Genomic DNA, 57,515 nt, shown 5'->3' with positions numbered 1-57,515 from the left:
GGCCGAAGCCGGAATAACGCCGCCATCGCTTTGGATGCGATGTCGACATGATTCCATGCTTGCCCTGCCCTCGAGACCCCCAAACATGCTCTTTGCCAGCCAGCACTGTTAAGGAGACCCAAAAGTTCCGTCGCACGGCGTCTTTTATCAAACGGCTATCGTTCGCTATCTTACAGTAATGCGATAGTGAGCTTATCGCTGACTATCGCTTCTGCCCATCATTAACAGGGATGTCGCATCATTTTTGTTGCGTCTGTAGAGACTGGCCTATGCACTGCCCCACAAGGATGCAACAAAAATCAGCGACGAGGTTTTGGTTACTTTTGCCTTTCAAAAGTAACGCCCCGTCCCGGGCTTAGGGACAAACTCGTCCCGGGCTTAGGGACGCCCTATCCCGGCGAGGGACAAAAAGCTATTGCGTATTGCGATCAATAAACGCGCTAAAGAAACTTAGGCGTGCAGGGGCTCCATTCTGATATAAAAATCTGTGAAGCCTGTGGATATGGGTCTTGGCCCGGGTAGTAATGCAAGGCTAATCTGCTGTACACGAGCGTACCGCGTCTGCTATCGCTTTCTCCAGACTGCTTGTTTTCGATTTCCAAGCCAAAGTCTACCTTATAATTGATACGCCAATATGCACCGGTGATATCATACCGCAGACAGGGTGTAATAGCCAATTGTTGGGATAGTTTTATTTCATTCAATGGTGCAACAGCGACTCGACTATCCATTCCTGTGAAATAGACCGGATCTTTTAAGGCCAGTAAAAATCGATCGGTATGCATCGAGTCATGACGCAACAATAATTGACTGACCAGCAGCGAATCTTCATATTTCCTGTTGTCTGTCGTCCCATCATCAAAGTTGATGAAGACACTATCCTGGAAGTCTGCGTATAGTACAATCGTGGTGTCTATCGTTCGCACGCTATCAAAATTGGTATAGGAGATGGTGTCCAATCGGTGTATAACCGAATCTATGGTACTGCCTTTTTCGAAAAAGACGACGTTTTTGATCTGGTATACATCATTCTCCAGTGTATCTAGATCCTCATGAACAATGCCCTTGCAAGAAATACCCAACAAGGCGACCGATGATAGCATAAACAATAGATTTTTCATCATATATTTATTTTAGAACCCTTAATATAGTCCTAAAATATTGACTATCAAAATATTTTAGGGCGATTACTGCTATTATATTTTACTTATCCATAGCATTACCAAACTTGCAGGCAGGCCATTGGACGGCGGATTACCGAAAAAGCCTGACCTACAGGGCATGGTATACCTCTTCAAAAGGAATACGAAAGCGCTCTCCCCAGATGCCTTCGTTCCCCTTGCGCACGCCACAGGACACCACCATATTGACCTCTGCGCCATAAGGCAACTGAAGCAGCTTCTTGACACGTTTACTGTCGAACCCTTCCAGCGGACAGGTGTCATACCGTTCATTCGCCATAGCCACCATAAATGTTTGCGCGGCAAGCGCACAGCTCTTGTGCACCACAACGCGCATATCATTTTCCGACACCTGGTAGACAATCGGGCGGAAGAGTCCGACAGCATGCACACCTATTTTTCGGATCCATCCAATCACGCCGAAAAACCGCGCATAGAGAAAAGGCATGAGCTTGCCATAGTACAGCAAGCGATCGTTGATCCGTTTCTCTTGCCGATCTTCCGGGCTGTTGCGCCGGATATTCCCCTTCTCAAAAGCGATATTCGCCTTGGCGCGACGCCGGTGCAGATCTTGCCGCGTAACGAACACCACAAGCTGCGAAGCCGTGGAAACACTGCTCTGCCCCAGACAGGCCACGGCCATCTGCCGTATGAGATCGGGACTGCTGATATGATACGCTTCCCATAGCTGCATATTTGAACTATTGGGGGCAAGGGTAGCCAATTCAATGCAATGCTTGACGATAGCGGGGTCGACAGGTGATGCGGGATCATAAACCCGCACCGAGCGCCGAAAGCTTAAAATTTCCTTTAAATCCATGCTGTGCCGTATAGGTATCTATAGCTGTACCTTCGTGCAAAACCCAGGCCAAACGAAATGCCTTACCTCCGCATGACATGCTAGTAGGATGGCGTTGTACGGGAAAACCCAGACGCCTCCATACCGATGCAGCGCACTATTCAACCGCTGAAAAGTAGGCATTGGGTATCAGTCTGTATGATATCTCGTCGCCGCTTGTGTTTGCATCCGACCCGTACTTTACGAAATAACTCAGCAATACGTTGCCATAGAAAAAGCTTGCTCCCGTATTATTGGGAAAGAACTCGGCTACTTCTACGGAATTGTTTACCGTGGGAACGTAATTGGCGTAGGAAGTTGACTTTTTGGCCTTTTCAACAACAAATGGCACAAAATCGGGAACGTTCGGGTATGGCGCGAGACCCAACCTATCCTTATAAAACTTTACATGGAGGTCTGCATATTTGTACCGTGGATTTTCTCCCGTTTGCGTATGATTTGTTAATTCCAACTTCGCGAAGGGCCAATCGAACGGTCCATAATTTATCTGGAAAGGAGCCTCTTTGATACTGTGGTCGTCCAACAAGGCCAGCTGAAAGGCAATAGGCACCCCTGGACTAGCCTTACTATACGTGCTGTTTGCCGTCATAACCTCGATGAAGCCCGCAAGACCATTTACCGGGATTGTTTCGTCGGAGTCAACACCAATACCTGTATATTTCACCCGGATATCTGCGTTGTTGATAATCCCTTTCTCTTCTTCGGTCATATTCCGATCGATCCCAATGAGATTACGCAAGATACCCACCTGTTTGTAGATGGCATTGTAGAGCTTTTCTGAACTGGCGCTCGACTCGATGACCATGATACCCATACGTCCGTAGGTGACACTTTTGACGTAAACAGGTGTCGTATTGCCCGTAACGGCGCCCATATCCAAGCCAGTGGGATCAAAAAGCTGCGAATTATCATATGGTGTATTGAGATCTACGGTAAAGTTTTCCTGAAAAAACTTCAGCTTCAGCGCCGAATTCGCATTGACAAGATGGTTTTCCCCCTGCTGTGTACTATTGGAATTGAAGAGGAACACATCGATTCCTTTATTGTAGCCATACAGTGTTTTTAGTTCCTGATAGACCTGAAAGGAGTCAATTTCTACCTGAAGCGAAGCCGCTCCAATGCCTCCGGGATTTAGATTCTCCAGATCGGTAAGCGCGGTATTGAGAAACGATATGGACGCTGTGGGCCGCGGCAGCGAAGTTGTAGCCACGACGGACCCGGACACGGGCATGGATGTCGAAATGGTGATGGGCCGGATGTTGTTGGAAATACCCAACAACATTTTCGGATCGAACACGCCTTCAATACTGCGTCCGTCCAAGATTGCCCCGGGGTATATATTGAGGCCCATAGCCACATCGGCCACGGTAAACATGTTGGATTTGTATTTTTGGTTAAAGTACAGAAAATCGCTTTGCGTGCCGCCACCCAGTACTGGAATAAGTTCGCCTGGACCATCCCTATATGTCCCCGCCACTGGATCTCCCACGGAACTGCTCGTTGCATTGCTGCTCGACCGGAAATGCTTCGCTTCGGCTTCTTCATTTCCATGGTATGACATGGAGTTTACCACAAATGGTGTTATTGCGGGTTCGCGTAGTCCTTCGAAGCTTGCTTTTTTCGCGTCTGGACTAATCTGCAGATCGCGCTGACAATTAGCGAACAACAGGCACATGGCCGATAGACATAGGGCGGAAATCAAACTCCGCTTGCTCCTTTTTACAGTTAATTTCATACTCAAGATTATAGTTTACGTTTATATTGTCAAGACGAGATTCGGGTTAGGGAAAATCGATTTGAAAGGTTGTTTTAAAAAGACTGTTATCAGCAAGATACTTTGCGGTAAAAGAAATGGGAACTCCAGGATCTGCAGCGGTGAACGTACCGACATTTTCGCTCATAAAACTGCTCATGGACTCAGGATCAGGGTTAAGGAGCAACTGTATTGTCGATTCGCCCAATGTACTTCCCAACAAATGTACAGTGACCCTGCAGGAATTGAACAGATTTTTCTCCTCCTGGGTAAATGTCTCGCTAGACTGTTTGAATATTTTTTTTACGACCTTATCGAATACATTTTCCATGCTACTTGCATTCTGCTGCGTTTCCACGACGAGGATACCATAACGGCCGTATGTGACCGAATTGATAAACACGGGCGAAAAACCATTGAAGGTTTCCGCTGTAATGGTACTGATGTCTATCAGCTCGTTAGCAAGCGGATCCGGCATGCTGTAGGTAAAGTTCTTAACGGTATAGCTCACGATAAGCTTGGTGGCGTAATTCGTGCTGGAAGAATTATGGTCGAAGGAAGAATTGACCGAGGAAAAAAGTCGCCGCTCATTGACATTGTATCCATACGAGAGTTTAACCTCCTCATAGCGGCTAAAGTAGGCGATAGTGCGCTGAAAATCATCGACGTAATACCCTGAAAAATCTGGAGCCATGATGGCATTACGAAGAAATATGCGGCTTTCAGAAAGTGTGGGATCGTTTATCGTGCCGACCGCCAAACTGGACGGGAACGACAAGTTCGCCCGGATGGGCAACCTGCCGTAACCGAATAAGGGTTGGAATTCATCGGATGCGATCGATGAAGCACGCAAGATCGATCCCGGAAAGATATAGGAGCGGTTGGAAGGCGTAACTACCATTTCGCTTGATTCATAGAATGAGGTGCGACCGATCATACCGGCCCAGGCGCTATCCCGAATATGTGTCAACTGCAGTTTCTTCCGATCAGCAATGGATAAACCGGACAGCGCATCACCCTTTGAGATGACAACCTTTGGTATATGTTCCATCGCTAGATGGCTAAAATGATCGGCCAATAATGGCTTCTCGTTCGCTTCGCTTGATAAAGGGAGATCTTGCGCATCCTCCTTGGCACACCCGTGAAACAAAAGTGCTGCTGTACTTAGCAATACAATTAAAAATGAATTTTTCATACTATACGTGGCATAGGTTAGCTATTTATTATTTATGTTAAACGTGGTTGCATGGCGTATCAATTCGCCTACCCCCAAGTGCTATCGATGTTGAATGGTCTTTGGATCCTTGATCAGCAAACCAGCAGGCGCATGATCAAAAATGTAGGTGGCATCGGTCACCTTGCCCAGCGCGGGCTGTTGCTTATTTGCATTATGCTTGCGTGAAACAGCACTATGACCGCCCATTACCCATGCCAGCGCTGGGTCAGCGGCGTCACCAAAATCATGGCTCGGGCTGTCTTCGGCAACATATTCAACCAGCATGCCGTCGAAATAGTCACCTTCCTCCCGTGCATTTTTTATTTGGTACATTGCCAAATACAATTTGAAGGCAGCAATATCGATGTCAAAAAACCCTACCGGTTTTCCGTAGGTCTTTACCGTTGGCTCCCCCCGGAGTGAAACGCCAATGAGGGATACATCCATATACGGCTTAACGACATTAATCAGCAATTCACTGGCAGATGCCGTATATGCACTGACGATGAAGTGGACTTTTTTCAAGTGCCTAAAACCTCCGGAACGCTGGTAACGTATGGTATTGGCGGCAATGCTGAAGTCGAGATCGTATAGCGTAGCGACGCGGCCATCTATATATATAGGGCTGTTATCAAGATTGCGGATAATCTGGTTTTTCAGAATCGTTGCGTTTCCGGCCTGCATAAGCTTGTTGTAATGCTCTGTGAACATCACTTGGCCATCAGCCTGATCTCCGCAAAGTTCGTTTGCTAAATAAATGGCTGTATTTTGATACCCACCCCCATTGTAACGTAAGTCAATGATCAATTCATCGATCCCCTCTTCCTGAAAACGGGCAAAAACGGGCTGCACATATCTTCTGGTATTGGCCTCTTGCGAAAAGTCGACATACGCGATATACCCTATCTTACGACCTCCGGTAGATAGCATAGCTTGGCCGATCACGGGATTTCTATCGTAGCGATCGATACGCAATCGTAGCTCCCTGCGTCCATCGTTTTGCGGTGATTGAACCAACAATTTGGCGAAGGTTAGTTTCGCGGCCTCCGACCAGACTTCCAAGTAATTCTGATTATCGACCTCTTGATCGTTGATAGCGAGCACCCTATCGCCCCGTTTCAAGTTCAGCTTTCCTGCTGGCGAATTTTGATCGACATAAAGCACAAAAACCTCTCGACTACGGACGTAAAGTGCGACCCCAAAATCATTATCCACTTGATAGGTTGCTGAAGCAAGCGATGACCGATTGACGGGCGTGCCGGCCACTTTAACCAAAGTGGAATATTTGGGCACGGTAGGGTCGTTGGCATTGTACTCGTATGCCATGCCCGTGCGGGCGTTTATTGCCGTCTTTGTTAAGGCGCCTATGGCTTGTCTGTAATGTTGAACTTCGGCTCCTTGGAATGGAACACGTGTCCAAAGATCTTCCCTGCTAGGAATATGGAGCTGCTCATTCCATAGATAGATCTCACGCGCGTACCGATGAATGGAATCCAAGTTATCCATGAACGATTGCTGTTCGAGATTGACGACAGGTTCATCATCGCTTTTCTGGCAAGCCAACAGCAACGATATATAGAGAATCGCGAGCACGCGAGGTGCAGAAAAAAGACGGAAAGCTGCGATCATAATCTGAACGGAAGTATCTACTTTGGAAAGATCAGCTATTGGCTAGGCCAATAGCCTTGGTCGCCAAAAACGAGTATCTACATGGTGAACATTTGAACAGCGCTTTCTCATGGAAGAGGCTGTTCAAATGTCGTGGATTATTTAATCATTGCTGACATGGACTTGGAACGGATTTCTGAACGTTCCAAAATCACTCAAGTAATTAAGTGTATAGTACAATGGGGCGCCCGGAGACTGCGGTGTAAAGCCACCGGATTGTGCAATAATTTGGGCAAACCCGGCCAATCCGCCCGTAACGGCGCGCACGGTGGAAGTGCCATCTACCCCGATCACGTAGACGTAGATCTTGGAATTTTCAATAACAGCTTTCTGTTCGTTGGACATACGTGCACCCAATTCTATACTAAAATTTTCACCGAGGGTATTCGAGCTACTGATCCCGATCATTTCAGCGGAGAGGGTCAATGCTACATTGAGCGTTTGCCGGACCATCTCGTAGGTCGAATCGGATTCTAGCATAAAAATACCTTTCCTACCATAGGTCACAGAACTAACAATCAATGGGTCATAACCACCAAACTGTGTAACATCAAATGTGGGTTTCAAGAATGGTTCGTAAATTGGCGGCTCGATGGCAACTGTGAAATTTTCCTGTGTAAATTCAGCCCGTACCCTTGTTTTATTATTTCCGGAGGACGTAGTATCCAAAAAGTCGGCGGTAAGGATATTTCCAATTTTGAGATTGGCGCCAAATGACTTTTTAAGTTCTTCGACTTTCCGAAATTGACTTTGCTCGTAAGTGAACGATTGGATTTGCTGTCCTGTTCCTGCTAAAAGTGCATCCCTAACATAGCGCGCATCCTGCGAAGGTGCGGGCAAAACCGTCCTGAAAATGCTATCAGTAGGAAAATTAGCATACATGGTGATTGGATTGCGATGTACGGCAGCAATCTGCAGTGGCGTGAAGTTATCTACATCGACCGCCTGGTCGCCACGGATGATAGCGCCCAAATAAAGTTTGATCCTCGTCTCGGGGAGGATGGCCGGCAATTCTGTGGATTCATAAAAAGAAGTTTTACCCGTGCCATTTGGCCAGATACTGTCCCTCAAAAAAATCACCGTGTTTTGCTTTCTGTCATTTACTATTCCTTCCGGCTTTTCATTCGAGAAAGAACTTAAATTGAAAACCGTTGGCTTGTAAGGAAAACGTTTTAAACCCTGAAACATGTCGGGTTTTGATTGTTCATCAGCATCAATAATCTGAGCTTCTTTTTGGCATGATACCGTTGCGACCAAGGCAACAATAAAACAGGCATAAGTGCGAATGTTTCTCATATTTAATCAGTTAGACTATTTCAAAAATAGAGTAGTAAATTTTAAATATGCAAATATATTTGAAAAATAAATCAAGCGGGTGTTTCAAAATCACAAAATCATGATCATAAAACACTGAAAATCATGTGTTTAAAAATAAACTTAACCATAAAAATAAATTAATGGTGCAATAATAAAAACAATGTATTGTAACACGTAAAATTTAATATTTATTGAATAACAATATTTATTAAAACCGATTGTTATTACGTAATTCGATTAAATAAGGAATTTTGCGAACGGCGGATCTGGGAAAAAAGGAATGGCCATGCGGATGGATTCTGCTTTTACACCAACGATTATTTCTGAACCCTTATGGACAGCGATATTGCTTCACTTTTTCGTATCTTAATACTTGATTCTTGTACCGGCACCATCATGATACCAATTAGTAAATTAGCGATTTTAAAACTGACGGACAGATATTTATACACTACGCAATAAGAAGACTGCCTTTTCAGACAGCCTTATTGCGGGCTTAAGCTTCGCTTATCAATTGCTAGTTTGCCGCTTTGAGTTTATAACGCAGAAACTTACAGTAGATGAATGACTATTGACTTTTACACTTTCTTGCCTATACCGATGTTCTTATCATGCCCTGAAGGGAATGATTAATAATTTGCTATGGCTTGTGCGATCTGCTCTGCATAACGGTAAATATCGTCAAGCCGATCCAACTCATATTTCGTTTCTTTTTTATCCTTATCGAACAAGCCTATCCGGAGCCGATTGGGTGTAAAATAAAAACGGCAGAGCGGTTTGCGATTGTTATCGTCTAGAAGGATGCCACAGTACGATTGGTTGTCGCGCATGAAGATGCGGCCCACCTCGATGTCTTTACGTAAAATGGACTTGACGATCAAGAATCCGTCGATCTCATCCTGTGTCGTAACGATGAGGGCATCTGGCTCGCTCGGCGGTGTGACAGCCTGTTCTTCCGTTTCGGTTTCTTTCTTTAGCGCACTTTTAAGACGTTCGGCAATTTGGTCGTTCACAATCTGCGCAAACACACGTTTAACCAAGGGCGTAAACTGCTCCAGAATTTTTGCTGTCACCACGCTGGGATACACCTGCTTGGTAAAGTATCGCACAAATTCGTCAGAGGGATGTTGCATATCTCCGCTGACCAAAATAGTGAGTTCATTGGAATATTTGAGATCGCTGGCAGCGGTGGAAATGCTATCCAGATCAAATACGGATTTATGAAATTTACGCAATTCCGCGATTTCATTGTCTTTAATGTCTGTAATCTTAAACTCGAAAAAGGGTTTTTCATCCATTTTGTTGGCGGTTACCAGATCGGTGTAGAAGCGGTATTCCACACCGTTGGTGAGCAAACCAAATTTAGCTTCGGTAGTGTGAAAATAACGAAACAGCTGCGAATTATGCGGGTCAAGCCCATCGGCATAATGCTTACACTCGATGAGGATCACCGGTTTTTCCTCACGCAATATTGCGTAATCGACCTTCTCTCCTTTTTTTATTCCGATATCGGCAATAAACTCGGGATGTACTTCGAAGGGATCGAAGACATCATAGCCCAATATCTTTAGAAAGGGCATCACGAGCGATGTTTTCGTTGCCTCTTCCGTTCTTATTTGCGGTAAAAGCCGGTCTACACGTTTCGCAAACTGGCGTAGTTCTTCTTTGAAATCCATATACATAAATTTTGATGGTTCATAATTTTGTGTGTACAAAGGATAGCAGCCCTGAATATCTACGAACAAAGCGAGCAATCTAGTATTCAACTACTTTTCCCAGCCGCAAAGGGTCTTCCCCTCTTTCTTCGCTTTTTCGACCGTAGTTTTCACGGCTTTAGCGCTGCAGTTGTTCAGTCCTCGGCAATGCTCTTTTAAATGGTATCGTTTACCATTTCCGCTGCCGCACACATATACCGTTTCCTTTTCATCGCTGGCGCCCTGGGCAGCGGGAAGCATCGAACAATCATTGTTCAATAAAATAAATAGAAGTGCTATTGTAATTTTCATCATGTGATAAAGTTAAGCAGGGAAAAAGACAGTCTTTTACGGGAACCCGTAGCTCGAGACATTAGTATGCTAGCGCCCTATCCGCCCATAAGCCTACTTGCTGTTTTCGTGCTTCCGTTTGCAGTTCGGTAAACAATTCCACATACTTCACATTGGGGGGATAGGTGTCGACGACCGCATATCCAGCTTTCAATAGCTCCGCATTGAGGAACGTGCCGTCCGCAAGATAGACATAGGCCAAAATCCGCTGGTATCGATCTTTATGCTGCACGTCCAATTCCAGTCTTACGGATTTACCTTCCGTTAGATTCTTGACAAAAGCTTTGGCTTCAGCAGCTAATTTGCCTTTTTGCTTCCACCGGGAATTACGCGTCTCAGGGGCATCGACACCGATAAAACGTACCTTATATTTTTCGCTACCATCCGCCACCCAAAAGGTATCCCCATCGATCACTTTGGTCACTTGGCACATCCCACCGGTAGCCGTTTTTTGTTCCGAATTGCTTTCCTCAGGCCATCGCATGCTGCTGCCATCCGCAGATACACAACTTGTAAAAAAGCAGCAGAGGATGAAAAAATAAAAACAGATTTTCATAAGGTTCATGAATTACAGACTACTTAAAAATGTTTCTAGGTTTGCGCCAAACTCTTCCGGTGTTTTGACCGCCTGCTGCACCTTCACCTGATCGCACCCGGACTCGGTTAACCATTTTGTCCACAGCAGCTCCATAATCTGGAAATCCGTAGGTTGCACACGTGCAGCGCCATTTTTGTCCAACGAGCGGTCGACCACCTCGCATACGAGTACGTTGAGTCCCGATAGGGATTGCGTGGTTTTATTGATCGCATAGTCCTTATTAGCATACACGAACTGCTTCAGGTCTTGGGAACCGCTACTGTTGTAGTCTTTACGGATCTTATCGATGGTCTCGCCATTGACCAAATATCCTTGCCCCTTATTCGCACTCTCTATGTAGCCATCGGTCAAAAGGACAGCAACGTTTTTATTAGCCTTAACAACGATGTTGTTCTTCGTTCGCAAAACCTCCTCTTCCGGCACACGAAGCAATGATCCACGTATCGTTTCGTTAAAGTAATTCCATACATCGGCACCGGACGGATGCACCGCAGCGTAGTCATATAACGATTCTACATTTCTCTTGAACTTCTCCGTATCAGGCTGCAGGCTGTGCCTAAAGTAATTCGCTCTTTTGATCATGTCGTTTCCGAACTTGCGCAGGTTTATTTCCATTTCACTGGGACGCACCGCCTGCCGACTCAACACGCCCTTATTGATAAAATCGAGCTTGTAGATATCCTGCTGGCCGGTCTTTCTGTTGTTCAACGAGCAGAAATATCGAATTTGGCCGAGGGCATGGTTGAGGAGTATGGTATCATGCACGGGCTTGGGGTAAAGATCGGCATTGATACGATTGGACAGATCGGGAACGAAAAGCACATTGAAATCCTTAATCGTGGTAGTGGCTATAGGCGGCGGAGGCTCCGTACCTCCGCAGGCCGTGTGCAGGATAAGCGCTGCCAACAGCACTGGAATTAAATTAACTCTTGTTGTCATATTTATGTAGATTAATTTTGTAGCGAGATCAGGTTTTCGGAAATGGAGCTTTGCAAGTCTGCGACAACGTTTCGCTGGCTGAGCCAGCTTTCACAGGCTTGAATAGCTTCCCTGGTTTTCGTTTCTGCACGCAAAATAGCATAGTCCTGATACAGAAATTTGCTCCATCCTTCCATGTAGATATTGACTCTATTCTCCAGCTCGGCTTTCGAGATGGGTAGTTTATCGTTCTCAATCTGGCTACGGTACATGGACCCGATATTGCCGATACGCTCCTTGTAAGATAAAAGCTGCTGTTGAAAACCCTTGATTTTGTCGTTCTGATGGATCGGCGCTTGTTGCCCCTGACGGATGCGCTCTTCTTTGCTTTCCATCAACTTAACAATAGCTGCCTCGGCCCCATCACACGCTAGCTTCAACGCGTTGATGGTACAGAGATGTTCCTCGATAGCCTTCTCGAACGTGTTTACCTCATACTTCACTTTTTCTTGGTGATGCGTAGTCGTGCGGCTGTCTAGCAAGATGAAGAATCTCTCAAAGAAGACACTAAATAAAAAAACGCCCAACGCACCAAGCGCAAAAACCAACCAAAAGTTACTGTTGCCCAGCAGATCTAAAACATCCATTTCTTTATCCGTATCGCCGGTAATAAGTTCGATAGCGTTGATATTGACCGCAACCTTGTATGCAATGAAAACATCAACGACAATAATGAGGATGATCCCTAAATTCCGTATCAAAAATTGACCCATCGGGGCATTTTGCTGGTTGTCCTCTTTACGATCGATATCCTGCGAGGCTCCCTTAAAGAAGACCTTGTACATGCCCAATGCCAAAGGAATTGCTACGAACAAAAACAAAAAAAGAATGCCACCGGCACCTTTATCCCATATCTTGGAAATGGCATGCGGATTGAAAACCTCGGGAGCCTCGATAATGGGTGCCCCTGATAAAAGCATGGTTTTGATATCCTCTTTGGAGAAGATAAAAATGTAGGCCACCGACGAGTAGAACACGAATATATACAAGACTAACAGCAACGTCATAAAGCCCAAAACCGCCGTTGCCGGCCAATTAATGGGCGGCTTCACAAAGGCTAGCTGCAGGGCATTGATCTTATCTTGGAGCACTGCAATTTTATCGTTAAAGAATGGAATCTGGGTTTCCCGATTTGACTTTAATTGATGCTGTTTATCGGTTATCTCCGTTGTCAACCGCAGGATCTCTCCATCCGAATTGCTTGCTTCCAATAGGCCAATTTCTTTGACATGATCGATCTCATTTGCTGTTTTGAGTTCTACACTGGCCACACTTATTTTGCGTTCTTCTTCGATTCGCGCCAGTAGTCTATTCTTCTTTTCCTCAACCACCTCCACTTCGTTGATGAAATTGGAGTAAAGGCTATCCATGGCCTGCGGCAGAATCTGATGATCGCCATTGTTTTCCATCGCCCTATTGAACCCGCTAGCTTTTAGCAGCTCTTTATCAAACGACCCCACCTCAGAGGCGATGACGTGATCCAATACATCGCTGTACGCTTTCAGGGATTGCTCATAAAAACTCATCGATGTTTGTCTGATAGGTGTTTGCATAGCTATAGAAGTGGTTTCTTTGGTCAACAGTACTTCATGATCCGGCGTTGCGATATCTTCGAGCGTTTCGCCGCTAAGAAGTCTTTCCGCCCGATCTTTAATACCGGAAAATGTGCGCACGAGCTCCTCGATCGTCTTAGGAAAATTGGTTACCACCACCGTTTCGTGGTTATTGTTCTTGGCATTAATCGTCCAGTTGTAGGAGCCGGTGATGGCAATCTTGCGGTCGATCACGCAGAACTTTTGATTCATCATTCCCCAGCCCACATTTTTTACTTTGATGACCTCCGCTCCTTTTCGCCGCAGCGCATCAAAGTCGAGTTTTTCATTATCGACCTGCTCGGAGATAATGAGGGAAACTTTCACGTTCTGCAAGAGGCGGTCTTGCAGCACAGAGAAAAGATCTTCATCCGTGAACCAAGCCATAGCAACCAATATCTCTTGCTTGGCCTGCAACAGTTCCAATCGAATCCGCTCAAAGATGCTCCTGCTATCCGACAGGGTATCTTGAACTAAATTTGTTGTATCCATATTCCAAATAGTTTGGTTAATTATTACCACAAAAGTACAGGCTTATGCAATGGCATTTTTACGGGAACCCGTAAAAGCAAAATACAGCGAAACTAAATATCACCCTAACAATCACCGCATTAAAGCAAGAAAAAGAGGCCATCAATCTTGAAGGCCTCTCCGTTTTACAACGTTAGGTTAATAATGAACACGAATATCTGAGGTTAATCTTTACCGTTGCTATAGCCCAAAAATAAGCACGGTTGAGCAGAACATTTTATGGTAAACCGTAAAGAATATTCACTACCTTAAATAAGCTTCAACTCTTTGCAGTGCGCAACGAGCTGCTCATTTTTGGTGAAGCCGAAGACATCTTTCATAAGATTCAATCGCTTTTCGATGCTACTTAGGCTGGAAGGCCGGATTTCGCGTTGCCGTAGGTATTCCGGCATTTCCTTTTGCGAAATGCCCTCATATAACAACCTGATAATATGCATATCAAACTGTGTAAATTCATGGGAATTTCGCTCCTGCGCTATTTTCTGTATATCGGGTGATTGATATATCCTGTTTTGATAGGCTGCCTGAATAGCCTCCCGCAAGTACTGACCGCCGCGGCGCGCTTTGACCACATGTCCATCAAGGAGACCTGCTTTAAACAGCGCATTGATCGTGGTAGACCGATCTTTTCCGGTAAAAACAATTGTCTTGATTTCGGGCTGTATTTCTTTCACCACTTTGATCAATGCTAGTCCGTCGGGAATCGCTTGAACGTTGCCGTCAGCCTCAAATTCAATATCGGTAATCAGCAGATCATAGGGTTCGCCATCACGAATGGCATTCTTGATCCAATTGAGGGCATGGTCACAGTAGTAGACATATTTTGGACTTTCGACTCCGAGATCGCGCAAGGTGATCTGTACCGCTATATTTTCGGTATCATGGTCTTCGGCAATGAGTACTTTTTTAAACATACATTTGTTATCTTTTGCGTAATGGGATACTGGCCGTTATGCGGAGGCCATCTCCCGGTTCACTGACAAAGGTAATGCTGCCCCCAAGGCTTTCCATACGGGAAACCGTATTCGACAAACCTTTTCCCCTAGATTTTTGCGGAAGAAAGCCTACCCCATTATCGTGGTAATAGATACGCATGGTCTCGCCCACCTTTTCAAAGCGCACGAGCACTTGATCCGCCTGACTATGCTTGCGCATATTGACCATCAGTTCCTGCAGGACATGTTTGATCTCCTGCTTGGCACGCTTTCCGACAGCCTCCCAATGCTCATCATCGTTTCCTACGATCAGTATCCGCCGTTTATCTTGGGCAAAAGACTTCAGTAAGCCTGCAATTTCATCATGGTAGGCGACCGTCGTGATACTCTGCTGTTCCACATTATGGGAAATATCACGAGATTGGTTATACATATAATCCAGTTTGTCTAGCATCCCTTCCCGATCGATCTCCTCCTTATATTCGAACTCCGTCATCACACGGTAGAGGCCATTTGCCACCACGTCGTGGATTTTCTTGGATAGATGGAGCTGCGTTTCTTTAACGCGGCTCTGGGCTTCCAGCTCCAAACGTTGTTTCCGTTTTTTATACCATAAAGTGGCCCCCGTTCCAGCAAACAGGAAAACGATGGAGAGTCCAATAAGACGATTGGTTTTTTCGGCATTATCCTTCTGCAGGCGTAGATTGTCTGCCTTATTTTTTTCGACCTCGTACCGGATCAGGGCGAACTGGTTTTTGGCGGCCGCACGAGCTTGTTGGATGCTATCTGTTAATTGTTGATAAACGGCGAAGTATCTCTTGCTGGAATCACCGGGTGTTAATTGGATAAGTCGCTTCAATGCGCTTACTTGGTCGACAGCACTTGGAATTTGTTGCGCTGTAATATACTGTTTTCGTGCAAAATAAAGTGCAGAATCTAAATTTCGCTTTGCATAGTAATCAGAAAAGTGTGCATAACTGGAATTTTGCCCCCAAAGATCTTTCTCTTTTTTTCGGATATTTAATGCTACAGTAAAATCTTTTACTGGATTGTATCTTTCTTGTGATTTCCACATAGCAGTTGCATAATTTGTCAATACGCGTGCAAAAGCGGTTGTTCCAGTTTTTTCATCTTTTAAAACGGCTCGGTAAATGGCAATCGCCTGATTATAATCCTTTTCATCCTGATAAAGCTTTCCTAAGTTGTTTCGGTAGGTTCTAGTTGAGGCCGAATCGCCTTCGTACTTAATAGCCAAATTGTAGAATTCAATAGCCTTAGCCTTATCGCCAAGGGCGCTTGTCACATTACCCAAATTATTGTAATTGGAACTTAGATAGACATAGTGTTCAGGTTTCTTACTATCCAAATAATCGATCGCTTCTAGTCCCGTTTCTTGCGACCCGAAATAATCTCCTTCGTCTCTTTGAATTATGGACATATTAATGAAGCAGTTGGCAACGTTGAGACTATCCGAACTTTCTAAAAAGATATTTTTTGCTTCTTCAAATACAAGAAAGGCGCTATCTAGAACTGCAAGATCTAAATATTTTACAGCATCACTGTATAACTTGTACCCTTCTAGACTTGCCGTTTTAGCATTTTCCTTATTTTGACAACCTATTAGAATCAGGCAAGCTAGAAATAATATAGTTTTTTTCAATGGTTAAAATTTTAGATCAAATTACAAAAAAAGCGGGGTTAGTGCAATACTACCCCGCTCTTTTACGAATATGAAGACCGCCAAATTATGGTTTTGGTGGAATCGGTGGAATTGGCGGGATCGGTGGGCGCGGCGAACCTGTATCGCCACCTTCATCAAAAGCCTGCGTGGTTGGCTGTCCTGGATTACCGCAAGTGCCTGTCGACTGACCACCTTGACCAAATAGAAGTGCAAAAATTAAGTACCACATAATTCAAAAAATTAAAAGTCAAAAACTTGGTAGGTCCGCGTGCTCCGTGCACGGGATTACTACAAATGTTTTCAGAAGGCCTTCTGAATTTTTTGGGAAGTGGGAGTGTCAATCGCGGGAGGCAGAAGCTGCTTCCCAAACCGGCTAAAGACTACCGCGATATCTTCTCATTGTGAAATCAGTTTCGTATCTTAGCCTCATAAACTAATCGACTATCAGCTGACTTCGAGAACAAAGTTATGGCGGTTAAAATCCTTTTTATCATGGATTTCCGGCATTTCCCTACTTATACCACGACTTCCGTGAGCTACCGTAGAACACCGAGATTTCCACAGATTTACCGATAGTTTTAAGCAGTGTGAACGATACGGTTTCCCGTATTTCCCGAAATACCGTTTGTGTTAATTTTGTGATGATGTTTGAAATTGACCTATACCTCAAAGCCATAGTGGACGCTTTTTACGAAAAGCGAAATCAAAAAGAGCTCGATCATTTACGGCGAGCCACGCGACGTGATCTCATGAAAGAGTTTTTACGACGATTGGAGAACGGGGAGCTTGATAGCGAGCTATCTGAGCTGATGAAAATATTCGGGGATGTTGATCATGCGGATGATCTTAAGAAGGAAATAAAAAAAGCTGGCGCGGATAAGTTTCGTCCATTACAGGATTTTCTCCAAGAACGAACAAGCAAGCCAACCGATAATGTCATTAAGTTGCTCGCCATATTTATTGACTTTAAACCAAGACCATTTGACGTATGGCTCGAAGAAAAACGGACGACAAACGATGAAACTGGCAGAGTTGGGGTAGCAGATGCTGATCCTGATGAGGCAGATATTGCCAAGAAAAAAACTGGTGAGTCTGCAGAATCCATAATAGCCAAAAACAGTTTTGCAGCGCGTTATGAAGAGAAGCCCTTGTCTGAGTCTGGCGCGGACGCTCTTGAACTGCGTGGCACCAATAGCGGTACTGCCGGACGCATCGAGCCGGTAGATATTAAAAAAAACACCGAGCAACCACAAACGAACACAGCGATTGCTGCAGCCCCACCCTATGAAAGCTCCCGGCAGAACGAAACGAATACAACCGGAAGGTTGATGCCGGGCCGCGATGCTCCGTTGCAAAAAGTTAGCCCGAGAAAAACGAAAATATTTTTGCTCACTTCGTCAGGTATCGCACTTGTCTACATGATCTTTAGTCTTTATCCAAAAAAAGATTGTATGTGCTGGAATGGAGAAAAATACGTAGAAGTAGATTGTCATAATAAGACGTTTCCCTATCAGGTTATTGGATTGGACAGACAGCAGCTCAGCTACTTTGCGAAGATTCAGCGGGAAGATACGTTAAGCATGTCCGATGTCGGTCGTGTTTGGTACTCAAAAATTGACAATGAAGTAGAATTCTTTACCCAGCCCGGCTTTCATCCTGTAAAATTAGGGCACGCACTGAAAATAGCTACAGAACATATTATCACGAAATATGCCGGAGAAAACGCCCGGAAAAAAATACAAATCGACAGCCCGAACCATACCGCATCTCCGTAGTCGTGCTACCCTGCCGCTAGTCAGCAACCTCAGCCAATTTGGGTAAGCAACCTTGCAACAGATTCTACTGATTTTAACCTGCCCCAAAGTAAAAAGCTGCTTACTACTGTGCTAAATTTTACTATCTTTACAGGGAACCACATGGTAAATGCGGCGTGCAGACAATATGACCATAGAAAAAGATTTTACACACCATAAAAAAAGTAATTTTCCGGTTATAGGTGTCGGTGCCTCTGCAGGTGGATTGGATGCCTTCAAGGCTATGCTAAAGGGCATCCCTGAAAATTCTGGAATGGCCTTTGTATTGGTGCAGCATCTGCTGCCGGGCAAAAACAGCTTATTGCCTGAACTGCTACAAAAAATAACTTCGATACCCGTGGTATCCATCACAGAGCATCTCCCCATCGAACGCAACCACGTTTATGTTATTCCACCGAACAAGATTGTGACGGTGGCCGATGGCTTCCTCAAGCTGAACCTTCGCCCATTGAAGGAAAAAAGCAACAGAGCGGTAGATGTGTTATTTCATTCCCTAGCCAGTGCCTATGAAGCCAGCTCGGCTGCGGTAGTTTTATCTGGAAGTGGCGAAGATGGCACAAATGGCTTGATGGCCATCCGGGAGTGTGGTGGACTGACGATAGCTCAAGACGACTCGGCAGAATTTCCGTCTATGCCCAACCATGCGGTAGACGCCAACATCATCGATTTTGTGCTACCTCCCGAGCAGATCGGCGAAAAGCTGACCACGTTTTTTGGTTTGGTGCGTGACGATTGGGCCCTAAATATGGAGGATCGTGCAGGTGATGAAGAAGATACTTATCGTAAAATATTGATGGAAATACAGCATCGGATGGGTGCCGATTTCAGTCTGTATAAGCAAACCACGATCAGGCGGCGGATATTGCGACGAATGTTGATGCTGAAATTGGCAGATATCGACGCTTATCGAAAGCATTTGGAAGAAAATCCTGCTGAACAAGAGCTGTTGTTTTACGATCTCTTGATACCGGTGACAAGCTTCTTCCGCGACCATTCGGCTTTCGAAGCCTTGACACGCAAGATCTTACCCGAGCTGATGCAAAGTAAAAAAACCGACGATCCCATCCGGATTTGGGTGGCTGGATGTTCCACGGGGCAAGAGCCTTACTCCATAGCCATGGCTTTGGAGGAGCATTTTGGCGAGCGCCTATCCCAACAGCGGGTGCAAATCTTTGCTACCGACATTTCGGAAAAATCCATTAAAAAAGCGCGGAGCGGTAGCTATGCAAAAAAGGAGCTTACCGGACTGAGTCCCGTGCATCTCTCCCGCTATTTCGAAAAATCCAATGACCAGTATATTGTTAAAAAGCGAATCCGCGATTTGTGCGTTTTCGCAGCACATAGCTTCCTAAAAGACCCGCCATTTGCGCGCATGGACCTTATTTCGTGCAGAAATGTGATGATCTACTTCAAGCCTTTTTTGCAGAAAAAAACACTCACTACCTTCCATTACGCGCTGCGCGAAAAAGGCATATTATGGCTTGGAAAATCGGAATCTGCAGGAACAGCTTCGGAGTTTTTTCAATCATTGGACAAAAAGAATAAATTTTACACGCGTAAATCCGTCAGCCGTAAATACATTACGGTAATGGGTGAACGCAAAGAATCAGCTTACAAAGCAAATAACGAGATACTCCGCAACAACGATATGAAAGTAGAAGATTACCAAAAGAGTGCGGATGAGCTGTTGCTTGCCAAGTATATGCCGGTAAGTGTCATTGTGAACGAGCAGTTTGATATCGTACAATTTCGGGGCTCTTCGGCAAAATATTTGGAACCGCCCTCTGGGAAAGCTACTTTCAACTTGATGAGGATGGCTAAAGAGGGGCTATCCTTCGAGCTGCGAAACGCCCTGCACCGTGTCAAAACCTCGCGGGAGCCTTTCACGAAAGAAGGCATATCCTTTAATATGGGCGAATCGCTGGTATCTATTGAGGTGGTACCGCTTTTGAACACGATCGACCTCTATTATTTGGTGATATTTAAAGAGCAAAATGTGGCGTTGCCGCGCAAGCGTATCAGTGCTAAGCTTAAAAGGTCTGCCGAAGAGGAACGCATCATGCAGCTGGAGTACGAGCTTGCCCAAGCACGGGAAGATATGCGCACCATCACCGAAGAGCAGGAATTGACGAATGAAGAGCTGCAAAGCACCAATGAAGAACTGGTAAGCGGCAGCGAGGAGCTGCAAAGCTTGAACGAGGAATTGGAAACTAGCAAAGAGGAGCTGCAAAGCACCAACGAAGAACTCCTCACCGTCAATCAGGAACTATTTGACAGCAATGAAGAACTGACCTCGAGCAAAAAGCTATCGGACGCCATCATTGCAGTGCTGCACGAACCGTTACTGATGCTCGACAAGGACATGATGATACAGCTGGCCAACCATGCTTTCTGTCGCATATTTAAAATCAAAGAATCAATTGCTATTGGCACCAGTATTTACCAATTGCAGGATGGCGCATGGAATATCCCGGAACTCACGAAGGAACTTACGAAGGTACAAGCGCTGGATGAGACCATGGTCGAGAAAGAAATTGCATTCACTTTCCCGTCTATAGGCGAGCGCATTATAAAATTTAATATACAGCCCATCAGCAAGCCTAACGGCGAGCAGCTGATCTTGCTGGCACTGGACGACATCACAGCCCGCAAGGCAGATATCCATGAACAAAAAGTATTTAGCGAAGAGCTACAGCGTCAGATCAACGAAAAAATAAAGTTGGAACGCCAAAAGAACGACTTTATCAGTATGGCCTCGCACGAACTGAAAACTCCCGTAACCAGTATCAAGGGATATACCCAGGCCTTGCAGCGCCGCTTTCAAAAGGCTGGCAATATGGAGGCGGAGGCTTTCTTGACCAAGATGGACAACCAGATCAATAAGCTGACGGCGCTCATAGGCGATTTGCTGGATGCCACCAAGGTGACCGCAGGACAGCTGCAATACCATACGGAAGATTTTGATTTCAACGAGCTGATCCGGGAGATTACCGACGAGATGCAACAAACCTCCCGCAGACATAGAATAAAGCTCACCCTGGCGAGCAACGTGCTGGTGTCGGGCGATCGGAACCGAATTGGCCAGGTGGTGACCAACCTGCTTTCCAACGCCATCAAATATTCGCCCAAAGCGAACGAGGTATTGATCCACACGAAAGTTTCGGATAAGAAAGTGTTTGTAACCGTCGAGGATCACGGCATTGGCATTTCGCAAACAAACCAACAACATGTATTTGACCAATTCTTTCGCGCCAGTGGCTCAGTGGACAACACATTTGCGGGCTTGGGACTTGGATTGTTTATCGCTTCCGAAATCATAAAACGCCATGGCGGTGAAATAGCCGTGAGCAGCGAAGAAGGTGTGGGATCCCGTTTTACGGTTTCACTTCCCGTGGAACACGCGCTGGAAAAATAATGCGATGATGCATACAACTAAAAAAGTTTGTAGCGCATTTCACCCACGAGCATGAGCGACTTGCATCTATACACTGCATGAATCCAATCACAAAAAAAAGCGGCCGGAAAAATAGGGATTTACGACCGCAGCTATGCTCATTGGCCTACTGTTACAGATTCCTTAAATATCCTTGAAAAGAATCTTGGAACTGAAGGCCATTGTCAACGCGGTATTTGCTCAATTTGCTAAAGAGCGTTAAACCCCATAGGACAAATTCGCTTACAAAGTAAATGTCTTCTTTTTTGGTATCGGGCTGATACTTCGCGATCAGCTTTTGTACCGCTTCTATTTGTTCTAGCGTCTGGTGGTACTCGGCATTCGTAAGCTCGTCAGGCAACTGGATACCGTCCGAATCGGCAAACCAGCGTACAATATCATCGTAAGGGTAGCGTTCATTTTCGCGCTCCAGCTTTTCGATCTTGGGAAAGAGCGTTGGGAACAATGTTTTGATTGCGCTTTCGATCAGCGTGATGGCCACGGCGGATGCCCCCTCCTGTTCGCCCTCATAGAGCAGCTCTACCTTACCGGTGATAGCAGGTATGATACCGAGGAAGTCGCCGAGACGTACAGACGTCGCGCTGTCGCCATTGCGCAGCATGCGCAGCTCGGCCGTGCTCAATAGATTCTGGAAAGCGGTGATGCCCATGCGCGCGCTGACGCCACTTTTGGCGTCGATAAACTCGCTTGCACGCGCCTCAAAGCTGACCTGCTCCAAAATGTCCAGCGCGAGCTCGGGCACATAGATATGTTCCTTTTGCGCAACCTCAAGCCCGGCTTCCTGCTGCGTAATTGTTTTGGCTACGGCCACCGAGCGCGGGTAGTGCGTTAGGATCTGTGAGCCTATCCGGTCTTTGAGCGGCGTAACGATACTGCCCCGATTGGTGTAATCTTCTGGATTGGCGGTGAACACAAACTGTAAATCGAGCGGTAGGCGGAGCTTGAAGCCTCGGATCTGGATATCTCCTTCCTGCAAAATATTAAAGAGAGCCACTTGGATACGTGCTTGCAAATCGGGCAGCTCGTTGATAACGAAGATGCAGCGGTTGGCACGCGGGATCATACCGAAGTGTATTACGCGATCATCTGCATAACTCAGCCGCATATTGGCCGCCTTAATGGGATCGACATCGCCGATCAGATCTGCCACGGTAACATCTGGTGTCGCCAACTTTTCCGCGAAGCGCTCCGATCGATGAAGCCAGCTTATGGGCGTGCTGTCACCCTGCTCTTGCAGCATCGTGATGGCGTAACGCGAGATGGGACGAAAAGGATCGTCGTTGATCTCCGAACCAGCCACGATCGGTATATATTCGTCCAATAGGTTAACCATCAGCCGTGCCAGCCTAGTTTTTGCCTGACCACGAAGGCCAAGTAAATTGATATTGTGTTTGGAGAGGATAGCCCGCTCTAACTCCGGGATCACGGTATCCTCGTAACCATACACGCCCTCGAAGACTGTTTGTCCGTGACGAATTTTTTCGATAAGGTTTTGGCGTAGCTCCTCTTTAATGCCTTTTTGCGTATAACCTGACGCTTTGAGGTCGCCGAAGGTTTTGATTGTTGTATAATCCATATTTGTTTTTTTAGGGCACGCTGCGTAGCTAACTTCTTGTGTGGTGCATGCTCTGCAATGCCTTTTTGTTTGTTCTTCTTTGTGTTAACGCAACCGCTTTTTTCGGCTGTCTTCGTAATCGGCAAAAATCATTTCGCCCAAGTTGCCCAATCCGGTGTAATAGGCTTTTCCCCTATTCGACGCCGTAAACTCATCTACAAATTCTTGTAGATAGGGATCGCTGGTGATCATGAAAGTGGTGATGGGGATACCCAATTTACGCGCTTGCGCCGCCATGCTATAACATTTGTTGGTAATGAATGGATCGAGCCCCATTGGATTCTTGTAATAGGAGCCATCCGGCATGTTCAGGCAGCTGGGTTTGCCATCGGTGATCATAAAAATCTGTTTGTTGGCGTGGCGTTTGCGTCTCAAAATATCCATGGCCAGCTGCACACCAGCCACCGTGTTGGTGTGAAATGGCCCTACCTGAAGATAAGGAAGATCACGGATCGCGATGGGCCAGGCGTCATTTCCAAAAACAATGACATCCAACGAATCCTTTGGGTAGCGGGTAAGGATAAGCTCAGACAACGCCATCGCCACCTTTTTGGCCGGGGTAATGCGATCTTCACCGTAAAGGATCATGCTATGGCTGATATCGATCATCAGCACGGTGCTCATCTGCGACTTAAACTGTGTATCTTCCACGACCAGATCGTCTTCCGACAGACTAAAGTCACCCAAGCCGTGATTCACCTGCGCGTTTTTTAAACTTTCGGTCATGGCAATCTTGTCGAGGTTATCCCCATATTGATAACTTCGATGGTCGCCGGTGCTCTCATCGCTACGGCCGCTATGCTTGGTCTTATGGTTGCCGGAATTTCCTTTGCGCATCTTGCCGAAGATCTGTTCTAACGCATTTTGGCGCAAAGCTTTCTCCAGTTTTGAGCTGATATCTACACCACCGCTACCATCCGGTTGCAACCGCTCCTTAATATAGCCCCTCTTTTTCAAGTCCTCAATGAAATCGTCGATTGTGTAGTCTGGGGTGGTCAACTTAAATTCCCTATCCAATTGCCGCAACCAATCGATCGCTTCATCGAAATCACCAGAGGTATGGGTGATGAGCTCCATAAAAATATCAAACAACTTGTCAAAAGGCGTTTGAAAAGGTTCTTCATATTGCTTGAAGACAAAGCCTCTATTTCTTTCCGCATTTTTCATCTCATGAATGTTTTGTCGATGATCGTAGTAGTAGTAGTAGTAGCACGCGTGAATGGATCATCGTCTTGCTAACAAGCACTTTGCTAACTACACTCAACTATTCAAGATCATTGCTTGGGATCATCTTATGTGTTACAATGTACGACATAATACTTTTTCTTTCGTCGGGCAAATGCAAGAATATGACGCTGCGGCAAATAAAATAGTTCTTAAAAGCGCAGTTATAGTAAAAAAAATTTTTCTTGTAGACGACATACTAAAAGCATATGGCCCTGCGTTATATAGATAATTCATAATTTAGGTTAATAATAATTGGTTAGTTAGTTAAGATCCTGATGCTCCCCGCTTCAGGATTTTTTGTTATGGCAAATGGGCAGATAAAGGGGGGCGCAAAAAACAATTAATGCCCTTTCGCTGTGCTAATGGTAGCCAGAGCAAAATTTTAATCGGCTAAGAACATGTGCAACTACGAAGAAGAAGAGGCTAAGATCCATGTTCCGCGTTTTTCGGAATCGTTCGGTTTTTACACCAGCCAGCAGCGCAGCCATATAATGTCCCGTATCAAAGGGAAGAACACGAAGCCCGAGCGCCTGTTGCGGCAAGCAATGTGGGCGAAGAACATACGCTTTCGCCTCCATGACAAATCCTTGCCGGGGCGCCCCGATATCGTCATCAAAAAATACAAATTGGCGATCTTCGTCGACGGCGAGTTTTGGCATGGCTTTGACTGGAAGAACAGCAGACAACGCATCAAGTCGAATCGGCGATTTTGGATCCCGAAAATAGAGAGAAACATGCAAAAGGACGATCGCACCAATCGTGCCTTACGTGATATGGGCTATACTGTGTTGCGATTTTGGTCACAGGATATATTGAAAAAACTCCCTGTCGTATTAAATGAAATTGACCTTTTTTTAGAAACCAGAAGGCAATACCGCTAGTGTTGCCACGAGCGCAGTCACTAATCTCCGCTCCTCCTTAACCTGATTTCAAAAAAAGCTGCACTCTGGGGAGAATGCAGCTTCTTTTTTGATCATTAATGCCGATCCAGCATGTTGCTCTTTGCTTCACTGCTAGTTGTGCATAGCAAATAAAACCTCAAGCGTTTTGTCTATCTTTTTCAAACTTAGCTATTGCCTTAAGCTAAAACAATGCGATGCATCACTTTTGAAAAAATTTCAATATAGAGCCAAAAAAAATGACTTAAGAACCACGTTTTAAAAACAATCAGCAATGAAAAGGCATTAAATGGGCAGAAAAATAAAAAATAATAAATGCAAGAGCATTAATGAAAATAAAATCGTGTCCAACATGAATAAACCGAACGTTATAACCGCTGTATACAACCGAAAACGATCAAAAAATAGACAGATCTTATCAAAAGCCCACCACCTTCTTAAAATAGATCGAAAAATTGCAAATCAGCTATGCTATGACCACTAAAATCAAGGCGCTCTGGCTTGAGCCCTCTTTCATCGGAAAATACGTAAAATACTTCAGCTGCTTTGCAAACAAGCAGTACTTTTGCACTTTTAAAAGGATGTTCTTTACCAACCGTATAGACGATCTCATCATTATTGCTATCGACATAGCTAAACGAATAAACGGTTTTATCCGTTAAAGATTCATCAGCAACCGATGGCAACAACGACTGCAAATACAGCTGGGTCTTTTGCTGTTGCCCGGCAAGATCACGAGGGAGGTAGGGAGAATCCGGAATAAAAAATTGCTTTGCCATAGTTTGAAGATCGTTAGATAGCATGAACCGAAATTCAATGTACTGCAAAATAGCACAAAAAAAGCGAATGACAAAGGCTAGGTCCCGCAAACGCTTTTATTTTACAATTTTTTTATCTTAAATTCACATCGATTGTCGCCTCGCGATGGCGATTTTTCAATCATATACCGAGCATAATGACATTTAAAGCAAAGCAAGTACTAAAATATACAGCCTACACATTGGCGACACTTGTGGTATTGGTCGCAGTATCGGCCACCATTTTCTTGAATAGCCGGCAATTTGGCAAATCGCCAGACGGCAGTAGACTACAACGTATCAAGCAATCTCCGCAATACAAAAATGGGGCATTCGAAAATGCGGCTCCGACTGAAGTTATGAGCAGCGACAAGTCACTGTTGCAAAGCACTTGGGAGTTTTTGTTCGCGAAAGTCGAAGATCTGGTTCCGAGGGAAACGCTTCCTACCGAAAAAACAGTGCTTGCAGAATTGCCCGCAGGAGAAGATGTTTTGGTATGGCTTGGTCATTCTTCTTTGTTTCTGCAGTTGGAGGGCAAACGCATTCTGGTTGACCCAGTTTTGATATCTGCTTCGCCGGTGTCCTTTTTAAACAAACCATTTCTTGGATCAGACCGATACCGTCCCATGGATATTCCGCCGATAGACCTGCTACTGATTACCCACGACCACTGGGACCATCTTGATTACCATACCATGCTGGAACTTCGGGAACGGATAAAATCCGTCATTTGTCCATTGGGTGTTGGTGCACATCTGGAACACTGGGGTTTTAATTCAGATATCGTCACAGAGGTGGATTGGAACGAGCAGGTGATGATTGGCGACAAAATGAAGCTGACGGCATTGCCCGCCAGACATTTCTCTGGTCGCGGTTTGAAAAGGAACCAATCACTTTGGGCAGCCTACATGCTGCAGAGCTCATATGGCAACATCTACCTCTCTGGCGACACTGGTTACGATGGGCATTTCAAAATGATCAAAAACAAATTCGAAACCATTGATCTCGCCATTATCGAGAATGGACAATATAACGAGGACTGGAGATATATACATTTACTGCCCAAAGATCTGATTAAGGCCGTTGATGACCTACAGCCAAAGCGTTTTATGACCATCCATCATTCAAAATTTGCGCTGGGAAAACATGCTTGGTATGAACCGTTAGACAACATCGCTCGTATATCCGAGGAACAGCATTTGCCGTTGTTGACGCCAAAAATTGGCGAACCGCTACGTTTGAGGGACAGTACACAAACCTTTACCAACTGGTGGCATGTCGATTAGGCCACGCAAACCGCATCCTAACGAATTTCCTTAGCGGATCGGAACAAAAAGCGACGGCTTTTCCTGTAGCGCGCTCATGTGGCAAGAATAAAACAAACAACAAAACAGAAGAATGCACAACGATGTCTGACGAACTGCAGCAACACAAAAACATCTATATTTTTAGCGGTTTGGGCGCCGATGAACGAGCTTTTCAAAAACTCGACCTCGATCCCAGTACGATACACCACATCCGGTGGATCTCCGCGTTTAAAAATGAATCCATGGCCGATTATGCAGCGCGGTTGCTCGAGCAGATAAAACATGACAAACCAATATTGATTGGCCTATCTTTTGGAGGGATGATTGCCGTAGAGATCGCCAAGCTTATTGCGGTCGAGCGAGTGGTGCTCTTAGCATCAGCCAAGTCGCACGATGAAATACCTCCCTATTTCCGTTGGGCCGGAAAAATGCGCCTGCACGCTTTGCTGCCAACAAAATTATTTAAAAGGCCCAGCCTATTTTTGTATTGGCTGTTTGGCACCTCTTCCACATGGGAGAGGAAACTTTTAAGGGAAATCTTACGAGACACAGATCCTGATTTTTTAGCTTGGGCGCTCCGTCAAATTGCATTGTGGACGAACAAAGAAGCTCCTATGCAGGTGCTCCATATACATGGCACAGCAGATCGGGTTCTGCCGATAAGATTCATCAAAAGTGATATACAGTTGCTCCATGCGGGACATTTCATGACTTTAAATCGGGCAACAGAACTTAGCGCATTGATACGGGAGTACCTGTCTACGGCAGGCCAGCTCAGTGGATGAGCGCCCACGTCGCCGCGATGAGCTGATTATGAAGAGCATATTGCCACCTGTCGCAATCTTTTTGTTGAACCAGTGAAAGAGAATACCTACCTTTGCGCCGATGAAAAAAATAGCAGACTACAGAAAACTTTTAGATTTGGATAGTAAAGCAGACCTTAGCGCCCTAAAGTCCCGCTATCGCCAAATTATGAAAGAGTGTCATCCCGATAAATTTGTGAATGATGAGGAAGGTCTTCGTAACGCCGAAGAAAAAAGCAAGGAGATGATCGAGGCCTACCATTTTCTGGTAAGTATATGTCCAGAAACATTGGACAATCAACGTCCGATTTATCAAAACACGATTGAGAAATCCAATATCAATGATTTTGATTGGAAAGGACACATCCTAACGATCAGCTTTCTCGATGGCAGTAAATATGAGTATTTTAACGTGCCACGCAATGAATACATCAAACTGGTAAACGCCGACTCTCCGGCCCGCTTTGCGAAACGACATATCTACCCCAAATATTTATACCGCAACATTCTAAAGACAGCCGAATAGCGGCGCGCAAAGAAAACAATCTTATACCTGAAAACAGACATTGCCAGGTATAAGATTGCCTTCAATCGGCGTAACATCTCCCCGCTCTGACACCTCAAGCCATTAAACAGCAGCTATAGGTCAAACACCCATCCCTCGCGATCTTTGCGCGTGTGGCACACGAGGTCTAGACTAACTTGGTAGGCTGTCTTCTTCTGCCACCGCGCCATCAGCCAAGCAATAAAGCTTGCATTAAAGATATCTTGATTTGCAGGGTTCTCCAGCAAGTGCCACACCTTTGCCTGGAAGGAATCTAGAAAGACCACATCGGGTTTGAGCAGACTTTTTTCCACTAAGTCAAGGTAGTATAGCACCTGTCCTTCGGCCGTACTTTGTAGATATTTTTTGTATCGCCTTCGGAAGGTGCCTATTCGCGATAGGGCTAACTCGATGTTTTCGAATTGCGCATGCACAAGAATCTCCATCAAATTTTTGCGAATGGTCCACAACATGCCCAACTTCTTTTCATACCAAGCGTCCGTATGGGTTAGCAACGAAAGTTGCCTTAGGCTTAATCGATCATTGCATTGCGCCATAAACATGGTCAACGCCAGCCTTACATCCGCAACATCCTCGGCTTTGTCAGAAGATTTGACTGTAGACAAGGTCTCTTGCGACAGCCGAATAGCGGCGTCAGCTTGACCGCAAAAATACAGGTTGAGCGCACACAACAATTGATGCCGTAGATAAAATATGCGATAATAACGGGTAGTCGTACCCATCAATTCCATCATTTCCTGTAGGTAAGCCTTACTGCGATCAAAATCCTTGCGTCGCAACTGGAAATTGGCCAGAAAGTAAGCGATGGATATTCGATAGAAAAGATGTGCAGGTTTTTGCTCGGGCTGATCTTCCATGAAGCAGTGTGCTCGTTTTATGTACCGCTCGATCAACGTATAGTTTTGCTGGATAGCCGCATACTCGTTGGCGATAAATAGAATTTGGTAGATCGACTTATAGGTCATCAGCTCCTTGATGCCGATCCTATATTTCCGGATAGTCGTAATAATTAAGCTGCTCAACTGGACGATTTTGCCCTGAAGCTGTATGGCCTGTAATTCTGTTCGCAAGAAGGCGTAGGCCATATGCAGCTTCGCCTCGCGCTGCATATTTTCCTGGTTGTGCAAGAAACGAAGGCTGAGGGCGTCTAGCGGTTCGGCTTCCGGAAGGTGGGCGTATTGGAGCTTTAGAAGCAAAAGCTCATTCAATAGATTAAACTGATCCAGTTGAAGTGCCAGACGCTCGGCTTTGTCCAAACATTTAAACGCGACCTTAGCCAAATCGTTTTCCAAGAGGAAGCGCCCGACAACTACAAGCCGAAGTACCTCGTAGGTATCGGAATGGCTATCTTCAAATGCCCTTTGGGACAGAAATAGAAGTAAACTATCCTGCAATCTTTTCCGCAAAGCATGGTATGCATCCCGATTTTTCCACTGGAGAAGCATTTTATTAAGGGAGGGTATATCGTCAGTATCAATCAAATCAAACAGATGAACGTTCTTAACATCTTCCCTTTTATTTTTCCGCATCAAAAACTGCTTAAAACGCTTTTTATCGGTATCGTTTAGTAATCCTATTATATCTGCCAGTGTGTCCATCTGTTAAATTGTGCTGTATAAAGGTACACTATCCATCTATAATATCGTCAGTATTTTGTATTTATTGAGTTTTGCAATCCACCTTTCCCGCCTACATTTGCTTTCATATTAATCATTAAACAAAAAAATATGGAACCGCTACAACAAAAAAAAGAAGAACAGTCGCCTATCGTGAAACAAGACGACAAGGCAAGAAATCCGTTTAAACCAACAGCAGCATTTATCGGTGCATCTTGGTTTGCCTTACTAACAGGAACAGTTGGCTATTGCATTGGCTTATGGAACGCTACCATGGAGCTCAATGAAAAGGGATACTATTTCACTATATTATTATTCGGTCTATTTGCCGTCATATCCGTGCAAAAAAGTGTACGAGACAGGGCTGAGGGATTAGCAGTGACCGATCTTTACTATGGCTTGAGTTGGTTTGCGACAATTGCAGCCATGATTTTGCTCACCGTTGGACTTTGGAATGCCGATCTTCTGCTGAGTGAGAAAGGCTTTTATGCGCTAGCATTCTGCCTCAGTATATTCTCGGCTATTGCTGTCCAAAAAAATACTCGTGACGCAAAATTGTTCGAGGATAAAGAGCTGTAACGTAGCGGTTGCCTACCCTGCAGTAACTTGCTTGCAAGCCTGCGGGGTAATGGGCAACGCTTACGCTTTAGCCTTTTTTTGAGGGGTGGTATGTAATGGCTTATGAAACCTTGATGCGCATCCTAGAAAAACAAAGGGCGACATGCAGAAAGGAGACACCACAATGCTAACCTCGGAGTCCGCAAAGCACGCTAACGCGTTGACACCAGCGTGATAAATCAACCAAAACCATGTGCTACAAATTCTCGTAGATTTTCGAGATATACTCGCTAACATAAAGTATTTCGCTAACTTCGTGGCTATACGTCGAGACCAATGAAGAACAATACCAACATTACGAACGCAAGCATAGAATCAGCAGGACTACCCAAAGACTACAAAAATGCTATTGCCGAATATATTTGGAATGGTTTTGATGCGAAAGCCAGCCGCGTGGATATCCGGTACGAAAGCAATGCGCTGGGCTACGTGCATTGCATTAGTTTTACGGACGATGGCGAGGGCATCCAGCATGAAACATTGCAACAATCTTTTGGCAATTTCTTGGATTCTATGAAACGAAACTCTTTGAAAAGGAGTTCGTACACCCGCGGACGCAAGGGAAAGGGAAGGTTTTCTTTTTCCGTTTTTTCGACACGCGCCACTTGGAAAACGAGATATCGTACTGCAGACCAACAGCTTCGCGCATACGAAATCATTATCGATAGAGATCAAAAGGAGCGCTTTGAAGACTCTTTTATCGTAGACGCATCCCCTGCTGCAACGGGCACTACTGTATTGTTGGAAGGTATATTTGGGTTGACAGAACAGCATTTATCCGCGGCGGACTTTTTGGATTTCCTTGCTCAGGAATTTGGATGGTTTTTATTTTTAAATACCCAGCAGGGCTTCCAAATCACATTAAACGGTGAGCCGATTAGCTATGCACAGTTAATCCGTGAAGAAGAAATGGTGAACTGGGTCATATCCGACGAAACGCAGAATACCTACGAATTTCAGATAAAATTTATAGGATGGTGGTCAAACATAGGCGATCGCTACTACTACTATTTTCTGAATAGCCACAAGATGGAAGTCGCAAAAGAGTTGACCAGTTTTAACAATAATGCTATCCAATTCCATCACAGCGTTTATATCGAATCTTCATTTTTCAACCATTTCGAGCAGGAATCTGTGGCCAACAGCCAGAAACACAATCTTTTCAGCACTGTCCAACAACACATCGTGTTTAAAAAACTGATGGGGGATCTTCGGATTTTTTTGGAGCGCAAGCAACAGAAATTTGTACAGCACCATGTCGCAGAGGAGATGATTTTGAACCTAGCTGGCAAAAATGTGCTTCCTAAATATAGCGCTAGCGAACAGGATCAGGCTAGAAAAACCGACATATTGACGATATTAAAGATACTTTGTATTGCAGAACCTAGAGTGTTTGCAGGCATGAAAGCTGACTATCTACGAGCATACCTAGGTTTTATCGACCTGCTTTTGCAAACGGACAAAAAACACCAGATCATCGCGGTGATACAACAAACTTTGCCCCTAGGTGAGAACGAGCAAAAGCAGCTAGCACAGGCGCTCTCATATAGCTAAATAACGGACACGGAGCGCCCATCGGGTTTTAAAGACCAAACCTCCCAACCTGCTACTGTTCATCACGAACAAACTATAATTATCTGCAGGCATAGCCCTAATGACTTAAGGAATCCAAACCTCCGACAACGTGCTGGTATCAACCCAAATATAGGGTCTATCTAGCACTTGCTCAGGAAGAACCTTGTTGTGAATAAGCTTTTCTTTTGGATTCTCGTCTGCTAAGTACAACCGCTCATCGGGCACGATCAACGTGCTGAAGATGGCATCTTGTTCTGTCATGGATATATCGCTACACAATAGATTTACAGCGTGCTGCTGGAATAAGGAAAGGGCTTCCGTCTTCGTGAGCTGCAAAAGATTTGCGGCAGTCGCATCATAGGAATCCAACGCTTCCTGTGCACGATCAGGAAATTTCTGTTTCAAATATCCTTCATAAAGTGTCCTATCGTTTGCCCGTAACGCATCATTTCGGATAATGACGCGCTCAGGATGCACTTCAAAACTGAAATCATCCGAATCTTCCAAAAATCCATAATGCAAATTATACTTATCCAATCGCTTAATGAGCTCCATAACTTTATTTCTCTTGCTAATAAAAAAAACTGGTTATACACAACCACTGCCTTGCCTTCAGCATAGCCTGCTAAATCATTACGGACATTTTTCCAATCCGTCTTTCCTTATAGAACAGGTATTTCAATTTTTTCGTTTTGAAAATTTCAACTAATGGTTGGCATGCCTTTTGAAAGTAGTTATTAGTTATTTAAAACCCAAATCTCGATGATAAAGCCTATTTACAAAACCCTACTGCCCATTTGTTTCATGGCTCTTTTTTTGTCCGTAAGCTTAAGGACATTCGCCCAAAATGACGAGCAACGCTTCAAGATAGAGCTTAGCATAAGCGCTGCTGGCAAGACCGCAAAGACGCTGCTAAACTCTTCATCGATTAGCTTCTCCAGACAGGATACCTATAATTCCGTAGACAGCATGCAAAAAAAATCTGCGGAGATACAGGGAAGCAATACCGCGCCCCAGCTGCCGCATGATATCTATCTCAGCGCAGATGCCAGCAGCATTAGCACCGCAGTTATGGAAATTTTGGCGACGCATACGTCAGTATTTTCGGGATCTATCATCGTAACCGATGCTTATAACCAATCCAAAGTAAAACATATACAATTTTCTGACGCCCGACTTAGTGGATTCACGGACCAAGTATCTTCCTACGGATATAATGGCAAGCCTGGAAGCGTTGCATTTTCTTTCATTTGCAAAACGCTTGCGGTTGATGGCATCCCGATTAGCTCGAAATAATTATCCAGAAACACGTTTATTGTAAATTTTAAAAACTAAATAGCCCCCTCAATCGTATTCCTACCGGATGCTAAGACATCCAGCCTACTGGCGGGCCGCAACCATGATCGTGTAAAAATTTAAATTACCTCTACTGTAAATTAAAATGGAATTCCAGCACCTCGTTAATGATCCGTATAAGGGAATACGTTTTCGTATCCACATCGATAATACCGATTTCATAATCCGTTTGCTGAAAGCAGATATTACGAAAGAAAGTAAAGAGATTAAAATTTTAATGGATGGTATACCTAAAACTTTACGCCGAAACGAATACGGTCAATGGGATATATTGGAAGATCCCGATAACAACCGCCACTTCGGGCAGGCCGTTTGGAATTGTATATGCTTACGTTATCGTATCTGATGTCTCTCAACATCTGCTGTCCGTTTTTCTATACTCATATAGTAACTTTCATGCGTGTATATCTGCCAATGCGAACCTTAGATGACAGCCCATGAAAAACAGCTACACACCAGCTTGCGATTCGGTAGAATTAGGGGTCTAACCAGTAAAAGACTGCATTAAAAATCATACAGCAAGCACAAATAATGCATATTTATGCATTTTAGTTTATAAAGCATAGAATTTGGCATACATATTGCTAAACTACGGATAGGTTAATAATTGGTTTGGTAACCCCTCACGCCGCCCGGTAGTGGGGGGTTCCGTTTTTAAGTAAAGTCTCATGGACAGCGGCCGATGCAAACGCGACAAATTTCGCGCGATAGCGCAGCTCTAAAGCAGGCCGTGTTGCTATATGCTTAACACGATTTCATAGTTCGATCTACTTTAAGAATGCTAAACCAGTAGCTTTCGACATCTCTGCACAAAGAAAAACATTCAAACAGATGATGAAATAAAAAAATAAACTGTAACCAACACCATAAAACTATATACACGAAAGTTTTACCACAATCCACAAAGCACAAGGCAGCAGCACTAGCCCTCACAAGATAATAAAGAATTTTAAAATAATTAAAACGAAAATAATTTACAAATGTTGTTTATATAGTAAGTAACGCATAGTCGCTATGCATGGTGTTAAATATAAACTTTTTTATTATGGACGGTCAAGAAAAAAAAATCGACGAGAAAAACAAAAACGTATTAAATACGGAGAATGAAAAATTAGAAAAAGAAAAAAAACAGGAGGAACAGTCCGAGCAAGGTAGCGGCGGGTTAGACTATATTCCTCCAGTGCCTGAGCCAGCGAGCGAATCGACAAGACAACATAACGATCCCATTCGACATAGAGGTCCAAGCACGCTGTAAAAACAAGGCAAAAGGCTCGTACACATACGGGCCTTTTGCTTTAACTTCTTTCCTTAGTGAAAACCAACAGGCCTATATATTGTTTATTTACTAAACATCTTCTTATGAAAAAATCCCGTCGACAATTTATCCAGTCGCTGACATTCGCGACCGCAGCATTTCCGGCTTTAAGCCGTTGGACGTCTGCCCTGCCAAACCTTGAAATCCCTGCAAGGACTACAAATAATAAAAAAATTTTAAGGGTCGCCCTTATGGGGCTAGGCGGTTATGCAGAACGGGTCGCGGAAGCTATGCAGCAGTGCGAAAGGGCAAAAGTGGCCGGGCTTATAAGTGGCACCCCAGAAAAATTAGTCAAATGGGGTCAGAAGTATAATATCCCTGAATCGAGCCGCTATAACTACGACAATTTTGATGCGATAAAAGACAACCCCGATATTGATGCTATTTATGTCATCACGCCAAACGCCCTTCACCACGACCAAGTGATACGTTCTGCACGAGCCGGAAAGCATGTAATCTGCGAGAAACCACTAGCCATCTCTGCTAAAGAGGGCCAGGAAATGCTGGACGCCTGCAACAATGCAGGTGTCAAATTGCTGGTGGGCTATAGAATGCGATTTGAGCCAAACACGCTGGAGGTTGTGCGCTTACGAAATGCAGGAGCTTTTGGGCGGCTAAAGTTTTTTCAGGGTCAATGTGGATTTGTTGCTGGAGATCCCAAGCAATGGCGACTAAATAAGGCACTTGCAGGTGGCGGGTCGCTTATGGACATCGGCATTTATGCGATTAACGGAGCTCGTTATATGCTGGGAGAGGATCCTGTATGGGTGTCGGCGCAGGAAACGAAGACTGATCCAGTAAAATTCAAGGAAGGGGTAGACGAGACGATCCAATTCGAGCTAGGTTTCCCCAGTGGAGCTGTGGCCTCCTGTCTGTCCTCCTATAATATCAGCCATTTAGACCGCTTTTTTCTGACCGGTGAAAAAGGTTTTGCAGAAATGTGGCCATCCACAGGTTATGGACCTATTAAAGGCCGAACACACCAAGGAGATCTAGGGAAACCACATACCGTACATCAACGTACACAAATGGATGAGATGGCCGCTATTATTTTCGACAATAACACACCTACCCTGCCGGTAGATGGTTTGACGGCATTGCAAGATCTGCAAATTATTGAGGCTATCTATAGATCATGTGCTTCAGGTAAGCGAGAACCTATCAAACTGTCCTAAGGGCATAAACCGCAAGCGAAATGGTAACCAGACTATTTCGCTTGTTAGCTGACTCATATACTTTTACTCCTTTATGCTGTGCCTCTGATCATGATGACACTGCTTAAAAGAAGGTTGTCCAGGCTGCATGGTAATTCACCGCACCTAGTTATCTTGCAAGAGCAAGCCGCAAATGCTACCTACGTGCAGCTACAACAAGCCATGTACGAAATAGAACATTTCAAGACAATCGATTGAATTTCAATAAAACATTTACCGACCGATTTGCTGTGTTTACCGAGAAAAGTACCCTGTTGATCTAAATCATATATAAAAAATTCCATACCGAAAGTATTTTTGTTTTATCAAATCAGGACGTGATGTTGTAGGACAATTGTGGGAAGATGTTTGATAAGATGACGTTTACAAAACATAAACACAGAAAAAACCCTATGACCATGACCATAAAAGTCGCTACTTTTTTAACCGCTGTACTATTGTGTGGCACACAGCATAGTTTCGCATCTGGAGGCCCGACCAATCCGCTGAAGGTACATGGATCAGTTCATATTATCAGCACCTATCTGGAAGCCATCACCTTAGGATCAACAGACCTGAATCAATTTCTTTTTGCTGATGATTTTGAATACCGGAACTCAGCGAATAACAACAAGTGCAATAAAAAGGAATATAGCAAGCATTTAAAAGCCAACGAAGGCGTTAAATATGATTGCACAACAACATACGATATTTTGGATGAGACGCGGCAAGCATGTATAGCTAAAGCCACGATGCAATTCAGCAACTTTACCCGCGTAGACTATGTTACGCTAAATCGAACCGATGACGGTTGGAAGGTCAGTAAAGTTGTTACGACATACCCATAGAGCTGGGTATTTGTTTCAATGTTTAGTTTAGTCAAAGAGCCTGCAGCCCTGCAGGTCTCTTTGTTTTATGTTTGGCCTTGTTTTCAGACACCTACAAGTTCTCGAAAAAGTGACCAAGCAACCAAACGAAAACCTGCTCCTCCGAGCCATAACGCTCCACCAGTCTCGCCCACGTTTTCCCGCCAAACGCTATGTCATTACCCATACTATCTTCATAGCGCCGCTTATCGACTCCTTCATTTCGAACAGATGCCTGCTTCGCACCGCTGCTGAACTGGAGCGTACCATTCAGGCTTTTGCGGACACGTATTTCCATGCCATTCCCTTGTTCATGAATATGCTGGTGACCAAAAATGTCTTCGCCCCGCTCAAATTTATAGCCATTATTATCTTCGATTATCACGTGATCAAAAATGTCTATCCGGTATTTGGCCACATAGCCGTCCATCCTTCGATTTTGACGGATCAGATCTATAAAAAGATCAAGCCGTTGTTTTTTGTCCCGGAGCAGTCCAGCGAGTTCGCGCATGATATATTTTTTTTCAAATGTCACTGTATTGTTCCTGTTGTCCGTATAAATCAGATCATCGAAGATATTATTTTGCAGATTAGCGCTGTAACGGCCATCCGCAGCGCGATAATTCAGGTTACCAAAAATATCTGTATCTATTTCTCGATGTTGAGCTAATACTGACAAACTCATCAATAGAAATGGGAAGAAGAAAGCAATTTTGTTCATGGCGATTCTTTAATAATTAGATCACGCATACGGCGTTAAGGTTTAGGCGGGAAACATAAAAAAGGCACGCTAGACGGTGTGTCGATGTCTAGCGCGCCTCCGTAGGGATAAAGCAGGCTCAAGCTACTTGCTATCCGCCAGCCTTAGAGCGTACCTAGCTTCATGATATAGTCAACAGTCTCTTTATTCAACCAATCTTTCAAGGTACTGGAAAACTGACTCACCATCTGTTCCCGAGACATCACTTTCGCTTTTTTTGCATCGAATACTTTCTTATCAAGAACAACATCGGAAGACAGCTCTACTTTACTCGCAAAATACGAAACGTGTTGACTCGGCACTACCAAACCAAGAATAAGCCCAGGCAAACCACTGATTGACTCCGGCCCCCCGCTTACCGGCATTTCTGTACTGTAGTAGGCCACCACATAAACGGAATCGGGTGTTATACCATTTGCCCTTCGACAACTGTAACCCGCAATCTCCCGGTATTCGTCGGTGATACGCCATTTTACTTTTTTAATTGTATCTTGGATAATAACCTTCTCTCCCATCAAGTCGTTGTACCGTTTATAATCTTTTGTTTTTAAATTGGATAAAGTAACCGCGTCGAAATCTAGCGCGAACATCATAATTAGTTGCTGCGTCATCTGGTCCAGATCTACCTTTTGGGGTTCGAATAATGTTTCCGTATCATTAAATTTCAGTGTCTTTTTCAAGACTACCTGCTGCGGAATTTTAGGTAACATACTCTGGAATTGACCTCGGGAACGATCGTCCGCTTTGTCGATGAACTGTTTGGACACGATATTTTTCATGTACATGGTCTTATCATAGGTAACGGTTCCCGATTTGGCGAACATCGTATACTGAGCCTGCGCGACATGTATGCCCAACGACAGGAAAAAGAGGAGTAAATATTTTTTAAGTTTCATCATGACTCGTTATTTAACAAACATTTTAGCAAAATCCCAAGATACCTTCAGCATGTAATAACGACGGATGGTATCGAAACGTCGCTGTGTGAAGACCGAATTAACAGCCGAGCGACTGAAACCGCGGTTTTGGTTCAAGACGTCATTGATCATAAAATCCACGACCAAAGACTCGTTCTTCAAGAATTTTTTGCTCACGCCCGGGTGTACCAAAAATTGCTCGAACTTTTGATCGAACGCCTGCGTAGGTGCTTCATAAAGATAATTGTAATTGGTGTAAACCTTGAAAGTTTTCGTAATGAAATACTCCACACTGCCGTCCGAACCCAACACAAATCCATTGCTATTGATATCGGGTTGCAAGCTGGATTTCATAAGACGATACTGCGGACTTAAATTCACATTGAAATTAAGCCCGGTCTTGGTATCACGGATGACATTGTAGGTGAAAGTATAGTTCGTGCTGTTAACTTTGTTCAGCTCACTATTTACAAAATTGTAGTTTTCCGTTAACCCGATAGACAATTGTGGGGAGTTGGCCAAGCCCAAATCTTTATTGAGCTTAAAGTAATGACCTAGCCAAGCACTGGCATTCGTATTCGTCTTCCCGTTGACATTACTCCATTCATAGATATTGATCGTATCCCGAACAGCAATATTCTGCGTAATGGGATCCTTTTGAAAGGTTACGTTTCCGCCCACATAGAAGTAGCTTCCCGTCAAAAGCTTAAATGTGTTGTATCCCAAATTGATGGAATTGCTAAATGAAGGGCTTAAATTTTCATTACCTATATATTGGTTTAGCGGATCGCTATTGTCCAGGATCGGTTGAATCTGACTTAACGACGGCAGCTGGTTACGTCCGCTGTAATTGAACCATAGCACTTTGCTTTTCGTGAAGGAGAAACTTCCGTTCAGGGATGGATTGTAGGTAAAAAATGTCCGGGACAATTCTTCATTGGAATAATTGTTATACTGATTCAGCCGATCGTTATTCAAGCTGTTGCTTAGATTTGCGCGGAACTTCTCTGTAGTATAGTTCAACGCGACCTTATAGTTGCTGCTCAAGCGATCAAAATCGTAATTATTACTAAACTTAAGGTCTAGCTCGTCGTAAGCTCCGGAAGCGGATTTATTAAAAGACTCGACCAAAGAGGCATTTTTATTCCGCTCTATCCCTCCTCCTAACGATAGGTTAAATGCTTTGGACAATGGTTCGGTATAGGTCAAGGAAGCCCGTTGATTCTCCGACGTTTGCAATCTGTTTTTAACTTGATCGGTGATTGTTCTTGTGTTTTGAGACAAATAATTGACATCGCTGTATAAACTGCCCCCGCCTTGGCTCTCATCCCGGCTTACCTGTCCATTGAATGTCAATGAACGCCCCTTTTTCATAAACTTGTGTGTGTACAAGGCATTTAACAAGAAAGACGACAGATCAGACTCATTGAGTTCGGTACTTGAGTTTTCCACCGTTGGGGCAAGGTCTTGATTAAATTGGCGAGAATTTATGACATTCGTTGTGCGAAGGTTCTTCTTCGTAGCATTTCCGGCAATCGTCAGGCTATTCAACGAGTCTAGATTCAAGTCATACTTCAGGTTCACTCGATGTTGATCATTTTTCGTGTCTACATCTTTGAGGGTGTAGTTGTTAATTATACCATTGGTAGTTGTCTCCTCCTGTCCGTCGCTTGCGATACGGCCATATTTATAATTTATGTTCACTTTATGCTTATCTTCCTTGAAGCGGTCTGCGAAGGTAACGCCCGTATTGATGGCATTGGGTACACCGATGACCCCCTGTCCAGAAAATGGATCCTGTACATTGGTGAACCACGTGCTACCGTCGTCGCCATAACTAACACCGCTATCCCCACCAAACTTCTCTGCATCTTCCCGACCAAGGCTTGTCGTCGCATTATTGCCGAACAGGCTGTAGGCGGAAATCTTCTGACTGCCCTTAAATTTATTTATCATCAACTGCCCCATGTAAAAGTCGTCCGTTCCACCGCCCAATAGCGCCTTCCCAAAAAGGCCATTCTTGGCATCTTCTTTTAGCTTGACATTGATTGTCTGTTCGCGTTGCCCATCATCGACACCGGTACGCTCAGACTGTTCCGATTTCTTTTCATACACCTGCACTTTATCTACCATATCCGAACGTATATTGCGCGTAACCAACGTTGGATCGTCACCGAAAAACTCTTCCCCATCCACCAGTACGCGTTTCACCGTTTTTCCTTGTGCCGTAATATTTCCAGCAGCATCAACGGTAATTCCAGGGAGAACCTTCAGCAAATCTTCCACCTTTGCATTCTTCTCCACGGTAAAGCTTCCCGCATCGTACTCGGTGGTATCGCCAATGATCTTAATAGGTATACGCCCCGTAACCACGACTTCTTCCAGCAGCTGTGCTGTGTTGGTTAGGCCGATAGCGAAATCATCATATCGTTTTTGAGAAAGGATCTCCGTATAGAAGTCGCCATATTTGGGATAGCTGGCAATCAATAAATAAGATCCGGTATTGGGTTGATTCATCGAGAAATTTCCAGACGCATCCGTATAAGTAAAGTCCACAAGAATAGAATCTTTCGACGTAATCAACATAAGCGTTGCGTTTGCTAACTTTTGGTTATCGTTAACATCGGTTACTTTTCCCGAAAGCTTGGTTTGGGCCTGCAGCGAGAAACTCAGCATGCATAATAGCAGGAAGACAATATGTCTCATCATAGGGTAAACATTCAATTTATATAATTCACAATCGAACGTATATGTCGAGGTTGAGAGCCGTTTGTTACAACTTTAGGAAAATAAAAGTGAATTTCTCTTTAGGGCTTTTGCAGATGAAGGCAATCAGCAGGAAACTAGCGACACCAAGACGATTTCAGTTTGCAGCACGAGTAGATAATCAAATTTTGGGCAAAAGATTTGTACGAGTCAGAAAATGTCCCGGCGACGATATGAAAGCCATAAAGCGACAAACAATACAAGAGCACAACGTTGGGCCTAGCAGGCTAAAAAAGGTTATCAACTGTTGTTTTTGATATCTCCCAAAAGTGGCACTTCATTCAAATCAAAAGGTGTTTCCTGATATACAAAATAGTTGAGCCAATTGTTGAAAAGCAGATTCGCATGTCCTGTCCAGCGTACAATCGGCGCATTTTTTGGATTATTATCCGCGTAATAATGGTGCGGAACATCGATATCCAAACCCTTTTCTAGATCTCTTGTATATTCGTCGTGTAGAGTAAGGGGGGCATATTCCGAATGGCCTGTCAGATAAAACTCTCTTCCACCACGTGAAGATAAGATCGCAATACCTGCTTCTTCTGATTCGGAAAGTATAGTAAGTGCATCGTTTGTTAAAAGATTCTCCTTCAAAATGGTAGTGTGCCGACTGTGTGGAATATAGAACTCGTCGTCAAACCCACGGAACAATGGGTTTTTCTTATCTGTTGCGTGGTGTTTAAATACGCCAAAAAGCTTATCGTCCAAAGGCACCTTCTTGACACCATGAAAGTGGTAGAGCGCAGCCTGCGAGGCCCAACAGATATAAAGGGTCGAGGTGACATGCGTCTTGGCCCAGTCAAAAATCTGTGTAATTTCGTTCCAGTAGCTGACCTCTTCGAATTTCATCATCTCCACTGGTGCGCCCGTTATGATCATGCCATCGTAGAAGTTATCCTGAATATCGCGAAACCCTTTATAAAATGCCTCTAAATGCTCCTGCGGCGTATTTTTCGGCGTATGGGTTTCCAAGCGCAAAAACTCGACTTCTACTTGCAATGGCGTATTGGATAGCAAGCGCACAAAGTCAGTCTCAGTCGATATTTTCAACGGCATCAAGTTGAGAATCAGCATGCGCATGGCACGAATATCCTGGGCGTTGGCGCGCAGGTCGGTCATCACAAAAATATTCTCCTTTTTTAAAAGCTCTATGGCCGGTAAATTATCAGGGATTTTGACAGGCATATCTTCTTTTTCTACTCGATTTAGGCAAAAATAGAAAGAATATTATAATTCCTGCATGTTGATCATTACTTTCTGACTTTACTCCCATAAATCTCTTCTTGCATCACAATCGATTTATCATTCTCCCAATTCATCTGCTAAAACTAGGCGACAGAACTTCATTAATGGACTGTCTTCATCAACGATCGCTATTGGCCGCTCTTCGTCGTGCGATATAAAACTTGGATGTTCTGCATCGTCGGGTCTCGAGACGCGGATATCTGGCATGTTCTCTCCCGCCTTGTCGATGTCTGTGATGACGAAACTTTGCGCATCTTTATCTTTGATGTCATACTGAAATAACATTTCTTCACCAGAATTTGTATAGACTACTTGCGATTTTCTTTCCATATCATACTGCGTTTGTAGTGCGAACAATTAAGTGAACTCCTTCGTTCACGGGTAAAGATAATCTTTTTGAAAGCGACATTACGGCAGCACGGTAGTATTCGACTTTTTACCCGTCGGAGTACGTTCGCCACGCTATCATGTAGAGAAAAGCATGCTACATGAAGTAAAAAAAAATGACTTTTGATATTGATTGGTCAAAAAATAAAAAAATACGATCTCCATACTCATATTGTTCCTTGATATGTTTACTTTTATGCTTAACTTGTCTATTAGAAGGTTACTGATGCTCAATCGTTATATTCTTTATACATACTTCATTGTTTTGTTGTTCTGCAATAATTCGATCAACGCTCAAAGTTTAAAAAACGGATGGGTTTGGCGCTATATCAATTCGGTGCTTCATGATACCACTGCTGCGGAACAATCAACATTAACGATTTATCCCACCTTTGCTTCTGCTCCCGAGACCGGTGTGGAGCTGGGCGCTTCTATATTGAAACTTTCCTATGCAAAGGGAGACACCTTAAATAGATTAAGTGAATTGCAGGCGTTCACATTTTTCACCTTTAAGGGGCAGTACGGGCTTGTTTTGGATAATGCGGTCTATGGAGATCAAGATGAATGGTTTTTTCTGGGCGAAACGAAGATACAGCAATTTCCACTATCTTATTATGGTATCGGGCCGGCGACGGGTGCAGACCATCCAGCGCGTGTAGACGCCTTCCAAGTTTTGTTCAAACAACGTGTACTCCGCAAAATAAGAAATAATCTTTTTGCAGGCCCAGAGGTGGACTATCAATTGCTCTCGGGTGTCAAATTCGAACAACCGGCAAATGCCTCGCCTTATCCTATTCCTACGGGCGGCGAAGGAACAAAAAATCTAGGGATAGGTGCCGGCATGGTATACGATAATCGCCATAATGTGTTGAATGTGCGCGAAGGACTTTTCGGGGAGCTTGCCTATCTAAAGACGTTTCGGGGATTTTTGAGCGACCATTCATTTGGTACGGTCAATATGGAAGTAAGATCTTTCCATCCCCTTGGTAAAAACAAGGTCCTTGCTTGGCAATTACGCGGTCAATTCGTACATGGGGATGTTCCATTTAATCAGTTGGCCCTTTTGGGCGGAGATCGTTTGATGCGCGGCTACTATCTTGGTCGTTACCGCGATCGCAATCTCCTCGCCGCGCAGGCAGAATACCGCATATTGCCATTTGCCTTCAGCAAAAGACTTGGCGCCGCAGCCTTTGCCTCTGCTGGTGCGGTATCACCTACTTGGAGTGGTTTTCAAGCTCGCCACCTCCGTGTCGCGGGTGGAATGGGTATACGTTATTTGCTCTTCCCCAAGAAAGATATCTACCTCCGCTTCGATGTGGGATTTACCAAGGAGGGTGCCAATTTCTATATCTTTAATGGAGAAGCTTTTTAACTAAAGGCGATACATGGCTCGTTCTATCGTGCAGAATGAGTCAATGTACAATAACTTTCTCAAATGCCTGACGCGCACTGCCACGGAAATACACTTCGCCGCAATACTGGTAACCTTCACGTTCAAATATTCGAAGCATCGCTTGGTTATCGAAGTTCGTATCGGCTTTTATACTATAGATACCGTGTTTTAGCGCATATTGCTCGATAAAAGCAAGCATATGCTTGGCCAGTCCGCGACCTAAATTCTTCCCATCGATAGCCACACGGTGGAAGACTACAAATTCGTCGTCTGTCAACCATTTACCTTCGATCGCTGCATAGGCAGGCTCATTACTTATCAATAATGCTGTGTAGCCAATGATCGTATCGTCTTCAAGCATGACGAAGCCATGGCCCAATGCTATATCGTTAGCAATCACGGAAGGATTCGGGTACCCGTCCTGCCACTGTTCACTGCCATCAGCCTTTCTCCGCGCAATGGCATCTTCCAAAATTGACCAAATTTGACCAAGATCGGCAATCGTTGCTTTTCTAAACGTATATTCCATAACTATACGACCAATACATAAACATTCCTTTACCGTAGCAGTTGATTACCAAGCCATCGTGGCATCTATTGCTGCGCAAAACTTATCGAATTCTTCCAAAGCGTATGCCACCAATAATCATGAGCGTAATGACAATAGCAGACCAACCCGGATAGTGAATGAAAAGATAAATCGTCATCCCGCAAATCAACAACAGCAATAAAAAGAGGATTGCCTTCTTAGCAGAATCCATATTAAACATGGCTATGATGGCACATACCGCAACTAAGCTTATAAATATCGTCAACATCTTGCAAGTTAAAAAACCCAGTGTTAACTTAATGTTAAATAACAAATAGGTTTGCAACGCGGATGTTCTTCTCTTTAGTAATCAATGCGTAGCATACGCATCGCTAAAACCGACGTCCTATAGTGAAATTTCCAAAATGGACCATAGGGTTTATGACGGAATCATCGCAGAAGTGTTCCAAGTCGTCAGATCCATATTCGGCTGGATCAGCCCCATTTTTGATAAACTCCACCTTTCTGGAAAAATAATTCATAACGTGGCAGAAGGGCCCTTTGAACGTATAATCGCTTGCATCTTCATCTTCAAAACACTGTTTGGTGCTGCGATTTTCTTCTCCATATATAAACAGATCGTTGGCCAGCCTGATCAAATTTTTGGCTTCGATCTCCATGGTAGGCGGGTCAACGAACACACGCTCTCCGAAGTAGCGGTAATTAATAATGTCATCAAGCTCCTGCTTGGTTGTTATACGGTAAATAAGCTGGGACAAATCTGTTGTTTCCATGGAAAAAATACACTACTTTTTTACCGAATATCAATACAAATTTTATACCACAGGATATTATTCGGGAGGTTCATGGAAAATTTACCGGAAAAATTTTTGGATCATTTTGCCCGAACGTTGCCCGATTTACCGTTTTAAACATTCTTTTTAAAGATTCAGGAATTATCTGTATTGGGCTTCTTGTTATTGATTAAATAATAAATCGGTATCCCAATGAGCACGAGTATCAATCCCGGCCAAGTATATTGCTGTTTATAGATAATGAGCAGACCACAAAACAACCCGCCAACCAATAGATACACGATGACGGGAATCGGATACAAAAAGGTGCGATAGGAACGATCTTTTTTGGGGTGTTTCCACCGTTGGTACACGACTCCAAACACCGTGATCATATAAAAAATCACAATGACGAAAGAAACCATATCCAATAGATTGCCATATTGGCCACTAAGGCACAGCAATGAAGCCCACAATCCCTGCAACCATAACGATCTTGCTGGCACGTCGTGCTGATTATTCGGGATGGCTTGCCTCAGAAAAAGACCATCTTTAGCCATTGTCTGAAATACCCTTGCGCCAGCGAGAACCAAGCCATTCACACAGCCAAACGTGGAAACCATGACCAAAAATGCCATGATAATGGTCCCGGTGTGGCCCAACAACTTTTCCGCAGCTGCCACTGCTACCCTATCGTTTGCTGCAAATGCCATTTCTTCTCTGCTTAGGGTAGCTAGGTAAATGTAATTGCACAGTAAATAAAGAAGCATGACCAACGACGTCCCGATTACCATGGCGCGAACTACGTTCCGCTCAGGATGACGGATTTCTCCCGAGATAAAAGTAACATTTTCCCAAGCTACGCTGCTAAAGATGGCTCCCACCATGGCTGCCGCGACCCCCGCCATCAATGTACGGCCATCTATCGGAACCCAACCATCCCCCGTGAGATTTTGGAAAGCGGACCAACCAAATTGCACATTTTCTGCAAAGAAGCTGACCTTCATCAGGTACAAGCCACCAAAGACTAGTGCGACTAATGCAATGATCTTAGCAGCCGTAAAGATTGACTGCACAAATTTGCCCGATTCAAGTCCTCTGGTATTGATAAACGTCAAAAAAATGATAACGCCAATAGCAACGATTTGCATCCACGTAATCATGAAACTACCGTTTTCATAAATTGGAGGGGCATCGCTTAACACTGGAAATATATAGGCAGTAAATTTTCCAAATGCTACAGCCACCGCTGCAATGGTGCCTGTCTGAATGACGGCAAAGAGGCTCCAACCGTAGAGAAAACCGGTCATCCTTCCAAATATTTCAGTAAGGTAGGCATACTGCCCGCCAGCTCGAGGGTACATGGAAGACAACTCTCCGTAGCAAATAGCCGCCGCTATAGTGGCTAATGTGGTCAATCCCCACACCATGATCAGCCAATAACCCGACCCAAGCTGCCTCATCATATCCGAACTGACGATAAAAATACCGCTTCCTATCATCGATCCCATCACAATCATGACAGCATCCCACAATTTTAATTGACGTTTCATATTTCAGGCTTCTTTTCGCATCAAACCTACAAATATTAACGCAATTACAGAAACTTAGCGAAACAACGTGCTTACCCAATGCCATTTTCAGCGACCCGGGGAAATCGACATTTTTAGCACCCAATCTGTTTCTAGAAGAACATTATTACATCATTTTTTTAAACCTATAAAATCATAGTAGATCAGCATATATTTTATTTGAAAGAGAGCGTCAGAAGCAATCTACCTTCGATTCAGTCCATGTAGACCTTTCTATTTACAGAAAAAACTATTCGAAGCGTTTGGTTGTTATTTCTGTATAACACCATAACCATGATTAAATCATTACTTTTTCTCTTACTTGTTATCCCTATCGGTTCTCCCATCAAAGCCCAAGACCATATAGAACAATTTCGACAACAATATCCCTACGCTAGGAAAGATGCCGCTGTTTGCCAAAAACAGATTAGCTTTATAAACAGGATGGATACTTTCAGCCCGATAGAGCGAGCGTATGCCGGTGCATTTTATGCGGTATGGCCGGAGCACCTGCAGTCTCCATTGAAAAAACTGAATGCATTCAAAAAAGGGAAGGACTATCTGGAGCAAGCTGTGAAAGAGGATCCCAACAATATGGAAATACGCTTTCTCCGTTTAACCGTACAGTATAATGCTCCTTCTATCCTCGGTTACAACGATAAAAAAGCGGAAGATCTGCGAATCGTTCTTGACAATTTTAAAAAAACCAAATCGTTGACGCTGCGCAACAATATCAGGGAGTTTCTCCTACCGACCGATTTGCTGTCAGAGCGTCAACTAAAAGTTTTGGATTAAGTCTACGAAGATCAACCCTGAGTCAGGTCGACAAAATCCGTATTTTTGACAAACGTACTTATACGCAGATATCATTCTAAATATACGCTTTATCCACAGCGGGACAACAAATCGATAGGCTCATTTGTTTTTTTTAAAAAGACTGTATATGGAAAGATTAAGGGACAAAGAAGCCGAACTGATCAATGATCTTGTTATGATCAACACAGATCGCATCGAAAGCTTTGCAAAGGCAGTGGAAGGTTTAAATACTGACAAGGATGCTGACGCAATCGCTATATTGGAAAAATTGGGTCAACAATCACAGCAATTCAAATCGCAACTAGCTCCTTTCGCGGATCAGCAACATTCCGGCGCCGCTAGGGGGAGTTCCCAATCACAGGGCGCCTTGTACCAACTTTGGACAAGGCAATACCGAGAGATTGATCGTGAAGGACGGAAAGGGATTCTTATCGCTTGCAACGAAAAAGAAGAGGTATTTGAAAAAGTTTACGGCAATGTTTTGGACAGCGTATCCCAAATCGATGAAAAAATTGTTCAAATGATTAAAAGCCAATTGGAGGTGCAACGCCAAGCCCACCAAGTGTTAAAAGAGATTGCTCTCCGCCAATAGCAAAAAAAAACGAACGATCACTTTACTTTTTTAAAATTGCAAAGTTTTGGCTATTTTTAAAAGAAAAAACATGGTCGAAATCAAACAGGAGGACGGTCGAAAAGGAAAATTCGACATCTTTGTGGACAAAAATTTAGCCGGTACGATGACCTATACATGGGCCGGAGAAGCCAAATTTATAATCGATCACACGCAGGTGCTGGAGGGATATGAAGGTCAAGGTTTGGGTAAAAAACTCGTACAAGCAGGCATTGAATTTGCGCGAACAAAGAACGTGAAGATTATGCCGCTATGTCCTTATGCGAAACGAGTATTTGACAAAGACCCATCATTAAAAGAGCTCCTATTCTAAAAACGATTCGCTTACAAGTTTAAGATTTCCTTGATCGGATTATGCAGCCGATCATTCTTGTCCGAGCTGCTTAATCCGCCCAACGGGATACCGCAAGTGTCCCTTTTCGTAAAACTCAGATTTTTTGTATATCCAATCAAGCTGTGCGCGTCCGCTTGCAGCAAGTTCTTTATTTTGCTGTTTTGCAAGCTCCAGTTCTTTTCTCCATTCCGGATTCTCCTGCAGCAATCGAACGGCTTCCTCTTCAAATATATATAACGAAAAATATTCTTTTTGCGAGAGGATGGCATCAAAAAAATTCCAGTTGAAAAAAGAATCTGTAGCCTGTGGCTCTAAAGTTTCGACAATATACCTATTGGCTTCCTGATCCGTTTTTATCAGCCAGTCGCCTTTATAAAACATTTGTTCATTCGAAACTGGCATTACATGCACCTCACGGTGCAAGTAATGCCCTTCGTAAGGTGCAGCACTTGTTTTGTAGTGATCGATGTAATACTGTTCTACCCTTATCAATGTGTCTTTCTCCAAAGAATGCATCTGCACCCCATTGAGTTTTAATAAGGCTATTACTTTTTCGTAGGCTTGTGGCACAATGTAGGCAGCAGGCTTGATTACCCGTACATCGGGGATATAACTAGCGTAATAAGGTATGTCGATGGTGGTCGGTTTTGACCTATCGTAGTATAGACGAGCAAAACCACTGAGTTCGCTGGGCCTGTAGCTTGCCTGATAGCCTAAGAACGGTAACTTTTCTGCATGCTTCTCATCCAGTTTCCAACATAATGTAAACTCTTGTTGTTGGCGGACGCGCCGTTTCACCGCCCGACGAAGATCAACTAAGTCGGCACCATGCGCTTCGGTTGCATGCAGCAACTCATGCATCAGCGCACGCATTGCCGCAACACGATCTCCATACGGTTTCCACATATGCGTTTCTGGCATATAGCCGATGGTGTGATGCAAAGCAGCGTATCCCGTGGAATATCGCGGACTTTCCAAAAAGGATACTAAACCCGACTCCGGGGTATCTTCTTTAGGATCCACATAAGGAACCATTGGAAAACCCGCTGTTGCCATTCTTGCGTAGAGGGGCTGGGTGAAATTCTGCTCCATGAACTTAGCTAGCGCTGGGTCTAGCTTATCGCGATGCGTTGCAATGAGCGTCATGACATATTGATAATCTGCACCATTACTGGTATGTGTATCAAAAAAAACGTCAGGATCCCAAGTATGGAAAATCTGTTGAAACAACCACGCGTTTCGCGTATCCGTCTTAATAAAATCGCGGTTCAAATCGTAGTGCTGCGCACTTCCTCTAAAACCGTAGGCTTCGGGGCCATTTTGATTGGCGCGCGACACCCCTCGGTTCAACATGCCTGCTACGTTATATACAGGAATCAAACAGATAACCACATCTTTCGGCAGTTTATTTTCTCTCAACAATTCACGAACAAAAAGCATAGACGCGTCTATCCCCTCGGGTTCACCGGGATGGATGCCGTTATTGATAAGCAACACCGTTTTTTTCTGGCGCTTTACAGCTTGAGGTTCGAACACTTGATCTGCCGAGAGAACAAAAAGATGAAGAGGCCTGCCAATATCGGTAGGTCCAACTTCCAAGAGACGCGCTCGCGGATCATCTTTTGCCAAACTGGTATAAAAATCGATCAGCTCGGTATACGTAGCGGTTGTATTTTTATCGGGATCTTTTTCAAAGGCCAATTGCTGCGCAAACATCAGATGAGTAGGAAAGAGAACGATAAGCAATAGCAGGCGATGAATCATGTTTTTCAATTTGCTATGCAATATAGCATAAACTTAGCAATTCGATGTTGTGGTTGGCAACCTTGACAACCTGATTTTTATATACCTACCGATACACACCGAGCGCGGAAATCGTCCTTTCCCTGATTTTTATCTATTAAAATAAAGTTCGTTGCCTTAGTACTCTAAGACCTCAACTTCTGTCCGTCTATTTGCCTGATGCTCCGCAGGCGTACATTTCACGCCATTACTGCATTTATTGATCAGTCGACTTTCACCATATCCCTTGGCCATTATCCGCGATCGTTCAATGCCTCGACTAACAACATAATCAACGGCAGATTTTGCTCGCTTATCCGACAAAAGCATATTATATTTATCGCTGCCTCGACTGTCGGTGTGGCTGGAAAGCTCCACTTTCATCGTCGGGTTGTCTCGCATAGCGCTCACCAATTTATCTAATATCAAAGCAGCATCTGGCCGGATATGGGATTTGTCAAAATCATAATATAAGTTTTCCAGTACAAATTTATCGCCCCTTTGTTTCATTGCGGAGAGATAGACATCCGCACGGATGATGGTATCTGCATTTGGACGGGTCGCGGCAATGACCGTCGGATCGCCCATGTAGCCATTTTTTTCTCCGGTCAATGTATATGCTTTACCTACGCCAAGCTCGAAGTTGAAAGAACCGTCGGCATTGCTTGATGTTCTGCTTACCACCGATCCATCTTCCCCTATCAACGATACGCGGGTGTCGCTCAATGTTAAATTTGTCGCTTTATCATAAACAAAGCCTTTTAGCGTTAAATTTATCTTTGGCTTTTCGAAGTAGAAGGAATAGATGTCATCCCCCCCCATTCCATCTTTCCTATTTGAAGACAGGTAGCCGTAAAATGCATCATCATCATCAGCCATAACGACATACGCAAAATCATCAGCAGCAGAGTTAAGTGGATATCTTAGGTTTCTTCGATTCCGAAAATTGGACTTCTCGCCTTCGACAACGTACACATCCAAACCGCCCATGCCAGGAAATCCGTCACTGGCGTAATACATTTTCGAACCATAAATAGCTGGAAAAAGTTCGTCCCCTGCAGAATTGATCAACGAGCCTGCATTTTGTGGGGTTCCCCAGGCACCGTCGTTTTGCAGCTCCACATACCAAATATCGGTTCCACCGTAGCCACCCGGCATGTTTGAAGCGAAATAAAGCACCTGTTCATCATCGCTCAAGGCCGCATGACCGAGCGAATAGGCTTCGGTATCATTGTAAGGAAATTCCTCTTCCTCCCAGCTATTACCGCGATTTTTGTAGATCTTTAGTTCGAGGTTATGCTTGAGGAAGCGCTTGCCATCTTGTTTGATACGCTGAACAGCATCCCCCGGATAGGTGCGTGTAACAAAAAGCATGTCTTCATTCTTGTTGACCGCCACAGGACCAACATGGTATGCCGCATCGTTGTAACTGTAGGGCATAATATTCGGTAGGGTGAGGGAAGCATTGTCTCTGCTGGCGGAAAACACCTTTAAATAAGGCTGGCCGGTCATACCACTTTTGGCGACCGAGGTAATTTTTGGTTCGGCGGTATAGATAGCACCATTTGATGTCGGTACAGCGCCAAATTCGGACAAATCAGTGTTTATTTCCCGCTCATTGCGCAAATCATAAGGTAATGGGCTGGCCATCCATACGACGGCCGAGTCACAGCCAGCTATTTCCCTTGTCAACACGTCGGATATACCATAGCTTTCTGCATGGCCCTTCAAAACGGATTTGGCCTCGGCATATTTGCCGTTATGCTTGAGCGCCTCGGCATACGAAAGTTCCGTTTCTTTGCTGTGGCCTTCCATTGACGCAGCCCTCGCGAGCCAATTTTCCGCTAGATCGTAGGCATTTAAATAAAGATAGCTCATGCCTATACGTTCTACATCAACCACTCGAGGCTTTTTGGTGTCTACCAGCTTTTCATACAGGGGTGCTGCCTTCGCATATTCCATCCGCAGAAAATAGCCATCAGCTCGTTGCCGCACGCTAGGTTGTTCTTGCGCCATAAGTGCACAAGTATGGATAACCGATATGCTAAGAAATAAGGTAATATATCGTATCACAATCTTCATCATCTTTCTGTTTAAAATTAAAAATAACGCGGGCTTAACAATTGTCGGAACGACTGCCCGAAGGTTAGTCCCAATGTGAGCTCATGTGTGCCACTTTGCAATCCACGCATCCTGTTCAACATCACATCATAGGAATAGCCAATCCGTAACCTCTCGGTGGCGTAAAATTGGACAATTCCAGTAATCGCATTAACCGAACTGAGCTTTGCGGGTGAGTTATCGAAATAGTCACGATTAAATAGGCGTGCCCGTGTCCGATAACCTCCGCCTACCCAAAACTTATCATTGAAAATAAACATCGCATTGATATCCATGGCAGTTGGACCTTTAAAATCGTCTTTCACTAGCAAACTTGGACGAAGGTGCAGCCCCTCTTCCAACTCGAAAAGTGCCCCTGCAATTAAATACGCATTTACGTTTCGGTAGAGGCTCTCCAGTGCGTTTTCGTTGAAACGGAATTCATCATTACTGTCGGCTCCTGAAAAAAGATCCTGCACGGATACGCCTGCATACCATCTTGGATTGTAGTAATACACACCGAGACGTATATCTGGCGCCCAATTAGTAATCTTCCCGGCTGGGATCACCACATCTCCTGGATCCAGCTCTCGCAGTTTATTGCCATCTAGCCCATACTGCGTAGCACCAACAGCAACCCCCAGCGCCAATCGCTGGGTATCATCGTTGTCAAGTTGCAGGCGTAAGGCATAATTTGCATAAACGGATGTGGCATCTTGCGCCCCCAACCTGTCCATCGCAACTTGCAGGCCTACGCCATGCCGTTTGTTAACGGGGTCCAATACGCCATCCACGGAAAGCGATCCACTTTGTGGAGCACCGTCCCACCCGGTCCATTGGCTGCGCAGCCCCATCTGCGCAAACCATTCCTCTTTGTAGCCCGTGTAGGCGGGATTAACACTAATCGAGTTAAAAATATACTGCGTAAATTGTATACTTTGCTGTCCATTGCCGTGTAGACTCCAAAACAGGACTGCGCATACCAACAAAGACTTCATTCTATAATTTTTCATCGACGCTTAATTTCGTTTTATCAAAACAGTTGACTTGACTTCTGTAGAGTTACCTCCTTTTATGGCACGTACGAACACGAAATAGGTACCATCATTGAGACCTCTTCCATCCCACTCGCCTCTATAATTATCATTTCGATAAACCTCATTGCCCCATCTATTGATTATGGTCAGTGAAATCCTGTCGAAAGATTCGGTGCCTAAAATGACGAGCCTATCGTTCAAATTGTCGCCGTTGGGCGTGATTACGTTTGGAATTACCAACGGATTTTCGGAGACAGCTACATGGACTGTTGCCTGATTGCTCCACCGCCCCTTGATATCTCTGACGCGGTAAATAAAGGTGTCTTCACCCATGAAGTCAACGGAAGAGGTATAGCTCACTTCGCCATTCCCTAACAGGATTACCGTAGAACCCGGAGTAAAGGAAACAATTTCAACCGTGCTTGGATCAATCTCCCATTTAGTAACCACATCGTTTTCTAGGACGTTTACTGTTACTGGCACCGCAGCTTTGGCCTCTATAAAATCATCCATTGCTTGAATTCTAGGATGATCAACTGGAATAGGATCGGTATCGTCCTCATCATCGGGATCTTCAGTGTCCGGTTCATCCGGCCCCCAAACCGTGATTCCATTTGTTATGTTGTCTGGTGCGTCTTCATCCACTAGGGCTGCGATCTTCACTATGATGGTGCCGCCCACAGGAATCGGTTCAGTTGTAGTCAGCACGGCAGCATTATCTGTGCCCATTATCGATGCATTTGTTCCCATCACGCTGTAACTTTGGATGGTAACACCCACGCCCGGCCGTTCTCTTAAATTAATCGTTCTACCGACAGCGATGTCGGCTGGACCATCATTGGTAACGGTAACTGTGAAACTTGTGGCCTCGCCAGCCTTAACCCTCATTTCGTCCGCCACCTTCTCAATGCGCAACTTCGATTCACGATCCACTGGAATCTCCGGCGTCTCATCTTCATCATCAGGATCTTCCGTATCCGGTTTATCAGGTCCCCAAACTTGAATACCATTACTGATTGTTGCCGGAGCATCCGCAGCTACTGCCGCGGTTATCTTGACCACAATATCCGCACCGACATTCAACACATCGGAAGTCGTTACCGTCGCGGCGGTCGCGTTGCCATTTATGGTCGCATTACCGGAAAGAATTTCGTAACCCGTGATCGTTAGACCGACACTTGGCAGCTCTGCCAGTCGTATAGCCTTGCCACTAGAGATGCTTGCTGGCCCCTCATTGGTTATGGTCACGGTAAACGTGGTGGATTCTCCCGCTTTGACGCGTGGCTGATCGGCAACTTTACGAATACCCAATTTAGCATCTCTATCTACAGGGATTTCAGGCGTCTCGTCTTCATCATCTGGATCTTCCGTATCTGGCGTATCAGGTCCCCAAACACGTACGCCATTGCTCACGGTCGCTGGCGCATCTGCACCGACGGTTGCCGTCACGCGAACAGTTATTATACCGCCGACCGCAATCGTACCGGTTGTAGTTATATTGGCAGCATTTCCGGCTCCTGCGATAGTCGCATTGCCACTCGTTATGCTATAGCCTGTAATCGTTAAACCAGCGCTCGGCATCTCGGCTAACCTAATAATGTCGCCGTTTTCAATCAGCCCTGGCCCTAAATTGGTGATGGTCAAATCGAAGCTTGTCGACGACCCCGCACGAACACGCGTGTCATTCGCAACTTTGGTGATGCTAAGTCTAACAGCGCAGTTCTCGACAACAGGCGTTACGGCCAAGCGATCCACGCTTTCGCAGTCGTCCACCCGTTGTGTCGCATAATACGTCACGCCATTTTGAAGTATCGTCGACGCGGGAAGCATCATTCCCCCTATCGGAGCATCATACCAAGTAATATTTGATCCTACAACTGGTATATCTACCAATGTTTTACTATCGTTTGCACAAAATACGGGTGCTGCATCCGCAATGGTCGGCGCAGGCGTATCGGTGATCGTCACGCTTACCTCCGTACGCAAAACGCTCTCGCAGCCATCGCCGATCTGCGCAGCATAGTACACGCCGCTGCTCAACGATGCGGTCGATGGAAGAGCCGTGCCTCCCGAGGCAGCACCGTACCAGACCACCGTGCCCGTAGCACCCGCGGTATTCAGGTCGGCAACCGTAGCACTGTCGATCGCACAGAAGGTCTGTGCTAGTTCCGTCAAGGTCGGAGCAGGCGTATCGGTGATCGTCACGCTTACCTCCGTACGCAAAACGCTCTCGCAGCCATCGCCGATCTGCGCAGCATAGTACATGCCGCTGCTCAACGATGCGGTCGATGGAAGCACCGTGCCTCCAGAGGCAGCACCGTACCAGACCACCGTGCCCGTAGCACCCGCGGTATTCAGGTCGGCAACCGTAGCACTGTCGATCGCACAGAAGGTCTGTGCTAGTTCCGTCAAGGTCGGAGCAGGCGTATCGGTGATCGTCACGCTTACCTCCGTACGCAAAACGCTCTCGCAGCCATCGCCGATCTGCGCAGCATAGTACATGCCGCTGCTCAACGATGCGGTCGATGGAAGAGCCGTGCCTCCCGAGGCAGCACCGTACCAGACCACCGTGCCCGTAGCACCCGCGGTATTCAGGTCGGCAACCGTGGCACTGTCGATCGCACAGAAGGTCTGTGCTAGTTCCGTCAAGGTCGGAGCAGGCGTATCGGTGATCGTCACGCTTACCTCCGTACGCAAAACGCTCTCGCAGCCATCGCCGATCTGCGCGGCATAGTACATGCCGCTGCTCAACGATGCGGTCGATGGAAGAGCCGTGCCTCCCGAGGCAGCACCGTACCAGACCACCGTGCCCGTAGCACCCGCGGTATTCAGGTCGGCAACCGTAGCACTGTCGATCGCACAGAAGGTCTGTGCTAGTTCCGTCAAGATCGGAGCAGGCGTATCGGTGATCGTCACGCTTACCTCCGTACGCAAAACGCTCTCGCAGCCATCGCCGATCTGCGCAGCATAGTACATGCCGCTGCTCAACGATGCGGTCGATGGAAGCGCCGTGCCTCCCGAGGCAGCACCGTACCAGACCACCGTGCCCGTAGCACCCGCGGTATTCAGGTCGGCAACC

49 protein-coding genes are annotated in these 57,515 nt (G+C 44.9%); 17 read left to right on the top strand and 32 right to left on the bottom strand.

Annotation, left to right across the window (positions count from 1 at the left end; genetic code table 11):
* Nucleotides 1–440: 440 nt before the first annotated feature.
* From IE165_RS18165 to IE165_RS18100, 14 genes are all read right to left on the bottom strand, one after another.
* Nucleotides 441–1,124, bottom strand: a complete 684-nt coding sequence (locus IE165_RS18165) for a hypothetical protein (protein ID WP_189628077.1) — start codon at nt 1,122–1,124, stop codon at nt 441–443.
* A 148-nt stretch (nt 1,125–1,272) separates the two neighbouring features.
* Nucleotides 1,273–2,001: a nitroreductase family protein gene (locus tag IE165_RS18160; RefSeq protein ID WP_189628076.1), complete on the bottom strand. Its 729-nt coding sequence runs from the start codon at nt 1,999–2,001 to the stop codon at nt 1,273–1,275.
* A 136-nt stretch (nt 2,002–2,137) separates the two neighbouring features.
* On the bottom strand, nt 2,138–3,775 hold the full coding sequence (locus IE165_RS18155; protein ID WP_189628075.1) for a thiol-activated cytolysin family protein: 1,638 nt from the start codon (nt 3,773–3,775) through the stop codon (nt 2,138–2,140).
* A gap of 46 nt (nt 3,776–3,821) precedes the next feature.
* On the bottom strand, nt 3,822–4,988 hold the full coding sequence (locus IE165_RS18150) for a thiol-activated cytolysin family protein (protein ID WP_189628074.1): 1,167 nt from the start codon (nt 4,986–4,988) through the stop codon (nt 3,822–3,824).
* Nucleotides 4,989–5,069: 81 nt separating this feature from the next.
* The gene (locus IE165_RS18145; RefSeq protein ID WP_189628073.1) at nt 5,070–6,638 is read right to left on the bottom strand and encodes a S41 family peptidase; all 1,569 of its coding nucleotides are present in this window, start codon (nt 6,636–6,638) and stop codon (nt 5,070–5,072) included.
* A gap of 141 nt (nt 6,639–6,779) precedes the next feature.
* On the bottom strand, nt 6,780–7,973 hold the full coding sequence (locus IE165_RS18140) for a thiol-activated cytolysin family protein (RefSeq protein ID WP_189628072.1): 1,194 nt from the start codon (nt 7,971–7,973) through the stop codon (nt 6,780–6,782).
* 650 nt (nt 7,974–8,623) lie between these two features.
* Entirely contained in the window at nt 8,624–9,670 is a 1,047-nt protein-coding gene (locus IE165_RS18135; RefSeq protein WP_189628071.1) for a type I restriction endonuclease, read from the bottom strand.
* Between the two features lie 90 nt (nt 9,671–9,760).
* Nucleotides 9,761–10,003, bottom strand: a complete 243-nt coding sequence (locus tag IE165_RS18130; protein WP_229826646.1) for a hypothetical protein — start codon at nt 10,001–10,003, stop codon at nt 9,761–9,763.
* Between the two features lie 58 nt (nt 10,004–10,061).
* Nucleotides 10,062–10,595 (bottom strand): thermonuclease family protein, encoded by a 534-nt coding sequence (locus tag IE165_RS18125; protein ID WP_229826645.1) that lies wholly within the window; start codon nt 10,593–10,595, stop codon nt 10,062–10,064.
* A 12-nt stretch (nt 10,596–10,607) separates the two neighbouring features.
* Nucleotides 10,608–11,576: a hypothetical protein gene (locus IE165_RS18120; RefSeq protein WP_189628069.1), complete on the bottom strand. Its 969-nt coding sequence runs from the start codon at nt 11,574–11,576 to the stop codon at nt 10,608–10,610.
* A gap of 11 nt (nt 11,577–11,587) precedes the next feature.
* Nucleotides 11,588–13,699 carry a phospholipase D-like domain-containing protein gene (locus IE165_RS18115; RefSeq protein WP_189628068.1) on the bottom strand — a complete coding sequence of 704 codons (2,112 nt, stop codon included), beginning with the start codon at nt 13,697–13,699 and terminating at the stop codon, nt 11,588–11,590.
* 287 nt (nt 13,700–13,986) lie between these two features.
* Nucleotides 13,987–14,652 (bottom strand): response regulator, encoded by a 666-nt coding sequence (locus tag IE165_RS18110; RefSeq protein ID WP_189628067.1) that lies wholly within the window; start codon nt 14,650–14,652, stop codon nt 13,987–13,989.
* A 7-nt stretch (nt 14,653–14,659) separates the two neighbouring features.
* Nucleotides 14,660–16,111, bottom strand: coding sequence for a tetratricopeptide repeat-containing sensor histidine kinase (locus IE165_RS18105; protein WP_189628066.1), 1,452 nt, complete (start codon nt 16,109–16,111; stop codon nt 14,660–14,662).
* Nucleotides 16,112–16,418: 307 nt separating this feature from the next.
* Nucleotides 16,419–16,583, bottom strand: a complete 165-nt coding sequence (locus tag IE165_RS18100) for a hypothetical protein (protein ID WP_189628065.1) — start codon at nt 16,581–16,583, stop codon at nt 16,419–16,421.
* 358 nt (nt 16,584–16,941) lie between these two features.
* Here IE165_RS18100 and IE165_RS18095 point away from each other — a divergent pair, with 358 nt between their 5' ends.
* Both IE165_RS18095 and IE165_RS18090 read left to right on the top strand, forming a co-directional pair.
* A complete protein-coding gene (locus IE165_RS18095; RefSeq protein ID WP_189628064.1) occupies nt 16,942–18,129 on the top strand; it encodes a hypothetical protein in 1,188 nt (395 codons plus the stop codon).
* A 166-nt stretch (nt 18,130–18,295) separates the two neighbouring features.
* Entirely contained in the window at nt 18,296–21,583 is a 3,288-nt protein-coding gene (locus tag IE165_RS18090; protein ID WP_189628063.1) for a CheR family methyltransferase, read from the top strand.
* 151 nt (nt 21,584–21,734) lie between these two features.
* Here IE165_RS18090 and IE165_RS18085 read toward each other — a convergent pair whose 3' ends face one another.
* Both IE165_RS18085 and IE165_RS18080 read right to left on the bottom strand, forming a co-directional pair.
* On the bottom strand, nt 21,735–23,198 hold the full coding sequence (locus IE165_RS18085) for a magnesium chelatase (protein WP_189628062.1): 1,464 nt from the start codon (nt 23,196–23,198) through the stop codon (nt 21,735–21,737).
* An 84-nt stretch (nt 23,199–23,282) separates the two neighbouring features.
* Nucleotides 23,283–24,404: a vWA domain-containing protein gene (locus IE165_RS18080; RefSeq protein ID WP_189628061.1), complete on the bottom strand. Its 1,122-nt coding sequence runs from the start codon at nt 24,402–24,404 to the stop codon at nt 23,283–23,285.
* A gap of 458 nt (nt 24,405–24,862) precedes the next feature.
* On the opposite strand from IE165_RS18080, the gene IE165_RS18075 reads away from it, so the two are divergent.
* Nucleotides 24,863–25,345, top strand: a complete 483-nt coding sequence (locus IE165_RS18075) for a very short patch repair endonuclease (RefSeq protein WP_189628060.1) — start codon at nt 24,863–24,865, stop codon at nt 25,343–25,345.
* A 455-nt stretch (nt 25,346–25,800) separates the two neighbouring features.
* On the opposite strand, the gene IE165_RS18070 is transcribed toward IE165_RS18075, so the two are convergent.
* Nucleotides 25,801–26,142 carry a hypothetical protein gene (locus IE165_RS18070; protein ID WP_189628059.1) on the bottom strand — a complete coding sequence of 114 codons (342 nt, stop codon included), beginning with the start codon at nt 26,140–26,142 and terminating at the stop codon, nt 25,801–25,803.
* A 176-nt stretch (nt 26,143–26,318) separates the two neighbouring features.
* On the opposite strand from IE165_RS18070, the gene IE165_RS18065 reads away from it, so the two are divergent.
* The 3 genes from IE165_RS18065 to IE165_RS18055 all read left to right on the top strand — a co-directional run bounded on the left by IE165_RS18065 (nt 26,319) and on the right by IE165_RS18055 (nt 28,796).
* The gene (locus IE165_RS18065; protein ID WP_189628058.1) at nt 26,319–27,446 is read left to right on the top strand and encodes an MBL fold metallo-hydrolase; all 1,128 of its coding nucleotides are present in this window, start codon (nt 26,319–26,321) and stop codon (nt 27,444–27,446) included.
* Nucleotides 27,447–27,568: 122 nt separating this feature from the next.
* On the top strand, nt 27,569–28,252 hold the full coding sequence (locus IE165_RS18060) for an alpha/beta fold hydrolase (RefSeq protein WP_189628057.1): 684 nt from the start codon (nt 27,569–27,571) through the stop codon (nt 28,250–28,252).
* Between the two features lie 100 nt (nt 28,253–28,352).
* Nucleotides 28,353–28,796, top strand: coding sequence for a KTSC domain-containing protein (locus IE165_RS18055; RefSeq protein WP_189628056.1), 444 nt, complete (start codon nt 28,353–28,355; stop codon nt 28,794–28,796).
* Nucleotides 28,797–28,909: 113 nt separating this feature from the next.
* Here the strand turns inward: IE165_RS18055 and IE165_RS18050 are convergent, their stop codons facing one another.
* Entirely contained in the window at nt 28,910–30,433 is a 1,524-nt protein-coding gene (locus tag IE165_RS18050; RefSeq protein ID WP_189628055.1) for a hypothetical protein, read from the bottom strand.
* A 129-nt stretch (nt 30,434–30,562) separates the two neighbouring features.
* Here IE165_RS18050 and yiaA point away from each other — a divergent pair, with 129 nt between their 5' ends.
* The gene (gene yiaA / locus IE165_RS18045) at nt 30,563–31,030 is read left to right on the top strand and encodes an inner membrane protein YiaA (RefSeq protein WP_189628054.1); all 468 of its coding nucleotides are present in this window, start codon (nt 30,563–30,565) and stop codon (nt 31,028–31,030) included.
* Between the two features lie 315 nt (nt 31,031–31,345).
* Nucleotides 31,346–32,623: an ATP-binding protein gene (locus IE165_RS18040; protein WP_189628053.1), complete on the top strand. Its 1,278-nt coding sequence runs from the start codon at nt 31,346–31,348 to the stop codon at nt 32,621–32,623.
* Between the two features lie 105 nt (nt 32,624–32,728).
* Here IE165_RS18040 and IE165_RS18035 read toward each other — a convergent pair whose 3' ends face one another.
* Nucleotides 32,729–33,199 (bottom strand): hypothetical protein, encoded by a 471-nt coding sequence (locus IE165_RS18035; protein ID WP_189628052.1) that lies wholly within the window; start codon nt 33,197–33,199, stop codon nt 32,729–32,731.
* A 207-nt stretch (nt 33,200–33,406) separates the two neighbouring features.
* Between IE165_RS18035 and IE165_RS18030 the strand changes: the two genes are divergently transcribed.
* The 5 genes from IE165_RS18030 to IE165_RS18010 all read left to right on the top strand — a co-directional run bounded on the left by IE165_RS18030 (nt 33,407) and on the right by IE165_RS18010 (nt 37,356).
* Nucleotides 33,407–33,940 (top strand): hypothetical protein, encoded by a 534-nt coding sequence (locus IE165_RS18030; RefSeq protein ID WP_189628051.1) that lies wholly within the window; start codon nt 33,407–33,409, stop codon nt 33,938–33,940.
* Nucleotides 33,941–34,085: 145 nt separating this feature from the next.
* Nucleotides 34,086–34,346, top strand: coding sequence for a hypothetical protein (locus IE165_RS18025; protein WP_189628050.1), 261 nt, complete (start codon nt 34,086–34,088; stop codon nt 34,344–34,346).
* A gap of 699 nt (nt 34,347–35,045) precedes the next feature.
* Complete coding sequence (locus tag IE165_RS18020; protein ID WP_189628049.1) at nt 35,046–35,255, top strand: hypothetical protein; 210 nt, start codon at nt 35,046–35,048, stop codon at nt 35,253–35,255.
* 104 nt (nt 35,256–35,359) lie between these two features.
* Nucleotides 35,360–36,490 carry a Gfo/Idh/MocA family protein gene (locus IE165_RS18015; RefSeq protein WP_189628048.1) on the top strand — a complete coding sequence of 377 codons (1,131 nt, stop codon included), beginning with the start codon at nt 35,360–35,362 and terminating at the stop codon, nt 36,488–36,490.
* A 437-nt stretch (nt 36,491–36,927) separates the two neighbouring features.
* Nucleotides 36,928–37,356 carry a nuclear transport factor 2 family protein gene (locus IE165_RS18010; RefSeq protein WP_189628047.1) on the top strand — a complete coding sequence of 143 codons (429 nt, stop codon included), beginning with the start codon at nt 36,928–36,930 and terminating at the stop codon, nt 37,354–37,356.
* 91 nt (nt 37,357–37,447) lie between these two features.
* Here the strand turns inward: IE165_RS18010 and IE165_RS18005 are convergent, their stop codons facing one another.
* From IE165_RS18005 to IE165_RS17985, 5 genes are all read right to left on the bottom strand, one after another.
* The gene (locus IE165_RS18005) at nt 37,448–38,095 is read right to left on the bottom strand and encodes a type 2 periplasmic-binding domain-containing protein (protein ID WP_189628046.1); all 648 of its coding nucleotides are present in this window, start codon (nt 38,093–38,095) and stop codon (nt 37,448–37,450) included.
* Between the two features lie 143 nt (nt 38,096–38,238).
* The gene (locus IE165_RS18000; RefSeq protein ID WP_229826644.1) at nt 38,239–39,033 is read right to left on the bottom strand and encodes a GLPGLI family protein; all 795 of its coding nucleotides are present in this window, start codon (nt 39,031–39,033) and stop codon (nt 38,239–38,241) included.
* A gap of 6 nt (nt 39,034–39,039) precedes the next feature.
* The gene (locus IE165_RS17995) at nt 39,040–41,760 is read right to left on the bottom strand and encodes an outer membrane beta-barrel protein (protein WP_229826643.1); all 2,721 of its coding nucleotides are present in this window, start codon (nt 41,758–41,760) and stop codon (nt 39,040–39,042) included.
* A 297-nt stretch (nt 41,761–42,057) separates the two neighbouring features.
* On the bottom strand, nt 42,058–43,002 hold the full coding sequence (metA, locus tag IE165_RS17990) for a homoserine O-acetyltransferase MetA (RefSeq protein ID WP_189628045.1): 945 nt from the start codon (nt 43,000–43,002) through the stop codon (nt 42,058–42,060).
* A gap of 117 nt (nt 43,003–43,119) precedes the next feature.
* Entirely contained in the window at nt 43,120–43,392 is a 273-nt protein-coding gene (locus IE165_RS17985; protein ID WP_189628044.1) for a hypothetical protein, read from the bottom strand.
* Nucleotides 43,393–43,675: 283 nt separating this feature from the next.
* Between IE165_RS17985 and IE165_RS17980 the strand changes: the two genes are divergently transcribed.
* Complete coding sequence (locus IE165_RS17980; protein WP_229826642.1) at nt 43,676–44,821, top strand: BamA/TamA family outer membrane protein; 1,146 nt, start codon at nt 43,676–43,678, stop codon at nt 44,819–44,821.
* A 40-nt stretch (nt 44,822–44,861) separates the two neighbouring features.
* Here IE165_RS17980 and IE165_RS17975 read toward each other — a convergent pair whose 3' ends face one another.
* The 4 genes from IE165_RS17975 to IE165_RS17960 form a co-directional block, all read right to left on the bottom strand.
* Entirely contained in the window at nt 44,862–45,371 is a 510-nt protein-coding gene (locus IE165_RS17975) for a GNAT family N-acetyltransferase (protein ID WP_189628042.1), read from the bottom strand.
* An 82-nt stretch (nt 45,372–45,453) separates the two neighbouring features.
* Nucleotides 45,454–45,660: a hypothetical protein gene (locus IE165_RS17970; protein WP_189628041.1), complete on the bottom strand. Its 207-nt coding sequence runs from the start codon at nt 45,658–45,660 to the stop codon at nt 45,454–45,456.
* A gap of 103 nt (nt 45,661–45,763) precedes the next feature.
* Nucleotides 45,764–46,165: a hypothetical protein gene (locus IE165_RS17965; RefSeq protein WP_189628040.1), complete on the bottom strand. Its 402-nt coding sequence runs from the start codon at nt 46,163–46,165 to the stop codon at nt 45,764–45,766.
* A gap of 155 nt (nt 46,166–46,320) precedes the next feature.
* Nucleotides 46,321–47,718, bottom strand: a complete 1,398-nt coding sequence (locus IE165_RS17960) for an APC family permease (RefSeq protein WP_189628039.1) — start codon at nt 47,716–47,718, stop codon at nt 46,321–46,323.
* 312 nt (nt 47,719–48,030) lie between these two features.
* Between IE165_RS17960 and IE165_RS17955 the strand changes: the two genes are divergently transcribed.
* The 3 genes from IE165_RS17955 (at nt 48,031) to IE165_RS17945 (ending at nt 49,496) form a co-directional block, all read left to right on the top strand.
* Nucleotides 48,031–48,531 (top strand): hypothetical protein, encoded by a 501-nt coding sequence (locus IE165_RS17955; protein ID WP_189628038.1) that lies wholly within the window; start codon nt 48,031–48,033, stop codon nt 48,529–48,531.
* 148 nt (nt 48,532–48,679) lie between these two features.
* The gene (locus IE165_RS17950; RefSeq protein WP_189628037.1) at nt 48,680–49,144 is read left to right on the top strand and encodes a hypothetical protein; all 465 of its coding nucleotides are present in this window, start codon (nt 48,680–48,682) and stop codon (nt 49,142–49,144) included.
* A 70-nt stretch (nt 49,145–49,214) separates the two neighbouring features.
* Entirely contained in the window at nt 49,215–49,496 is a 282-nt protein-coding gene (locus IE165_RS17945) for a GNAT family N-acetyltransferase (protein WP_189628036.1), read from the top strand.
* Nucleotides 49,497–49,547: 51 nt separating this feature from the next.
* Here the strand turns inward: IE165_RS17945 and IE165_RS17940 are convergent, their stop codons facing one another.
* From IE165_RS17940 to IE165_RS17925, 4 genes are all read right to left on the bottom strand, one after another.
* Nucleotides 49,548–51,281 (bottom strand): M14 family zinc carboxypeptidase, encoded by a 1,734-nt coding sequence (locus IE165_RS17940; protein ID WP_189628035.1) that lies wholly within the window; start codon nt 51,279–51,281, stop codon nt 49,548–49,550.
* A 156-nt stretch (nt 51,282–51,437) separates the two neighbouring features.
* A complete protein-coding gene (locus IE165_RS17935; protein ID WP_229826641.1) occupies nt 51,438–53,384 on the bottom strand; it encodes an OmpA family protein in 1,947 nt (648 codons plus the stop codon).
* Between the two features lie 14 nt (nt 53,385–53,398).
* Nucleotides 53,399–54,412, bottom strand: coding sequence for a PorP/SprF family type IX secretion system membrane protein (locus tag IE165_RS17930; protein ID WP_229826640.1), 1,014 nt, complete (start codon nt 54,410–54,412; stop codon nt 53,399–53,401).
* A gap of 6 nt (nt 54,413–54,418) precedes the next feature.
* Nucleotides 54,419–57,515: Ig-like domain-containing protein (locus IE165_RS17925; RefSeq protein ID WP_189628034.1), on the bottom strand; the 3,097-nt coding region annotated here is incomplete at its 5' end.

Source organism: Sphingobacterium griseoflavum, assembly GCF_014653155.1.
GTDB lineage: Bacteria > Bacteroidota > Bacteroidia > Sphingobacteriales > Sphingobacteriaceae > Sphingobacterium > Sphingobacterium griseoflavum.
The sequence above is the reverse complement of the archived record's forward strand: the minus strand, read 5'-3'. Positions and strand labels throughout refer to the sequence as shown.

Bases quoted from the DNA above. Each gene is read 5' to 3' on its own strand.
- IE165_RS18100 (WP_189628065.1), bottom strand. From the start codon at position 16,583: ATGTGGTACTTAATTTTTGCACTTCTATTTGGTCAAGGTGGTCAGTCG.
- IE165_RS18120 (WP_189628069.1), bottom strand. From the start codon at position 11,576: ATGACAACAAGAGTTAATTTAATTCCAGTGCTGTTGGCAGCGCTTATC.
- IE165_RS17940 (WP_189628035.1), bottom strand. From the start codon at position 51,281: ATGATTCATCGCCTGCTATTGCTTATCGTTCTCTTTCCTACTCATCTG.
- IE165_RS18115 (WP_189628068.1), bottom strand. From the start codon at position 13,699: ATGGATACAACAAATTTAGTTCAAGATACCCTGTCGGATAGCAGGAGC.
- IE165_RS18145 (WP_189628073.1), bottom strand. From the start codon at position 6,638: ATGATCGCAGCTTTCCGTCTTTTTTCTGCACCTCGCGTGCTCGCGATT.
- IE165_RS18035 (WP_189628052.1), bottom strand. From the start codon at position 33,199: ATGGAGCTCATTAAGCGATTGGATAAGTATAATTTGCATTATGGATTT.
- IE165_RS17980 (WP_229826642.1), top strand. From the start codon at position 43,676: ATGCTCAATCGTTATATTCTTTATACATACTTCATTGTTTTGTTGTTC.
- IE165_RS18165 (WP_189628077.1), bottom strand. From the start codon at position 1,124: ATGATGAAAAATCTATTGTTTATGCTATCATCGGTCGCCTTGTTGGGT.
- IE165_RS18020 (WP_189628049.1), top strand. From the start codon at position 35,046: ATGGACGGTCAAGAAAAAAAAATCGACGAGAAAAACAAAAACGTATTA.
- IE165_RS17970 (WP_189628041.1), bottom strand. From the start codon at position 45,660: ATGTTGACGATATTTATAAGCTTAGTTGCGGTATGTGCCATCATAGCC.
- IE165_RS18080 (WP_189628061.1), bottom strand. From the start codon at position 24,404: ATGAAAAATGCGGAAAGAAATAGAGGCTTTGTCTTCAAGCAATATGAA.
- yiaA (WP_189628054.1), top strand. From the start codon at position 30,563: ATGGAACCGCTACAACAAAAAAAAGAAGAACAGTCGCCTATCGTGAAA.
- IE165_RS17945 (WP_189628036.1), top strand. From the start codon at position 49,215: ATGGTCGAAATCAAACAGGAGGACGGTCGAAAAGGAAAATTCGACATC.
- IE165_RS17965 (WP_189628040.1), bottom strand. From the start codon at position 46,165: ATGGAAACAACAGATTTGTCCCAGCTTATTTACCGTATAACAACCAAG.
- IE165_RS18015 (WP_189628048.1), top strand. From the start codon at position 35,360: ATGAAAAAATCCCGTCGACAATTTATCCAGTCGCTGACATTCGCGACC.
- IE165_RS18040 (WP_189628053.1), top strand. From the start codon at position 31,346: ATGAAGAACAATACCAACATTACGAACGCAAGCATAGAATCAGCAGGA.
- IE165_RS18085 (WP_189628062.1), bottom strand. From the start codon at position 23,198: ATGGATTATACAACAATCAAAACCTTCGGCGACCTCAAAGCGTCAGGT.
- IE165_RS18060 (WP_189628057.1), top strand. From the start codon at position 27,569: ATGTCTGACGAACTGCAGCAACACAAAAACATCTATATTTTTAGCGGT.
- IE165_RS18110 (WP_189628067.1), bottom strand. From the start codon at position 14,652: ATGTTTAAAAAAGTACTCATTGCCGAAGACCATGATACCGAAAATATA.
- IE165_RS17995 (WP_229826643.1), bottom strand. From the start codon at position 41,760: ATGATGAGACATATTGTCTTCCTGCTATTATGCATGCTGAGTTTCTCG.
- metA (WP_189628045.1), bottom strand. From the start codon at position 43,002: ATGCCTGTCAAAATCCCTGATAATTTACCGGCCATAGAGCTTTTAAAA.
- IE165_RS18150 (WP_189628074.1), bottom strand. From the start codon at position 4,988: ATGAAAAATTCATTTTTAATTGTATTGCTAAGTACAGCAGCACTTTTG.
- IE165_RS18025 (WP_189628050.1), top strand. From the start codon at position 34,086: ATGGAATTCCAGCACCTCGTTAATGATCCGTATAAGGGAATACGTTTT.
- IE165_RS18050 (WP_189628055.1), bottom strand. From the start codon at position 30,433: ATGGACACACTGGCAGATATAATAGGATTACTAAACGATACCGATAAA.
- IE165_RS18155 (WP_189628075.1), bottom strand. From the start codon at position 3,775: ATGAAATTAACTGTAAAAAGGAGCAAGCGGAGTTTGATTTCCGCCCTA.
- IE165_RS18055 (WP_189628056.1), top strand. From the start codon at position 28,353: ATGAAAAAAATAGCAGACTACAGAAAACTTTTAGATTTGGATAGTAAA.
- IE165_RS17960 (WP_189628039.1), bottom strand. From the start codon at position 47,718: ATGAAACGTCAATTAAAATTGTGGGATGCTGTCATGATTGTGATGGGA.
- IE165_RS18070 (WP_189628059.1), bottom strand. From the start codon at position 26,142: ATGGCAAAGCAATTTTTTATTCCGGATTCTCCCTACCTCCCTCGTGAT.
- IE165_RS18005 (WP_189628046.1), bottom strand. From the start codon at position 38,095: ATGAACAAAATTGCTTTCTTCTTCCCATTTCTATTGATGAGTTTGTCA.
- IE165_RS17935 (WP_229826641.1), bottom strand. From the start codon at position 53,384: ATGATGAAGATTGTGATACGATATATTACCTTATTTCTTAGCATATCG.
- IE165_RS18130 (WP_229826646.1), bottom strand. From the start codon at position 10,003: ATGATGAAAATTACAATAGCACTTCTATTTATTTTATTGAACAATGAT.
- IE165_RS17930 (WP_229826640.1), bottom strand. From the start codon at position 54,412: ATGAAAAATTATAGAATGAAGTCTTTGTTGGTATGCGCAGTCCTGTTT.
- IE165_RS17955 (WP_189628038.1), top strand. From the start codon at position 48,031: ATGATTAAATCATTACTTTTTCTCTTACTTGTTATCCCTATCGGTTCT.
- IE165_RS18065 (WP_189628058.1), top strand. From the start codon at position 26,319: ATGACATTTAAAGCAAAGCAAGTACTAAAATATACAGCCTACACATTG.
- IE165_RS18105 (WP_189628066.1), bottom strand. From the start codon at position 16,111: ATGTCCATAATTCAAAGAGACGAAGGAGATTATTTCGGGTCGCAAGAA.
- IE165_RS18030 (WP_189628051.1), top strand. From the start codon at position 33,407: ATGATAAAGCCTATTTACAAAACCCTACTGCCCATTTGTTTCATGGCT.
- IE165_RS18140 (WP_189628072.1), bottom strand. From the start codon at position 7,973: ATGAGAAACATTCGCACTTATGCCTGTTTTATTGTTGCCTTGGTCGCA.
- IE165_RS17950 (WP_189628037.1), top strand. From the start codon at position 48,680: ATGGAAAGATTAAGGGACAAAGAAGCCGAACTGATCAATGATCTTGTT.
- IE165_RS18075 (WP_189628060.1), top strand. From the start codon at position 24,863: ATGTGCAACTACGAAGAAGAAGAGGCTAAGATCCATGTTCCGCGTTTT.
- IE165_RS18010 (WP_189628047.1), top strand. From the start codon at position 36,928: ATGACCATAAAAGTCGCTACTTTTTTAACCGCTGTACTATTGTGTGGC.
- IE165_RS17985 (WP_189628044.1), bottom strand. From the start codon at position 43,392: ATGGAAAGAAAATCGCAAGTAGTCTATACAAATTCTGGTGAAGAAATG.
- IE165_RS18000 (WP_229826644.1), bottom strand. From the start codon at position 39,033: ATGATGAAACTTAAAAAATATTTACTCCTCTTTTTCCTGTCGTTGGGC.
- IE165_RS18125 (WP_229826645.1), bottom strand. From the start codon at position 10,595: ATGAAAATCTGTTTTTATTTTTTCATCCTCTGCTGCTTTTTTACAAGT.
- IE165_RS18160 (WP_189628076.1), bottom strand. From the start codon at position 2,001: ATGGATTTAAAGGAAATTTTAAGCTTTCGGCGCTCGGTGCGGGTTTAT.
- IE165_RS18090 (WP_189628063.1), top strand. From the start codon at position 18,296: ATGACCATAGAAAAAGATTTTACACACCATAAAAAAAGTAATTTTCCG.
- IE165_RS17975 (WP_189628042.1), bottom strand. From the start codon at position 45,371: ATGGAATATACGTTTAGAAAAGCAACGATTGCCGATCTTGGTCAAATT.
- IE165_RS18135 (WP_189628071.1), bottom strand. From the start codon at position 9,670: ATGGATTTCAAAGAAGAACTACGCCAGTTTGCGAAACGTGTAGACCGG.